53 protein-coding genes (2 of these 53 cut by a window edge) are annotated in these 57,671 nt (G+C 61.8%); 21 read left to right on the forward strand and 32 right to left on the reverse strand.

The genetic code is table 11. The annotated features are described in order from the left end of the window. The 4 genes from tatC to PV760_RS05630 all read left to right on the forward strand — a co-directional run. On the forward strand, positions 1 to 783 hold the 3' portion of the coding sequence (gene tatC / locus PV760_RS05615; protein WP_018777654.1) for a twin-arginine translocase subunit TatC. It extends 54 nt beyond the left edge of the window; 783 of the gene's 837 nt are visible here — the last part of the coding sequence; its start codon lies beyond the left edge, outside the window; it ends in the stop codon at positions 781 to 783. Positions 784 to 807: 24 nt separating this feature from the next. Beyond that, positions 808 to 3,777 carry a DEAD/DEAH box helicase gene (locus PV760_RS05620; protein WP_354627331.1) on the forward strand — a complete coding sequence of 990 codons (2,970 nt, stop codon included), beginning with the start codon at positions 808 to 810 and terminating at the stop codon, positions 3,775 to 3,777. 49 nt (positions 3,778 to 3,826) lie between these two features. Continuing rightward, positions 3,827 to 5,485 carry an amidohydrolase gene (locus PV760_RS05625; protein WP_055975837.1) on the forward strand — a complete coding sequence of 553 codons (1,659 nt, stop codon included), beginning with the start codon at positions 3,827 to 3,829 and terminating at the stop codon, positions 5,483 to 5,485. Positions 5,486 to 5,652: 167 nt separating this feature from the next. Then, entirely contained in the window at positions 5,653 to 6,396 is a 744-nt protein-coding gene (locus tag PV760_RS05630; protein WP_039241307.1) for a polyprenol monophosphomannose synthase, read from the forward strand. A 97-nt stretch (positions 6,397 to 6,493) separates the two neighbouring features. Here the strand turns inward: PV760_RS05630 and PV760_RS05635 are convergent, their stop codons facing one another. From PV760_RS05635 to PV760_RS05650, 4 genes are all read right to left on the reverse strand, one after another. Further along, the gene (locus PV760_RS05635; RefSeq protein WP_011774875.1) at positions 6,494 to 6,841 is read right to left on the reverse strand and encodes an RNA polymerase-binding protein RbpA; all 348 of its coding nucleotides are present in this window, start codon (positions 6,839 to 6,841) and stop codon (positions 6,494 to 6,496) included. Between the two features lie 260 nt (positions 6,842 to 7,101). Continuing rightward, positions 7,102 to 8,076 carry an SPFH domain-containing protein gene (locus PV760_RS05640; RefSeq protein ID WP_018777659.1) on the reverse strand — a complete coding sequence of 325 codons (975 nt, stop codon included), beginning with the start codon at positions 8,074 to 8,076 and terminating at the stop codon, positions 7,102 to 7,104. Positions 8,077 to 8,174: 98 nt separating this feature from the next. Then, a complete protein-coding gene (locus tag PV760_RS05645; RefSeq protein ID WP_018777660.1) occupies positions 8,175 to 8,636 on the reverse strand; it encodes an NfeD family protein in 462 nt (153 codons plus the stop codon). 79 nt (positions 8,637 to 8,715) lie between these two features. Beyond that, the gene (locus PV760_RS05650; RefSeq protein WP_055975840.1) at positions 8,716 to 9,558 is read right to left on the reverse strand and encodes a methyltransferase domain-containing protein; all 843 of its coding nucleotides are present in this window, start codon (positions 9,556 to 9,558) and stop codon (positions 8,716 to 8,718) included. Positions 9,559 to 9,627: 69 nt separating this feature from the next. Between PV760_RS05650 and PV760_RS05655 the strand changes: the two genes are divergently transcribed. After that, entirely contained in the window at positions 9,628 to 11,643 is a 2,016-nt protein-coding gene (locus PV760_RS05655) for a S9 family peptidase (RefSeq protein ID WP_055975843.1), read from the forward strand. A 22-nt stretch (positions 11,644 to 11,665) separates the two neighbouring features. Here PV760_RS05655 and PV760_RS05660 read toward each other — a convergent pair whose 3' ends face one another. Further along, positions 11,666 to 12,340 carry a peptide deformylase gene (locus PV760_RS05660; protein ID WP_018777663.1) on the reverse strand — a complete coding sequence of 225 codons (675 nt, stop codon included), beginning with the start codon at positions 12,338 to 12,340 and terminating at the stop codon, positions 11,666 to 11,668. A 51-nt stretch (positions 12,341 to 12,391) separates the two neighbouring features. On the opposite strand from PV760_RS05660, the gene PV760_RS05665 reads away from it, so the two are divergent. Next, on the forward strand, positions 12,392 to 12,799 hold the full coding sequence (locus tag PV760_RS05665; RefSeq protein ID WP_018777664.1) for a nuclear transport factor 2 family protein: 408 nt from the start codon (positions 12,392 to 12,394) through the stop codon (positions 12,797 to 12,799). Here the strand turns inward: PV760_RS05665 and PV760_RS05670 are convergent, their stop codons facing one another. Genes PV760_RS05670 through PV760_RS05680 form a run of 3 tightly spaced genes read right to left on the reverse strand, consistent with a single transcriptional unit; the run spans position 12,800 to position 15,781 of the window. Next, entirely contained in the window at positions 12,800 to 13,930 is a 1,131-nt protein-coding gene (locus PV760_RS05670) for an FAD-dependent oxidoreductase (protein ID WP_502921426.1), read from the reverse strand. After that, entirely contained in the window at positions 13,923 to 14,648 is a 726-nt protein-coding gene (locus PV760_RS05675; protein ID WP_055975849.1) for a class I SAM-dependent methyltransferase, read from the reverse strand. The genes PV760_RS05670 and PV760_RS05675 overlap by 8 nt, the downstream gene beginning before the upstream one ends. Next, a complete protein-coding gene (locus PV760_RS05680; RefSeq protein ID WP_018777667.1) occupies positions 14,645 to 15,781 on the reverse strand; it encodes a type III polyketide synthase in 1,137 nt (378 codons plus the stop codon). The genes PV760_RS05675 and PV760_RS05680 overlap by 4 nt, the downstream gene beginning before the upstream one ends. 131 nt (positions 15,782 to 15,912) lie before the next feature. On the opposite strand from PV760_RS05680, the gene PV760_RS05685 reads away from it, so the two are divergent. After that, on the forward strand, positions 15,913 to 18,306 hold the full coding sequence (locus PV760_RS05685; RefSeq protein WP_354627333.1) for an ATP-binding cassette domain-containing protein: 2,394 nt from the start codon (positions 15,913 to 15,915) through the stop codon (positions 18,304 to 18,306). Between the two features lie 23 nt (positions 18,307 to 18,329). Here the strand turns inward: PV760_RS05685 and PV760_RS05690 are convergent, their stop codons facing one another. The 5 genes from PV760_RS05690 to PV760_RS05710 form a co-directional block, all read right to left on the reverse strand. Next, complete coding sequence (locus PV760_RS05690; RefSeq protein ID WP_354627334.1) at positions 18,330 to 19,817, reverse strand: ArnT family glycosyltransferase; 1,488 nt, start codon at positions 19,815 to 19,817, stop codon at positions 18,330 to 18,332. 626 nt (positions 19,818 to 20,443) lie between these two features. Beyond that, entirely contained in the window at positions 20,444 to 20,953 is a 510-nt protein-coding gene (locus tag PV760_RS05695; RefSeq protein ID WP_354627336.1) for a hypothetical protein, read from the reverse strand. Positions 20,954 to 21,371: 418 nt separating this feature from the next. Beyond that, the gene (locus PV760_RS05700; RefSeq protein ID WP_189075541.1) at positions 21,372 to 21,800 is read right to left on the reverse strand and encodes a VOC family protein; all 429 of its coding nucleotides are present in this window, start codon (positions 21,798 to 21,800) and stop codon (positions 21,372 to 21,374) included. A gap of 89 nt (positions 21,801 to 21,889) precedes the next feature. Beyond that, positions 21,890 to 22,345 (reverse strand): VOC family protein, encoded by a 456-nt coding sequence (locus tag PV760_RS05705; RefSeq protein ID WP_018777672.1) that lies wholly within the window; start codon positions 22,343 to 22,345, stop codon positions 21,890 to 21,892. 153 nt (positions 22,346 to 22,498) lie between these two features. Continuing rightward, the gene (locus tag PV760_RS05710) at positions 22,499 to 22,876 is read right to left on the reverse strand and encodes a VOC family protein (protein ID WP_018777673.1); all 378 of its coding nucleotides are present in this window, start codon (positions 22,874 to 22,876) and stop codon (positions 22,499 to 22,501) included. 146 nt (positions 22,877 to 23,022) lie between these two features. On the opposite strand from PV760_RS05710, the gene PV760_RS05715 reads away from it, so the two are divergent. Together PV760_RS05715 and PV760_RS05720 are read left to right on the forward strand one after the other, a co-directional pair. Further along, on the forward strand, positions 23,023 to 23,412 hold the full coding sequence (locus tag PV760_RS05715; RefSeq protein ID WP_018777674.1) for a DUF3054 domain-containing protein: 390 nt from the start codon (positions 23,023 to 23,025) through the stop codon (positions 23,410 to 23,412). A gap of 72 nt (positions 23,413 to 23,484) precedes the next feature. Beyond that, positions 23,485 to 23,763: an Lrp/AsnC family transcriptional regulator gene (locus PV760_RS05720; protein ID WP_354627338.1), complete on the forward strand. Its 279-nt coding sequence runs from the start codon at positions 23,485 to 23,487 to the stop codon at positions 23,761 to 23,763. A gap of 36 nt (positions 23,764 to 23,799) precedes the next feature. Here PV760_RS05720 and trpD read toward each other — a convergent pair whose 3' ends face one another. Beyond that, positions 23,800 to 24,858: an anthranilate phosphoribosyltransferase gene (gene trpD, locus PV760_RS05725; protein WP_064722171.1), complete on the reverse strand. Its 1,059-nt coding sequence runs from the start codon at positions 24,856 to 24,858 to the stop codon at positions 23,800 to 23,802. Positions 24,859 to 25,006: 148 nt separating this feature from the next. Between trpD and ctaE the strand changes: the two genes are divergently transcribed. The 4 genes from ctaE to qcrB all read left to right on the forward strand — a co-directional run bounded on the left by ctaE (position 25,007) and on the right by qcrB (position 29,340). After that, the gene (gene ctaE, locus PV760_RS05730) at positions 25,007 to 25,645 is read left to right on the forward strand and encodes an aa3-type cytochrome oxidase subunit III (RefSeq protein WP_079581410.1); all 639 of its coding nucleotides are present in this window, start codon (positions 25,007 to 25,009) and stop codon (positions 25,643 to 25,645) included. A gap of 87 nt (positions 25,646 to 25,732) precedes the next feature. Next, on the forward strand, positions 25,733 to 26,521 hold the full coding sequence (gene qcrC, locus PV760_RS05735) for a cytochrome bc1 complex diheme cytochrome c subunit (protein ID WP_018777678.1): 789 nt from the start codon (positions 25,733 to 25,735) through the stop codon (positions 26,519 to 26,521). A 97-nt stretch (positions 26,522 to 26,618) separates the two neighbouring features. Next, positions 26,619 to 27,689, forward strand: coding sequence for a cytochrome bc1 complex Rieske iron-sulfur subunit (gene qcrA, locus PV760_RS05740; protein WP_018777679.1), 1,071 nt, complete (start codon positions 26,619 to 26,621; stop codon positions 27,687 to 27,689). Next, positions 27,667 to 29,340 carry a cytochrome bc1 complex cytochrome b subunit gene (qcrB, locus tag PV760_RS05745; protein ID WP_018777680.1) on the forward strand — a complete coding sequence of 558 codons (1,674 nt, stop codon included), beginning with the start codon at positions 27,667 to 27,669 and terminating at the stop codon, positions 29,338 to 29,340. The genes qcrA and qcrB overlap by 23 nt, the downstream gene beginning before the upstream one ends. 180 nt (positions 29,341 to 29,520) lie before the next feature. Here the strand turns inward: qcrB and PV760_RS05750 are convergent, their stop codons facing one another. After that, a complete protein-coding gene (locus tag PV760_RS05750; protein WP_018777681.1) occupies positions 29,521 to 30,312 on the reverse strand; it encodes a GntR family transcriptional regulator in 792 nt (263 codons plus the stop codon). Positions 30,313 to 30,468: 156 nt separating this feature from the next. Here PV760_RS05750 and PV760_RS05755 point away from each other — a divergent pair, with 156 nt between their 5' ends. Beyond that, positions 30,469 to 30,762 carry an HPr family phosphocarrier protein gene (locus PV760_RS05755; protein WP_018777682.1) on the forward strand — a complete coding sequence of 98 codons (294 nt, stop codon included), beginning with the start codon at positions 30,469 to 30,471 and terminating at the stop codon, positions 30,760 to 30,762. A gap of 125 nt (positions 30,763 to 30,887) precedes the next feature. Here PV760_RS05755 and PV760_RS05760 read toward each other — a convergent pair whose 3' ends face one another. The 5 genes from PV760_RS05760 to PV760_RS05780 form a co-directional block, all read right to left on the reverse strand. Continuing rightward, on the reverse strand, positions 30,888 to 31,289 hold the full coding sequence (locus tag PV760_RS05760; protein ID WP_018777683.1) for a cytochrome c oxidase subunit 4: 402 nt from the start codon (positions 31,287 to 31,289) through the stop codon (positions 30,888 to 30,890). Beyond that, the gene (ctaD, locus tag PV760_RS05765) at positions 31,286 to 33,007 is read right to left on the reverse strand and encodes an aa3-type cytochrome oxidase subunit I (RefSeq protein WP_018777684.1); all 1,722 of its coding nucleotides are present in this window, start codon (positions 33,005 to 33,007) and stop codon (positions 31,286 to 31,288) included. Before ctaD ends, PV760_RS05760 begins: the two co-directional genes overlap by 4 nt. A 10-nt stretch (positions 33,008 to 33,017) precedes the next feature. After that, positions 33,018 to 33,887, reverse strand: coding sequence for an aa3-type cytochrome oxidase subunit II (gene ctaC, locus PV760_RS05770; protein WP_018777685.1), 870 nt, complete (start codon positions 33,885 to 33,887; stop codon positions 33,018 to 33,020). A 183-nt stretch (positions 33,888 to 34,070) separates the two neighbouring features. Continuing rightward, entirely contained in the window at positions 34,071 to 34,460 is a 390-nt protein-coding gene (locus PV760_RS05775; protein ID WP_018777686.1) for a HesB/IscA family protein, read from the reverse strand. A 161-nt stretch (positions 34,461 to 34,621) separates the two neighbouring features. After that, on the reverse strand, positions 34,622 to 36,055 hold the full coding sequence (locus tag PV760_RS05780) for a dipeptidase (RefSeq protein ID WP_039241486.1): 1,434 nt from the start codon (positions 36,053 to 36,055) through the stop codon (positions 34,622 to 34,624). 125 nt (positions 36,056 to 36,180) lie between these two features. On the opposite strand from PV760_RS05780, the gene PV760_RS05785 reads away from it, so the two are divergent. Continuing rightward, on the forward strand, positions 36,181 to 36,774 hold the full coding sequence (locus PV760_RS05785; RefSeq protein WP_039241322.1) for a DUF3043 domain-containing protein: 594 nt from the start codon (positions 36,181 to 36,183) through the stop codon (positions 36,772 to 36,774). 61 nt (positions 36,775 to 36,835) lie between these two features. On the opposite strand, the gene PV760_RS05790 is transcribed toward PV760_RS05785, so the two are convergent. Further along, positions 36,836 to 37,915, reverse strand: coding sequence for a quinone-dependent dihydroorotate dehydrogenase (locus PV760_RS05790; RefSeq protein ID WP_039241323.1), 1,080 nt, complete (start codon positions 37,913 to 37,915; stop codon positions 36,836 to 36,838). A gap of 110 nt (positions 37,916 to 38,025) precedes the next feature. Here PV760_RS05790 and PV760_RS05795 point away from each other — a divergent pair, with 110 nt between their 5' ends. From PV760_RS05795 to PV760_RS05805, 3 genes are read left to right on the forward strand one after another with little or no spacing between them, the layout of a single operon-like run. Next, positions 38,026 to 39,666, forward strand: coding sequence for an FAD-binding dehydrogenase (locus PV760_RS05795; protein ID WP_193590576.1), 1,641 nt, complete (start codon positions 38,026 to 38,028; stop codon positions 39,664 to 39,666). Between the two features lie 9 nt (positions 39,667 to 39,675). After that, the gene (locus PV760_RS05800) at positions 39,676 to 40,791 is read left to right on the forward strand and encodes an alpha/beta hydrolase (RefSeq protein ID WP_039241325.1); all 1,116 of its coding nucleotides are present in this window, start codon (positions 39,676 to 39,678) and stop codon (positions 40,789 to 40,791) included. Then, positions 40,788 to 41,858: an alpha/beta hydrolase gene (locus tag PV760_RS05805; RefSeq protein ID WP_018777692.1), complete on the forward strand. Its 1,071-nt coding sequence runs from the start codon at positions 40,788 to 40,790 to the stop codon at positions 41,856 to 41,858. The genes PV760_RS05800 and PV760_RS05805 overlap by 4 nt, the downstream gene beginning before the upstream one ends. A 15-nt stretch (positions 41,859 to 41,873) precedes the next feature. Here the strand turns inward: PV760_RS05805 and PV760_RS05810 are convergent, their stop codons facing one another. The 3 genes from PV760_RS05810 to leuA all read right to left on the reverse strand — a co-directional run bounded on the left by PV760_RS05810 (position 41,874) and on the right by leuA (position 45,277). After that, positions 41,874 to 42,698 (reverse strand): isoprenyl transferase, encoded by an 825-nt coding sequence (locus PV760_RS05810; RefSeq protein ID WP_026267155.1) that lies wholly within the window; start codon positions 42,696 to 42,698, stop codon positions 41,874 to 41,876. A gap of 2 nt (positions 42,699 to 42,700) precedes the next feature. Then, on the reverse strand, positions 42,701 to 43,453 hold the full coding sequence (gene recO, locus PV760_RS05815) for a DNA repair protein RecO (protein WP_018777694.1): 753 nt from the start codon (positions 43,451 to 43,453) through the stop codon (positions 42,701 to 42,703). 84 nt (positions 43,454 to 43,537) lie between these two features. Further along, positions 43,538 to 45,277, reverse strand: coding sequence for a 2-isopropylmalate synthase (leuA, locus tag PV760_RS05820; protein WP_026267156.1), 1,740 nt, complete (start codon positions 45,275 to 45,277; stop codon positions 43,538 to 43,540). Between the two features lie 249 nt (positions 45,278 to 45,526). Between leuA and PV760_RS05825 the strand changes: the two genes are divergently transcribed. Next, positions 45,527 to 47,479, forward strand: a complete 1,953-nt coding sequence (locus tag PV760_RS05825; protein ID WP_189075537.1) for a M13 family metallopeptidase — start codon at positions 45,527 to 45,529, stop codon at positions 47,477 to 47,479. 89 nt (positions 47,480 to 47,568) lie between these two features. On the opposite strand, the gene PV760_RS05830 is transcribed toward PV760_RS05825, so the two are convergent. The 5 genes from PV760_RS05830 to PV760_RS05850 form a co-directional block, all read right to left on the reverse strand. Further along, complete coding sequence (locus tag PV760_RS05830) at positions 47,569 to 49,128, reverse strand: LCP family protein (RefSeq protein WP_354627339.1); 1,560 nt, start codon at positions 49,126 to 49,128, stop codon at positions 47,569 to 47,571. Positions 49,129 to 49,234: 106 nt separating this feature from the next. Then, positions 49,235 to 50,197, reverse strand: a complete 963-nt coding sequence (gene era / locus PV760_RS05835; RefSeq protein ID WP_018777698.1) for a GTPase Era — start codon at positions 50,195 to 50,197, stop codon at positions 49,235 to 49,237. Next, positions 50,181 to 51,512: a hemolysin family protein gene (locus PV760_RS05840; RefSeq protein ID WP_354627341.1), complete on the reverse strand. Its 1,332-nt coding sequence runs from the start codon at positions 51,510 to 51,512 to the stop codon at positions 50,181 to 50,183. The genes era and PV760_RS05840 overlap by 17 nt, the downstream gene beginning before the upstream one ends. Beyond that, on the reverse strand, positions 51,509 to 51,982 hold the full coding sequence (ybeY, locus tag PV760_RS05845) for an rRNA maturation RNase YbeY (protein ID WP_018777700.1): 474 nt from the start codon (positions 51,980 to 51,982) through the stop codon (positions 51,509 to 51,511). Before ybeY ends, PV760_RS05840 begins: the two co-directional genes overlap by 4 nt. Beyond that, complete coding sequence (locus PV760_RS05850) at positions 51,979 to 53,058, reverse strand: PhoH family protein (protein WP_354627343.1); 1,080 nt, start codon at positions 53,056 to 53,058, stop codon at positions 51,979 to 51,981. The genes ybeY and PV760_RS05850 overlap by 4 nt, the downstream gene beginning before the upstream one ends. A gap of 375 nt (positions 53,059 to 53,433) precedes the next feature. On the opposite strand from PV760_RS05850, the gene PV760_RS05855 reads away from it, so the two are divergent. Next, positions 53,434 to 54,309, forward strand: coding sequence for a GerMN domain-containing protein (locus PV760_RS05855; protein ID WP_035733628.1), 876 nt, complete (start codon positions 53,434 to 53,436; stop codon positions 54,307 to 54,309). A gap of 15 nt (positions 54,310 to 54,324) precedes the next feature. Here the strand turns inward: PV760_RS05855 and PV760_RS05860 are convergent, their stop codons facing one another. The 3 genes from PV760_RS05860 to hrcA are packed head-to-tail and all read right to left on the reverse strand — an operon-like array spanning position 54,325 to position 57,274. Further along, a complete protein-coding gene (locus PV760_RS05860; RefSeq protein WP_354627344.1) occupies positions 54,325 to 55,086 on the reverse strand; it encodes a 16S rRNA (uracil(1498)-N(3))-methyltransferase in 762 nt (253 codons plus the stop codon). A gap of 2 nt (positions 55,087 to 55,088) precedes the next feature. Then, positions 55,089 to 56,216, reverse strand: coding sequence for a molecular chaperone DnaJ (gene dnaJ / locus PV760_RS05865; RefSeq protein ID WP_055975889.1), 1,128 nt, complete (start codon positions 56,214 to 56,216; stop codon positions 55,089 to 55,091). A gap of 50 nt (positions 56,217 to 56,266) precedes the next feature. Next, positions 56,267 to 57,274, reverse strand: coding sequence for a heat-inducible transcriptional repressor HrcA (gene hrcA, locus PV760_RS05870; protein WP_055975892.1), 1,008 nt, complete (start codon positions 57,272 to 57,274; stop codon positions 56,267 to 56,269). A 232-nt stretch (positions 57,275 to 57,506) separates the two neighbouring features. Between hrcA and PV760_RS05875 the strand changes: the two genes are divergently transcribed. Then, on the forward strand, positions 57,507 to 57,671 hold the beginning of the coding sequence (locus PV760_RS05875; RefSeq protein ID WP_018777706.1) for a DUF3097 domain-containing protein. The gene runs 687 nt beyond the window's last position; the window shows 165 of its 852 coding nt (coding positions 1–165); its start codon is at positions 57,507 to 57,509; the stop codon falls past the right edge of the window.

Genomic DNA, 57,671 nt, shown 5'->3' on the forward strand with positions numbered 1-57,671 from the left:
GACCATCTCAAGGAGCTGAAGAACCGGCTCTTCAAGGCTGCAATCGGCGTCATCCTCGGGACAGTGGTGGGCTTCATTGTCTACCAGCCGCTCCTGGAGGCGCTGATCAAGCCGATCAAAGACCTCAATGAAAAAGAGGGTCGCGCTGCGACACTGAACTTCGATGGCGTAGCCAGTTCGTTCGACCTCATGGTCCAGGTCTCGGTATTCCTCGGCGTGCTGCTTTCGAGCCCGGTATGGATCTATCAACTCTGGGCTTTCATTGTGCCCGGCCTGCACAAGAAAGAGCGTCGACTCGCGTTGTCATTCGTGGCTGCGGCGGTCCCGTTGTTTATCGGTGGCGTTCTTCTTGCCTGGCTTGTCCTGCCCAACGCCGTGCGGGTCCTGACGGATTTCACCCCCATTGGCGGTTCAAACTTCATCAGCGCCGAAATTTACCTTGCGTTCGTCCTCCGGCTCCTGTTGGCGTTCGGCATTGCCTTCCTGGTTCCGGTGGTCCTTGTTGGTCTGAACCTGGCCGGCATCGTCAAAGGAAAGCAGCTCGTCAAGAGCTGGCGCATCACCATTTTCCTGGTGTGCTTGTTCGCCGCCATGGCCGCCCCGGGCGCGGATGCCATGAGCATGTTCTACCTGGCAGCACCCATGCTGTTGCTGTTTTTCGCAGCCATTGGGGTTTGCCTCCTCAACGACCGCCGTCGTGAACGCCGCGCCATCAAGCGGGCTGCCGAGACGGAGGCCACTGCGGATATCGCCACCCCGGCCTCCGATCTGGAGAATCTCTAGACCTTGGGCCACTAGGCTTGATGCATGTCTTCGTTTCCCGGGTCTCCTTCTCCATCAGAGCGTTACCAGGCGGCAGCCCAGAGGGCGGCCGAGGCTAAAACCTATCTCGGTGCTTTCGCCGGCTCGCTCAACTTCGAGCTGGATGATTTCCAGCGCGAAGCCTGCAAGTCCCTGCAGGAGGGCCGGGGAGTATTGGTGGCAGCCCCAACCGGTGCCGGCAAGACGATCGTCGGGGAATTCGCCATCTTCCTGGCCCTTCAGCGGGGGCTCAAGGCTTTCTATACCACTCCCATCAAGGCCCTGAGCAACCAGAAGTACTCGGAACTGGCAGAAAAGTACGGTGCGGCCAACGTCGGTCTGCTGACAGGCGACACCACCATCAACGGTGAAGCACCGGTAGTGGTGATGACCACCGAAGTCCTCCGGAACATGCTGTACGCGGATTCCGAGACGCTCAGCGACCTCGGTTTCGTCGTGATGGACGAAGTCCACTACCTGGCCGACCGCTTCCGCGGTGCAGTCTGGGAAGAGGTGATCATCCACCTGCCCAGCGAGGTCCAGGTGGCATCACTGAGTGCCACCGTATCCAACGCCGAAGAGTTCGGTGCGTGGCTGGACACTGTGCGGGGCGATACTGACGTGATCGTGTCCGAGCATCGTCCCGTGCCTCTGTGGCAGCACGTCATGGTGGGCCGGGAAATCGTGGATCTCTTCGCTGGCGATACCACTTTCGACGAAATCGCGCCGGTTGCCCCGGGAGCCCAGGAAACCGACGCGCCCGATCTCTCGGAAGCCGGCGAGGTATCCAGCGAACCGAGCAATGGCCGCCGCGTCTCTTCCAAGCAAACGTCCGCCACGAAGGTGCGCCAGGCAGTGACCGGACCCGAATTCGAGGTCAATCCTGACCTCCTGGCCATGGCACGTTCAGAGAGCCGGATGAACATGAACGGACGGTTCGGCCACGGTGGCCGCAGCCGCCGTCGTCAGGACCGGAACCGTGACGAGCGCCAGCAGTCCGAACAACGCAGTCCTGTACGCAAGGCGAGCCGCCCGCAGGTCATCGAAAGCCTCCGGCGGCAGGACCTCCTGCCTGCCATCACCTTCATCTTCTCCCGCGCAGGCTGTGATGGTGCCGTGGCCCAGTGCGCAGCGTCCGGCCTGTGGCTCACCACTGAGCGGGAGCAACAGATCATCGCCCAGCGCGTGGACGAAGCGAGCCACGAGATCCCTGCCGACGACCTCGATGTCCTCGGCTTCTGGGGCTGGCGTGACGGGTTGGTCAGGGGCTTCGCCGCCCACCATGCCGGTATGCTCCCCACTTTCAAGGAAGTGGTGGAAAAGCTCTTCGCCGACGGCCTGGTCAAAGCGGTCTTCGCCACGGAAACGCTCGCTTTGGGGGTCAACATGCCCGCCCGGTGCGTGGTCCTGGAAAAGCTCGAGAAGTTCAACGGCGAAGCACACGTCAACATCACAGCGGGTGAGTACACCCAGCTGACGGGTCGCGCCGGAAGGCGGGGGATCGACGTCGAAGGCCATGCCGTTGTGTTGTGGCAACCCGGGACGGATCCCGCGGCAGTAGCCGGCCTGGCATCCAGGCGCACCTACCCCCTGAACTCCAGCTTCAGGCCCACCTACAACATGAGCATCAACCTCATTGCCCAGTTCGGACGCGTGAGGGCACGGGAGATCCTGGAGTCCTCCTTCGCGCAGTTCCAGGCCGACCGATCCGTAGTGGGCCTTGCTCGACAGGTCCGTGGGCGGGAAGAGTCACTGGCGGGATACGCCAAGTCCATGAGCTGCCATCTGGGCGATTTCACCGAGTACGCCAAGCTCCGGCGTGAACTCAGCGACGCGGAAAACCATGCCGCCCGCGACCACCAACGTGCGCGCAAATCACGCGTCGCTGATTCGCTGGCACGGCTGATCCCGGGTGACGTCATCAGCGTCTACAGCGGCCGGCTCGCGGGGCACGCGGTGGTCCTTGATGTTGACCCCAACGCCCGCGAACCACGGCCCTCGGTACTGACCCAGGACAACCAGCTCCGCCGGATCGGCGTCCACGACCTCGACGGTCCAGTGTCACCGGTAACCCGGATCCGCATTCCCAAGTCGTTCAATGCCAAGGTGCCAAAGTCCCGCCGCGACCTCGCCTCGTCCATGCGCCATGCCATCAGTGAGGACGCACCCCAACGCCTCCGGAACAGCCGGCATGAGGACTTCGGCCTGGGGGCCCGCCTGCCGGACCAGGAGAAGAAGATTGCGGATCTCCGGCGCGCACTCCGGGCCCACCCCTGCCATGGTTGCAGCGAGCGGGAGGACCATGCGCGGTGGTCCGAGCGCTGGTGGAAGCTCCGCAAGGAGACCGACGGGCTGGTGCGCCAGATTCAAGGCCGTACCAACACCATCGCGAAAACCTTCGACCGTGTGTGTGAGGTCCTCTCCGTTTACGGGTACCTGGAAACAAACGACGCCGGCGACGTCACCATCAGTGCCGACGGGCAGCGCCTTCGCCGGATCTACGGGGAGAAAGACCTGCTCATTTCCCAGTCCATCCGGCAGGGTGCCATCAACGACCTCGATGCGGCAGAACTGGCTTCCTTCGCCAGTACGCTGGTCTACCAGGCCAAGCGTGAAGACCGCGGGCTTCGCCCGAAGATGCCTACCGTCTCGCTGGAAACGGCCGTGGACGTGGTTGTCCGTGAGTGGTCTCGACTGGAGGACACCGAGGAGCAACACCGGCTCCCGCTGACCGGCGAGCCGGAACTCGGTTTGATGTGGCCCATGTACAAGTGGGCCAAGGGCCGCCATCTCCAGGAGGTGCTCAGCGGAACAGACCTGGCGGCCGGAGATTTCGTCCGCTGGGCCAAGCAGGTAGTGGACCTCCTGGACCAGCTCGCCAAAATCCCACAGCTCGACCCCCGCTTGGCCAGGATTTGCCGTGAGGCGATCGATTTGGTCCGCCGCGGCGTGGTGGCATACTCCACGGTGGCTTAGCCGGCCGTCCCATGATTGATTTGTTGACAACGCTCAAGGAGCCCACAGCATGAACCAGCCAGGCGCGTCTGCCGGCCAGCACCCCAACGGATCCGGCCGCAAGGTCACCATGTACCGCAATGGTTCTATCTATACGGCGGCGGATCCCTTTGCAACGGCCATGGTGGTGGACGGAGACACCGTGGCTTGGGTGGGCTCCGAACAAGCTGCGACCTCCATTGCCGATTCGTCCATGGAGATCATCGATCTTCGGGGCGCCCTGCTGGCCCCCGGGTTTGTGGACTCCCACGTCCATTTGACGGAAACCGGAGTGGCCCTCGCAGGCCTCCAGCTCGGCACCGTCCGTTCCGCTGCGGAACTGCTCGACGCCGTTGCCACCGCGGGTGGTACGGGCACCATCCTTGGCCATGGTTGGGATGAGACGAAGTGGGACAACCCCACACTGCCCAGCCTTGAACAAATTTCCCGGGCGGCAGGTGACCGGCACGTATATTTGTCGCGCGTCGACGTTCACTCTGCACTGGTTTCACCCTCACTTGCCGCGGCCGCCGGACTCGAAGGACTCGACGGCTTCACAGGCACTGCTCGTGTGGTGCGGGCAGCGCATACAGCGGCCCGCCTGACTGCGCGGAACTTCCCGGAGCAAGAACGGCGCCGGTACCAGGAACAAGCGCTGCGGGAAGCCGCTGCGCACGGCTATGTAGCCATGGCCGAGATGTCCGCGCCACATATTTGCGGTCCCGAGGACCTCAGGACCGCCGTGTCCTGGAACGACGGCGGGGACCAACCGGAGGTGCTCCCTTACTGGGGTGAGCTGGCGTCCTCGCAGGAGCACGCCACATCCATTCTGGACGGCTTGGGCACCAACGTCCTTGGCCTCGCCGGGGACCTCAACATTGACGGCTCCATCGGTTCGCGCACAGCCGCCCTGTTGGACGACTACTCCGATGCCGCCGGGCAACGCGGCAGCCTCTACCTTTCGGTCGAGGAGGCAAGCAAACATCTCGCCGCCACGTCGGCACTGGGCGTGCAGGCAGGATTCCATGTGATCGGCGACGCCGGCCTGGCGGCGGTACTGGATGCCCTGGACGCCGCGGCGGCAGAAGTGGGGGAGCAGCGCATCCGGGCAGCGGGGCACAGGCTTGAACACGTGGAGCTGGCTGACCAGTCCGCCATAGACAGGCTGGCGAAGTACTCCGTGACAGTCAGCGTCCAACCCGGCTTTGACGCCGCCTGGGGCGCAGCTGGTGGCTTGTACGAGCAACGCCTTGGCAGCCGGAGCGCCGGCATGAACCCGTTCGCGTCCTTCTACTCCAGTGGCGTACCGATTGCTTTTGGCAGCGACAGCCCTGTCACTGCACTCCGGCCCTGGTCCAGTGTGCGCGCTTGCCTCGAGCACAGCAACCCGGAACAACGCATCTCGGCGCGTGCGGCGTTTCTGGGGCACACGCGCGCAGGATGGCGGGCGGCAAAGCACAGGAACCCCCTAATGGGGCAACTCGTACCTGGCGCACCGGCCAGTTTCGCCGTGTGGGAAGTGGAAGAGCTGATGGTCCAGGTTGCTGACAGCCGGGTACAGTCATGGAGCACGGATCCCCGCGCACGGACACCGCTCCTGCCCGCCCTCGACACAGGGTCGGACCCCCGCTGCCTCCAAACTGTCCGTGAGGGACGTGAACTGTTCGCCCACGAATCCCTTCGTGTCTAGTCGTTCCGTCTGCAAGCCAAGAACAGGGACTGCCACTGTGCCCTGTGGCCGGCACCACAGACGCAAAAGTCATGGCCGCCGTCGTCCTATAATGGAGAGTTGCGCCAGAACGCCAGCTGCCAGGCTGGTCCGGCACACTGACCGCTCCATCAAGGAAAGGCCTCTTCTTGCGTGTCCTGACGATCATTCCCACCTACAACGAGCTGGAATCGCTCCCCGTGACGCTGGGACGGCTGCGCGCAGCGGTACCCGACTCCGACGTCCTGGTGGTCGACGACAACAGCCCTGACGGCACGGGAAAGCTTGCCGACGACTTCGCCGCTGAGGACAGCCAGGTTCATGTCCTGCACCGCAAGGGCAAGGAAGGCTTGGGGGCCGCCTACATCGCAGGCTTCAAGTGGGGTCTGGCCGCCGGTTACGACGTCCTCGTCGAAATGGACGCGGATGGTTCGCACAAGCCCGAGCAGCTTCCCCTCCTCCTCGACGCCGTGCGGGACGGTGCGGATCTCGCCATGGGTTCCCGCTGGGTTCCTGGCGGAAGTGTCGTGAACTGGCCCCTCTACCGCCAGGCCATCTCCCGCGTCGGCAGCACCTACGCCCGCATCATGCTTGGCGTCAAGATCAAGGACGTCACCGGTGGATACCGGGCGTTCCGCCGCAGCACCCTCGAGGCACTGAACCTGGACGAGGTCGAGTCAGTAGGCTACGGCTTTCAGGTTGACCTGGCCTGGCGAGTGGCCAAGCTTGGCCTTCGCATCGAGGAGCGCCCCATTACGTTCGTGGAACGGGAGCTCGGAGCCTCGAAGATGAGTGGCAACATCGTGGTGGAAGCCATGATCAACGTCACCAAGTGGGGCCTGGCTGCACGCTGGGCGAAAATCACCCGCAAGTCACCCGAAGCCGCGAAGTAGCAGGCACAAGAAAGGCCGGGTCCGGTTCCATCAGGAACCAGACCCGGCCTTTGCTGTTGTCTTGGAGACTATGCCCAAAAGGCTTGCCGTTTAGCGGCTATGCCGAGCGGCGTTCTCCACGGCGCTCACGAAGGATATTGAGGCGGTCCTCGAGGATCTGCTCCAGCTCAGGAAGGCTGCGGCGTTCCAGCAGCATGTCCCAGTGGGTACGGACGGCTTTCTCGTTGGCGTCCACGGGACGCTCGCCATCGACCAGGAGCGCTTCCTTCCCCGTTTTGGAAACCCAAACGGGAGGGATCTCTGCTTCGGAGGAGAAGGTTACGAAGACCTGCTCGCCATCCTCGCAACGGTACTCGACCCGCTGACGCGGTGCCGGTTCAACGCCGGATTCAGTTTCCATGCTTTGGGCGCCAAGACGCATACCCCGCAGGCTGCGATCGCTCATGATTACTCCCTCTGTCTGTTCGCGGAGCAGGAACTCCGCGCTAGCCGTAAGCCGTTTTCACGATCCCTACGGACTACTTCTGCACACCTTGCATCACTAATTGCAACGCCTGGCCAAGCTTTAATGTTCCGTCCACGCTGAACCAGCCGGACAAATATCCCATTATACGCTGATCTTCGCTGAGTACTCAAAAGCCCGGAGACGCCGCGAGCGGCCAGCCGGAATGGCTGGCCGCTCGCGTTGTCCCTAAGGGACAGGAACTACTCGGCGGGACGTGGTGGTTCCACTGTCCCTACCGGCTCCGGGGTCTTCGAGCCTCCGTCGAAGAGGCCCGCGACAGGGGAGTCGGGGCTGTTCCCACCAAGCGCACCGCCGATGCCCTTGAGGGCCTCGCCAACTTCGCTCGGGATGATCCAGAGTTTGTTCGAACTGCCCTCTGCGATCTTCGGAAGCGTCTGAAGGTACTGGTAGGCGAGCAGCTTTTGGTCCGGGTTGCCCTTGTGGATGGCATCGAAGACCTTCTGGATGGCCTGTGCTTCACCGTCTGCCCGGAGGATGGCGGCTTTGGCGTCACCCTCAGCTGCGAGGATGGCAGCCTGGCGCTGGCCTTCCGCGGTGAGGATCTGCGACTGCTTGGTACCCTCGGCGGTCAGGATGGCTGCGCGGCGGTCACGCTCTGCACGCATCTGCTTTTCCATCGAGTCCTGGATGGAGTGGGGCGGGTCGATCGCCTTCAGTTCCACCCGGGACACCCGGATTCCCCAGCGGCCTGTTGCTTCGTCCAGTACGCCACGCAGCTGACCATTGATCTGGTCGCGGGATGTGAGTGCTTCCTCAAGGTTCAGTCCACCCACCACGTTACGAAGCGTGGTGGTTGTCAGCTGTTCGACGGCCTGGATGTAGTTGGCGATCTCATATGTCGCGGCCCTGGGATCAGTGACCTGGAAGTAGACCACGGTGTCAATCGAGACCACCAGGTTGTCCTCGGTAATGACCGGCTGCGGTGGGAAGGAGACTACCTGTTCGCGCAGGTCGAGCAGCGGCAGGAGCCGGTCGACAAACGGAATCAGGATTGTCAGTCCCGGGTTGAGCGTGCGCTGGTACTTTCCGAGCCGTTCAACGACGCCGGCACGTGCCTGCGGGATGATCCTTACCGAACGGACCAACACGATGATGACAAAAATAACGAGAACAATCAGCACAATTGCCGCTGCTGTTCCTCCTAAGCCGTCCATACATCTCCTTCGTTCCCCAATTGCGTGGTTTGATGAGGCTGTGCGCGGGCAGGTTGCCCCGGTCCGGCAACGGCCTGAAATCCGAGTGCGACTAAACGTCAGCGGGAGCTGTTGTCGGCAGCCGAAGCGACCACCGCCGTCGCTCCGTCAATCTTGGTGACCTGGACCGTGGCCCCGGCGTCAATGACGCCGGCGGCGCTGCGCGCGCTCCACACGTCGCCGCCGATTTTTACCAGCCCGCTGGTGCTGCTCACGGCTTCAATGACGAGGGCAGGCTGGCCGATGAGCCGGTCTATGTTGGAAAGCTGTTCTGTGGGTCCCTTGCGCAGGTGGTTCAAAGCCACTGGCCGCACGAAAACGATCATCAAAAGGGAAACCACGCAGAAAATGACGATCTGCAGCCAGAAGTCGGCGCCGGCGAAGTCCGCTATCAGGCCTGCCAGCGCACCGCCGCCCAGCATGATGAAGAAGAGGTCGAGAGTCAGCATCTCCACCACTGCGAACGCGAGGAAGACCGTGAGCCAGAGAGCCCACCAATTCTCGCCGAGCCATTCAAACATCGTTCCCCCTTGGTCCCGGATCCCGCGAGCGGGATCACAGTCGCTGTTCCTCCATCCTAGCCCGACGTGTCGTCGGGCGTCAGGACGCAGTGAACACGCTGATCCGGAACTTCGCGGTGGCGGGCACCGGCTCCTCGGAAGCTGCCAGCCCTGACAACTGTTCCTGCTGCAAATGGTGGCCGGCAGGGCCCATGAAGGCGAGGTCGGCTACCTCGTTTCCGTCCAGCACCAAGGGCAAGTCAAGGCAGTGGCTCGCGGAAGAATCGAAATACCCGCTCATCGACTCCGCCAGCCGTTCCTCCTTGCCTTCTTCGATGCTGAGCATTCCCGTCCTGGCTGCGATCTCCTGCAGGTGGCCGGGCCGTGGAGTCACCACCAGGAGGCTTCCTCCGGGCCGAAGCACCCGCGCGAACTCCGAAGGGTTCCGCGGGGCGAACACAACCGTCACCACGTCCACCGAGTTGTCCGCCATGGGCAATGGACGCCAGATGTCCCATACAACATTGGCCGCTTGCGGGTTGAGGCGGGCTGCACGACGAAGCGCGAATTTGGAAATATCCATGCCGACGGCGGTTGAGCCTGTCGCTTCAATAACGCTGCGCAAGTAGTGGCCGGTGCCCGTCCCGGCGTCGAGAACCAGTGTCTCCGGCCCCTGAAGCGCCTCAGCCGCCATGCCGGCCAACGCCGTGGCCAGACCCGCATAGTGCCCGCCTTCCAGGAACCGGAACCTGGCAGCGACCATCTCCGCCGTATCAGCTTCGAAGACGGTGCCTTTCCCGGTCAGGAAATTGAAGTAGCCCTGCTTGGCGGCATCGAACAGGTGTCCGTTCCGGCAGGCAAGCGTGGCCGGCCGGCCTTCCCTTAACTCGAAAAGTCCTTGGCACACGGGACAGCGCAAGGCGGGGACGGCGTCGGACAACATGGCTTCAATCCTACGGTGGGACGGAGTGTCTGGAGCCGCGGGACGAGGCGCCGGGCTAGGCTCACCAACGTGAAACCCGAGCAGCTGCCCCTGTTGAACTCCGTGTCCGCCCCTGCCATCCACCCCGACGGGACCAAGGCGGTGGTGTCCGTCACGAGGCCGGATTTTGACGCTGACACTTATGTAGGCCAGCTTTGGTCAGTGCCTTTGGACAACGCCAAGTACCCGCGCCGCATCACCCGGGGGTTCCGCGACACTGCACCGTCATTCTCACCGGATGGGCTGGTCCTGGCCTTCCTGCGCAGCGATCCGGGCGGTAAACCCCAGCTGTTCGTGGTGGAATCGGCCGGCGGGGAACCACAGCGGATCACGAACCAAGCTGCGGGGGTTGACAGCTTCGTTTGGGCGCCGGATTCGCACCGAATCGCCTTCCTGGCGCGGGTCCCCGAACGGGGACGCTACGGAACGGTTGACGACGTGGCCCCTGGTGCCGAAGATGCCCGTCTCATCACCGCAAACCAATACATGATGAACGGTGTTGGATACACCGCCGACCAGCGCCAACAGCTGTTTGTCGTCGAGGTCCCCGAATTGGGCGGCGAACCTGCAGTCCTTCCGCGCGGCAGGGCGGCCCACGAGCAGCCAACTCTGGAGCTGCCCGGCCTGCCCGCCGCCCTGCAGCTCACTTTTGGGGACGCCGACCACACATCGCCGGCGTTTTCTGCGGACAGTGGCCGGCTCTACTTCGTAGCGGCACTGCATGAAGGACACGACGACGATCTGGTCACCTCTGTTTACAGGGTTGATGCTGCCGGCGGCGAGCCGGTCGTCGTCGAACCCGCCAACCGGACACCGCAGACCGTCACCGATGTGCGCCCCTCCGCGGACGGCAAGTGGTTGTTCTACATCGCCCAGGAACTGGGTGATACCGGCCGGGACTTTGTGGCGCGGAACTCCGTGCTCTATGTGATGCCGTCGGCCGGGGGAGAGGCTGTAGCCCTGACTGATGTGGAGCACCTGGATGTTTCCGGGCCCCTGGAACCAAGCGGACCGGACCGTGTCCTGGTCCTCAACACGGCTTTGGGCAGCGTTGAACTCCTTGAAGTCATCGCGAACGGCGACATCACCCCGCTGGTGCACGGCGCCCGGGTTGTCATCGGGGCTTCAGTTGCCGCAAACGGAGAAATCGCGGTAAGCCTCTCCGACGCGTCCACTGCTGGAGATGTCGCAACGCTGGAGCGTGGTGAGCTTCGCCTCCTGACGGATTTCTCAGGAGCCCTTCGGAACAACTCCACGGTCATTGAGCCCCTGGATTTCGAGGCTGAATCCAGCGACGGACATGCTGTCCACGGTTGGCTCGTCATACCGGAGGGCCCGGGACCGCATCCGGTCCTTCTGAACATCCACGGCGGACCGTTCGCCCAGTACACGGGAGCGCTCTTCGACGAGGCCCAGGTTTATGCCGCGGCCGGATACGCGGTGGTGATGTGCAATCCCCGCGGGTCGTCCGGCTATGGCCAGGAGCACGGGCGAGCCATCAAGGGGCGCATGGGCACCCTGGACATGCAGGATGTGATGGCCTTCCTCGACGCTGCCATGGCATCGCGGAAATCCCTGGACCCCGGGAATGTGGGCATCATGGGCGGCTCCTACGGCGGTTACCTGACTGCGTGGATCATCGCGCATCATCATCGCTTCAAGGCTGCGATCGTGGAGCGGGGTTTCCTGGACCCGGTCAGCTTTGCGGGTTCTTCGGACATTGGTTGGTTCTTTGGCAGGGAATACACCGGAGGGTCAATGGAGCAGATGCTGGCCCAAAGTCCCATGGCCTTCATCGCGGATGTGCAAACACCGACGCTGGTGGTGCACAGCGAAAATGACCTTCGCTGCCCTATCGAACAAGGCCAGCGCTACTATGCACAGTTGAAGGCGCAAGGGGTTGAGACCGCCCTGCTGGTCTTTCCGGGTGAGGACCACGAGTTGTCCCGTTCGGGTACACCGCACCACCGCCGACAGCGCTTTGAGCACATCCTCAGCTGGTGGGCCAAGTACCTCCCGACCGCCGGAAACAAAGCTGCGGAGTAGGGAACCGGAGCGGCGCCCGGCTTCAGGGAAGGAAGCCGAGCGACCGGCGTGCCTCATCAATGTCGGGCGAGGCCCAACGCGCGGTGTGTTCGGCGTTGCTGGCCAGGGAGCGGATCTCGGCACGGTCCAGGTAGAGGACGCCATGAAGGTGGTCGGTCTCGTGCTGCACAATGCGGGCCTGCCATCCGGAGAACCATTCCTCCACAGGCTCGCCGGCGGGGGTCACAAAGGACAACTCAACATTGCTGTGCCGGTCCACGACTGCCTGGTAGCCCTGGACTGAGAGGCATCCCTCGTAAAATGCCGAGGTTTCCGTGCCCAACGGACGGTACTTCGGGTTGACAATGGCGAAGAACTCCAACGGTTCCCTGTGCCGCACGGAGGCGGACACCGGATCAATCTCGTATTTGTCCTCCAGGACCGCCAACTGCAACGGGATGCCCACCTGGGGTGCGGCGAGGCCGACCCCTGGGGCTGCATGCATGGCATCGCGCATCCGGTCAATGAACGCCAGCAGTTCGACGTCGTCGAGCTGGCCGTCGTACGGCGCGGCATGCTGACGCAACACCGGGTGCCCCGCCTGGACGATGGCCGGGAGTTCCTCACTATCGAGCAACCGTCGGACGGCATCCCGGATCTGGAGGGGATTGAAATCTGCAGCGGGGCTTGAAGCTCCGGGATGGGGTTGATGCGTCATGGAACGAGCCTATATCCGTGGGTGTCTTTGTCAGTGGGCTAGGCTCGAAGAATGACCAATCCCACGCCTTTGGAACACGTGCTCGGGTTCGTCCGAACAGTTGAAGCCGGCGGTGGCTCAGCTGCGTTGCGGCCTTTCCTGGCTGAGGACTTCAAGCTCACCGAATGGCCCCACGCGCTGTCCAAGACAGGTTCCACACGGAACCTTGCGGAAACTCTCTCCGGCGCTGACCACAGCCAGGACATCGTGGCGGACCAGCGCTTCGAGATTGTCCGCACCACCACTGAGGAAGACCGTGTCGTCCTTGAGATGAATTGGTCGGCAACGCTGCTCCTGGATCTCCCGCACTGGGACCGCGGCGACACCATCCGCGCCAGGAGCACGGCCATCTTCCAGCTACGGGATGGCCTGATCATCAGCCAAGACACCTACGACTGCTACTACACGGCACCGGAATAGTTACCGCATGGTGAAGCGCCGCTCCACCACCGCGGCCACGCCGGGCATCTCCAAAAGACCCGCAAACACCCTGTTCCTCGCCGCCATGGCAGCTGGTGGCAGTGGCCGGCCCAAGGCCATGTTGAGCCCGGCCTGCCGCGACGCCCGGACCGCGGCTTTCCTCCGGACCCCTTCGAAGACCTGCAGCGCCTTCCCGACACCGTTTCCGGCCAATGCGGCATCGACGATGGGAGCCAAGGCTGCAGCATCCAGCCACCCAAGGTTCATGCCCTGGCCGCCGATGGGGCTGATTTCGTGGGCGGCGTCGCCAAGAAGGACCACCCGCCCGTGCACCATCTGACGGACCAAGCGCGACTGGACGTCAAAAGCGCTGAGCATCGTATTTCCGGCTACCTCCAGCACCTCACCCGTCCTGGCTTCGACCAAACGAGCCAGCCCGACCGCCGTCGCATCCGTTGCCGGCGCACCGAGCCTCACCACCCATCTGCGGACACCTGCCGGCAGGGGGAATGATTCAACGATCCCTTCCGGCTCGAGATACAGCACCGCATCAGCACCATGCCCAGTGGCGTCAGGGAAGTCTCCCATAAGGTACGAGTCCGGATAAGTCCGTGGTGCGATGTCCGGGACAAGACGCCGTCGGAGTGATGAATGCGCGCCGTCAGCAGCAATCACCAGCCGGGCCCGGTACTCCCGGCTCCCCGGCGTCGGGTGGGCCAGGACGCGAACAGCAATTCCGTCGTCGCGGGTTTCCCGGACGTCGATGCCTCGGACGATCGCTGCCGGGTCGGCTGCCAGCACCGCATCCTCCAGCACCTTCTCCGTGGTCGCCTGCGGAACGGCCAGAATGAAAGGAAACGCGGAGTCCCCGGTGAAGGGAAGTTCGGCAACTTTACGACCCCGGCTGTAGGCAACGCCCCGTTTGATCCTGACCCCGGCCTGCACCAGCTGCCCGGAGACTCCCGCGCGCTCCAACGCTGCCAGGGCCGGAGGATGGATTCCGATGGCGCGGGAACGTGCGCTTCCGGCACTCCTGCGTTCCAGGATACGGATCCTGTGGCCGCTCCGGAGCAGCCGCAGGCCCATAAACAAGCCCACCGGACCCGCTCCGACAATCACCACATCAAGCACGGTTGCGGTTCCCCGATCCTTGGTGCTGGTGGACCAGCATATTGTGCCATGGTCCGTTGCTTTCGACTGTCCATGCGGGCGGGATGGCGGATTGCAATTCAGCCATCGTGTAGCTCCGCCTGATGGACAGCAAGCCGTCCCTGACGATGTACGAGCCCCAGCCCAGAGGCCAAAAGCCGGCCAGGAACAAAACGTAGGCGACGTTGCTTCGTTGCAGATCGTTGTGCAGCGCCAGTCGCGTGCACAGCAGTTCCGAATCGTGCAGGACCGCGGCGAACTGCCGGGCATCCAGGTGGTGAAGGATGTGGTTGGAGATCACGACATCGAAGGTCAACCCCTCCGCCACCAGCTGGGAACTGTGGGCCATACGGTATGTCACCCCTCCGGCCCCCGATACACGGGTGGCGAAATCATGGGCCCGTTGATCCGGATCGACCGCCGTCACGTCCAGCGCGAATCCATCCTGGCGCGCCCATCGCGCCAGACTGCGGGCCACGTCACCGCTGCCGCTTCCTATGTCCAGCAAGGATGCATGACCCGTCTCCGCCAGCAGCGGACGGATGCGGCGCTTGTACGTCCGGCGCCATCCTGAAAGCAGCCTGTTGACGACGGGAAACCTGGCATAGGTTCGGCTGAGCAGCAGCGGATCGCAGTCCGGCCTGTCCATGTCCTCAATGCTGTCCAGATCCCTTTCCCTGAGGGACCCCCAGGGACTCACAGAGCGGGGGAGACCAGCGTGAAGAGGCCCGTCTCCACCGTGAGGCCGGGACCGAACGCCATGGAGCAGATCCGCTCCTCGCGTTGGCTGGCCGCCTGTCCCATCATGTACTTCAGGACGAACAACACTGTGGCACTGCTCATGTTGCCGTATTCCCTGAGAGTCTCCCGTGCAGGTACCAACTGTTCTTGCGTCAATTCCAGTTTGGACTCGACCTTGTCAAGGATGCTGCGCCCGCCGGGATGGATGGCCCAGTGGGTGATGTCCCTGTAGGGCGAACCGGCCAGTTCCGGTTCCTTGGCCAGCAAGGGCTCCAGCGCGCCGGTGATGTGTTCTTCGATGATGTGGGGCACATAGGAGCCCAGGACCATCTCAAAACCTTCGTCTCCGATGTTCCATGCCATGGCTTCCTCGCCGACCGGCGTCAGAACCGTTTCGAAGTGGTCCAGCCGGATCACTGGCTCTTCGCCCTCCGGCTCCCTGGCGGAAATGACCGCCGCTGCCGCGCCATCGCCGAAGATGGCCGAACCCATGATGGTGTCAGGATCGTTCGATGTCCTGACATGGAGCGAGCAGAGTTCAACACAGATCACCAGGACAACCGCCTCCGGGTCAGCAAGGCAGAACTGCTTTGCCGCCTTCATGGCGGGGAATGCGGCATAACAGCCCATAAAGCCCAGGTGATAGCGCTGAACTGCCGGATTCAGGCCCAGCGCCCTGACCACCTTGTAGTCGGGTCCAGGGTTGAAGAAGCCGGTACAGGACACGGTGATCACGTGCGTGATGTCATCCAGATCGATGCCTTGGGCCTGCGCGACCGCTGTCTTGCCGGCCTCGACGAACAGCTTGGTTGCTTCGGTGGCGAAGATTTCGTTGCGGACCTTGGTGCTGGGGCTCAGGACCCTGTTGGTTTCAGGATCGAAGAACTTCGGATTTTCGGGGTTGGCATCGAGGCTCAACTCCTCAACGGCGGTGAAACGGGTGTCGATAGCGGCCGAATCAAAGCATGTGGTGACAAGCCGGGTACCCAGCCGCGTCAGGCCCGGCTGGGCGGCAAACACCTCACGCGCCTGCTCCTGGACCAGAATCGTAGGGGGAACTGCGGTTTCGAGGGACCTCATGTATACCGGCATGCTTCATTCTTAGTGAGTAAAGCCGGGAAGACAATGGCAGAATCAATCGTATTGACCGAGGTCGGTCAAGGAGAGCCAGGCGACGCCGACGGGGGACTGTTGGACAGTGTCGCCCAACGGACGGAGAAACCATGACTATTGCTGCCGGTTCGGACACGCAATCTCCCGCGATGAACATTGCCGATACCCACGACCTCATCAGGGTCCAGGGCGCCCGCGAAAACAACCTGAAAGATGTCAGCGTCGAAATTCCGAAGCGACGGCTGACGGTGTTTACCGGCGTCTCGGGATCCGGCAAGAGCTCCCTGGTTTTCGCCACCATTGCTGCCGAATCGCAGCGCATGATCAATGAAACCTACAGCGCGTTTGTCCAGGGCTTCATGCCGTCTTTGGCACGACCTGATGTGGACGTGCTTGAAGGACTGACGACGGCGATCATCGTGGACCAGGAGCGGATGGGCTCCAACCCCCGTTCCACGGTGGGCACGGCCACAGATGCCAACGCCATGCTCCGCATTCTCTTCAGCCGCCTCGGACAGCCCCACATTGGATCTCCCAACGCGTACTCCTTCAATGTCCCCACGGTGAAGGCGAGCGGGGCGATCACTGTGGATCGCGGCGAGGGCAAGACCAAAACGGAGAAAGCCTCCTTCAACCGCCTCGGTGGAATGTGCTCACGCTGCGAAGGCATGGGCTCGGTCAACGACTTCGACCTCACTGCTCTTTACGATGAGAGCAAATCGCTCAGCGAAGGCGCGCTCACGATTCCCGGCTACAGCATGGACGGCTGGTACGGACGCATCTTCAGCGGTACAGGCTACTTCAACATGGACAAGCCGATCGCCAAATTCACCAAAAAGGAACTCCACGACCTTCTCTACCGGGAGCCCACCAAGGTCAAGGTGGAAGGAATCAACCTCACCTACGAGGGCGTGATCCCGAAGATCCAAAAGTCGATGCTTTCCAAGGACGTTGACGCTCTGCAGCCCCACGTCCGCGCCTTTGTGGAGAGGGCCATCACGTTCACCACCTGTCCTGAGTGCGAGGGCACCCGGCTGAGTCCGGAGGCCAGGTCTTCCAAGATCAAAGGCAAGAGCATCGCTGACGTGTGCACAATGCAGATCAGCGATCTCGCTGAGTGGATCCGCCAGCTCGATGAGCCCTCAGTCGCGCCCCTGCTCAAGGGACTGCAGCATCTCCTGGACTCCTTCGCGGACATCGGCCTGGGTTACCTTTCGCTGGACCGCCCGGCGGGCACCCTGTCCGGGGGTGAGGCCCAGCGCACCAAGATGATCCGGCATCTGGGTTCGTCCCTGACCGACATCACTTATGTGTTCGACGAGCCAACCATCGGACTACACCCCCACGACATTGAGCGGATGAACCAGTTGCTGCTCCAACTGCGGGACAAGGGCAACACCGTACTGGTGGTCGAACACAAGCCGGAAAGCATCGCCATCGCGGACCACATCATCGACCTTGGTCCGGGGGCTGGTACCGGCGGCGGCACGGTGTGCTACGAGGGCGACCTGGACGGGCTGCGGGGGAGTGACACCATTACCGGGAGGCATCTTGACGACCGCGCCTCCATAAAGGCCACATTCCGTAAGGCCAAAGGACAATTGGAAGTCCGCGGCGCTTCAACCAACAACCTTCAGAGTGTGGACGTGGATATTCCCCTTGGTGTCTTGTGCGTCCTGACCGGGGTTGCGGGGTCCGGAAAGAGTTCACTGATCCACGGATCGGTGGCCAAACGCGATGGCGTACTGGTCATCGATCAAGGTGCCATCCGAGGATCCCGAAGGAGCAATCCTGCGACCTACACCGGCCTGCTCGAACCCATCCGCAAGGCCTTTGCCAAGTCCAACGGCGTGAAGCCGGCCCTCTTCAGTTCGAACTCCGAGGGCGCCTGCCCAACGTGCAATGGCGCCGGCGTCATCTATACGGATCTCGGCGTCATGGCGACAGTCGAATCGACCTGTGAGGAATGTGAAGGAAAGCGCTTTCAGGCCTCCGTCCTGGAGTACAAGCTGGGGGAGCGCAATATTGCAGAAGTGCTTGCAATGTCGGTCAACGAGGCTGAAGGCTTCTTCAGCGAGGGGGAAGCGCGAACGCCTGCGGCCCACAAGATCCTGGACCGGCTCGCCGATGTCGGGCTTGGCTACCTGACGTTGGGCCAGCCATTGACCACGTTGTCAGGTGGTGAGCGGCAACGGCTCAAACTGGCCACGCAGATGTCCGAGAAGGGCGACATTTACATCCTCGATGAGCCCACCACGGGTTTGCACCTGGCGGATGTCCAAAACCTGCTGGGCATGTTGGACCGCTTGGTCGAGTCCGGGAAATCCGTCATTGTTATCGAACACCATCAGGCGGTCATGGCTCACGCCGACTGGATCATCGACCTTGGCCCTGGCGCGGGTCACGACGGCGGCAGGATAGTTTTCGCAGGAACGCCGGCTGAGCTTGTGGCAGGAAGAGCAACACTGACCGGCAAACACTTGGCCGCTTACGTAGGCGCATGACCTCTGTCGTTTGACCTGGCGTTCTACGGATAGCCGCCGGTCACAGGCGGGATCGTGTGCCCGGCTTCGACTGCTGCGTCCAGCTTCGATCGGTCAAGGCGCCAGACAACAGTCTCGCCCGAGGTGGGTCCGGTAAAGGAGTAGACCGGTTCAGCGTTTGCCTTCAGCCACTCCACGAGCTCAGGAGCTGCGTAGCCGTACCCCTCGCGCAATTGCCTGCCCTGGGTCAGGACATATTCAGCGCCCCGGTCGCTTAGCGACTTCAAGGAAGGCAGGACCTCCCAGTTAGTGTGTGGCAGCAGCGCGAATTCTTCAGTCACGGTGGTCAGGCCCACCTGTGAGTCGGAAGGCAGCCGGGTGGTCAGAAAGTCGCGTGCGCGCGCCAGCCCGTCATCAACAGTCAGCCTTGCCTGCAATCCGAGGGCAAGGCTGATGACACTCATCAGCGCCGCGGCAGTAACAAGAAAAGTTCGGGCTGCGGGTCGCCGTTCGAGCACCATGGTCGCGGCGACAGGAGTGGAAATCAGGGAGGCAAGCACCACACAATAGCCGAACTGCTCCTCGGCAGCCCCGAAGAAGACGGAATATGCGCCAACGATGCCGCTGATGAACGAGTACACGCCGATGATGCGGCGAATTTGGACCCGGGACAAGGCCGCCAGTGCGCCGGACACCAGCGAAAGCCCAAGGAGTATGTAACTGGTGCCGAACCGGCCGGCGAGTTCCACGAGACGTCCGGTAAGGTCCGTGCCCGTCACTGAATTGAAGCCGGTCATTTGCATAACACCGGTAATCCTGAGGACACCTACTGTCTTCTGGTCCACGAACGCAGGAAGCAAACCTGCAGAGGCAATCACGCAGAGATACACCAGATAGGGGACCAGTGCACAGGCGAATATCCTCATGGCGGTCATTGCTCGGAGCGTTTGACGCCACAGCACGGCAGACAGGAGAGGAACCACCGTGAACATGACAGTCATGTCCTTGGTCACCAAAGCCAGTCCAAAAGCGAATCCGCCGGCAACTTCCAGCAGCACACGCCGGCGACCTGGCGCTTGACCCAGAGCCATCAGGACAAGCAGCCAACCTGCAAGTACGGCCAGTCCCGCTGGGGTCTCCATCATCAAGCGGCCGTCCGTCCGCAGCACAAACGGGTCACTTGCCAGGATCGCACCGGCGAAAACTGCAGGTACCAGGCCGACGAGCCGGCGCACCAGCATAACGCAGACGACTACCGTCATGACGCCCACAATTGCGTTGACCCACCGCAACTGCAGGGCCAGGTCCATGGGGCCGCCACCTAGCCCCAACACTCCAATGACCATTCCGTCGAGCGCAAACAGCCCCGGGGGATGAAGGAAGAAAGGAGACCCCAGAATAGACGGAAGTTGGCCCTCTGCCATCTGCCTGGACATCTCCGCATACGTTACTTCGTCAATGAACAGGTCATTGGCTTGCTGGACGCCGTAGACGCGAAGCAGCACCGCCAGCAATGCCAGGAGGATTGTCATGGAAGAAGGCCGCCACAACAGCCAAAGCAATGCACCCACCGATTCACTGAGCCGAACGCGTAGTTCGCTTCGTGGACCTGATTCCAGAACTCGAGTCATCAGGGAACCAACACCCCGATGCGCAGAGCGTCTCTGACCAGCCGTCTTTCCAGCATACTTATCTCCTCAACGTGACCACAGCGATACCGCCGAAGAGTTAGTGCAGCAGTGACGGGGTTTGTGTTGCAGGCAGGCACTAGAAATCATCCAGAGTCGGGAGTTCTCGAAGCTACTTCTACTCCATAGTCTCGAACGCCGATAATCTACATTATGTAAAGTAAAGTCTCAGAGAGCCCCGGCTAGACGGATGATTCTCCGCTCCCCGCCTACACCGATATTCGCGCCCGTTCCGCGCCTCCGCGGTTATCGGCACGATGCGCCACATCGAGTCGCCACTTGGAAACCAGATGGTCGCCCGGCACTACAGTCATCCGGTTATATTGACGAAATCAGTAATAACAAAGAATGCGCAGCGATGGTCTTCGCACGAACGCAAAAGAAATCAAAACGGGAATTCACTCCAATGTTGAAAGTGATCAGGGTGGGTGATCCCTCAAGGAACACCCACCCCGCGTTATGAAAGTCTTCTAATCTGTCGTACTGGTACCCGCACGACGACGCACGACCACCACGGACGCCGCCAGCACACCGGCACCAACCAGCCCCCATATGACCATGCCGGAGTCGGCACTCGAGTCCGCCACACCAACTGCCGCTCCAGCATCAGTAACACTGGAGACAGCAACGAAATCAGAGCCGCCCTTGCCATTGCCATTATTTCCGCGTCCGTGGTTGCCGTTATTCACTGCCACGCGCGCCGAACGAATATTGCCGGATGTGGCACCGACGGCGGAAATCATGTAATTGCCGGCGTTGTCGAAGGTTATGTTTGTGGAGATGGTGCCATTGCCGTCGGCGATGACGCCGAAGTTGGCTGGGGCGCTCCCCCGCGGGCCACCTCTCTTCTCGAAACTAACGTTGACAGTCTCGCCTGGGATGTATCCGCCGCCGGAAAAGGTGATCGTTTCACCACGATCGATCGTGCCGTCCGAAACGGTTCCCTGCTCATTGCCGGGCGCCGGGTAGGTACTGGCCATGGAGGACGTGGCTCCAGCGAACATGACAGTTCCTGCGAGCACAATTGTCGCAATAGTTCTTCTCATTTGCTTCCCCTGGGTTAATGAAGAATTTCAAGTGATGATTGGGCCGCTAAAAGTCTTAGCCAAACGCTTGCCGAATCCCCCATATGTCCAGCCAGCGAAACGCTATCACCGCGGGACTATCCAAACAAGCTTCAAGTGCCTCAGTTACAATGAGTTAGCCCGTTATTTACTTGACAGTGTTGTCTCGTTTATGACAACCCTGCGACTTTCGTGACTTTATCAACTGACTATGTGACAAGCGAGTCAGTCGCATCCGGAGCAGCAATCAAAAAGGATGCCCGTCCGGTTATCCGGACGGGCATCCCTGTCGCGGCCCGCTACGGCATGGCCGTAGCGGGCATGGAGAGTGGCGCTATTGGGCCTGTTGTTCCCCGGCGATGTTGACCAACCATGCGATGCCAAACCTGTCCACGCACATGCCGAAGGTGTCGCCCCACGGAGCGCTCTCGAGCGGCACGGTGACCGTGCCGCCGTCGACAAGTTTCTCCCAGTAGCCGCGCAGCTCCGCATCGTCCGCAGCTTCACCACTCAAGGAGACAGACATGTTGTTACCCGGGTTGTACTCCATGCCGTTGGGCGTATCTGCCGCCATCAGCGTCAGGCCGTTCGGCGTCGTCAATTGGGCGTGCATGACCTTATCGGCTTCCGCAGGGTCTTGGCTGGCCTGGAAGTCCCCGAAGGTGCTAAGAGTCAATTCGCCGCCGAAGACGGACTCATAGAAATTGATTGCGTCCCTGGCGTTGTCGAGGAACGAGATGTATGGATTGAGGCGGGTGGTCATCAGTCAGTTCTCCTCATGGTTATGAAGGGTGCGCACGTCACCGTGCGGCAATGCTAACAGCGCCCAGAGGCGCCTGTCCCCCAAACTTTCTAGTCTCCGTCGTAGGCCTTTTTCAGCACCGCCAGGTCAAGTTTTCCCATCGTCATCATGGCCTCCATGGCACGGCGGGATCCGGCCTCATCCGGACCGTTCAAAAACTCGGGCATTGCGGTCGGGATGATTTGCCAGGAGACACCGAACTTGTCTTTGAGCCACCCGCACCGGCCCTCCTCTCCCCCATCAACCAGCGCGTCCCAGTATCTATCCACCTCATCTTGGTTTTCGCAGTTCACAACCAAGGAGATGGCCTCGGTGAAGCCAAGTCCCGGCCTTCCGTTCAATGCCATGAACTCCCGGCCCCCGATTTCGAATCCGACCATGATGACCGTGCCATCGGGACCCGGCATTGGCTGCCCCATGGACGCATTTGCGAACGTCGACGTGTAGAACTCCGCCGCCTCCCCCGCTTGGCCGTCGAACCACAAACAAGTGGAAATCTTCTGCATCCTGCCAACCTTCCAAAGGTCTTGGGAACCGATCGTCCCCACACGAGGCTAATAGCCCCGTTTCGTCCAAACAATGCCCGACGGCGGGTGGAGACTGGCACGCCGGTCCCACCGCACAGTGTCGCAACAGGGGGGCGCACCATCCAATCCAGGTCAGTCGCCCGCCGGCCTGACCCGACTGACCAGCCCTACCGTATTGCCTTCGCTGTCCTCGATGAACGCCATCCACTCCTCCGACTCCGCAGGACCCAAAAGGTCGTCTTCGTGGGCGAAAATCATGTGGGGTTCAGATATGACCCGGACGCCGCGCTCCTTAAGACCTGACACCAAGCCGTGGAGGTCACCTACCTCCAGATACAAGAGGGATGAGGGCGCGGCCTCCTCCAGAAGCAGCCGCACGCCGCCAACATCGAAAAACAGAAGTCCGGGAGGGTCGAACAGCGCCTTCGGTTCCGAGCCCAACAGTGCCGAGTAGAAGGCAGCTGCCCGCTGCAGATCGCCGGCGTGCTGGGCCACCTGGAGCAGTTTCATTCGACCTCCCGGAGCGCGGCCTGCTGTCGGCCCCTCCCGGTCATCGTCGCCTCAGCAGTGCACTACACGCAAGTGTCCACCGCACACCGACTTTCGGGGAACGCTCAACTTCGCGGTGGCCCTCCTCCCCCGATATTGTCAGGATCATGCTTTCAACCTCGAAATCCTGGCTTACAGCCGCGGCCGCCGATCTTGTGCTGATTCTCGTGTTCGCTGCGATCGGCCGTGACGCCCATGCCCGCGGAGACATCATCTCCGGCGCCTTCATCACAGCATGGCCCTTTCTGGTGGGCGCGTTGCTCGGCTGGCTTGTCCTGCGGGTGTGGCGTGCGCCATTCGCCGTCTGGCCATCCGGGGTGGCCGTGTGGCTCGCGGCCGTGATCGTCGGCATGATGTTGAGGGCCGTGACGGGACAAACCGTCGTCCTGCCGTTTGTCATAGTTGCGCTGATCAGTCTGGGTGTTTTCCTGCTTGGCTTCCGTGCGGTGATTGCGTTGGTCCGTCGGGTGTCGGCAAGCCGGCAACGCCGGGCCTGATCCGATCCTCCAACCACCGCATGCACTAGGCTGGGAAGCGTCCGCAACGATGCTTTTCCGGAAAGGCCCCACGTGATCACCGCTTTTGTCCTGATCAACACCGATGCCTCACGCATCCCGGAAACCGCCGAACAAATCTCGGCCATTCAAGGCATCAGCGAGGTCTATTCAGTCACCGGCGAATGGGACCTCATCGCTGTTGCCCGGGTGTCCAAGCACGAGGATCTTGCGGACGTCATTGCAGATCGCTTGTCCAAGGTGCCTTCAGTGGTCCATACCACCACGCACATTGCGTTCCGCGCCTACTCACAGCATGACCTGGACGCCGCATTTGCCCTCGGTTTTGAATAAGGACTGAGCCTGGGCACGGGAAGAACGTGAGCCAAATCAGCTTTGGCTGAGGGCCGTCCATTTGGCCAGCACTCCGGCAGCCAACCCGGCATCAATGGACTCAGTTGCCCTGCCGAAGGCAGCCCGCATCCGGTCCAGCAGGCTTCCGTCAGCGTGGAGATCGAATGCCACCAACCCTGCAGCTGCGTTGAGGAGCACCGCGTCCCTGACGGGACCGGGCTTGCCGTCAAGCACTTCGCGTACGACGCCTGCATTCACCGTGGCATCCCCACCACGGAGGTCCGCTACGGTGGACGGTTTGATACCGAGCTCGGCAGGTGTGAACACCTCTTCTGTCACGGAACCGTCCCTGATCTCCCACACCGTGGATGGCCCCGTTGGCGTAAGTTCATCAAGCCCGTCATCTCCACGGAACACAAGGCCGCGGCTACCGCGGCGGGCCAGCACGCCGGCAACAAGGGGCGCCATCCGCGCATTCGCCACGCCCACGGCAGATGCCTGGACGTGTGCGGGGTTGGTCATGGGACCCAGGAAGTTGAACGCCGTAGGAACGGCCAATTCCCGCCGAGGGACTGCCGTGTGCCTGAACGAGGGGTGGAAGACTTGAGCAAAGCAGAACGTGATTCCGGCCTCTTCCGCGTTGCGCGCCACCTGGTCGATGGACAGATCGAGGCGCACACCGAGTGCCTCCAGGACATCCGCCGAGCCCGAGGTCGATGAAGCAGCCCGGTTGCCGTGCTTTACAACCTTGGCTCCGGCGCCCGCAGCCACCAGTGCCGCCATTGTGGAGATATTCACAGTGTTGAGGCGGTCCCCGCCGGTTCCAACGATGTCCAGCTTTTCACCGGAGATCGAAATGGGATTGGCATGCTGGACCATGGCCTCCACCAGACCAGCAAGCTCCTCAACGGTCTCGCCCTTGGCCCGCAAGGCCACCAGGAAGCCTGCAATCTGCGATGGAGTAGCTTCTCCGGACATGATCGTGTTCATGGCCCACGCTGTGTTGTCCACTGCAAGGTCGTCGCCGTTGATCAGTGCTGAGATGAGCCCTGGCCAGGTATTGCTGGCTGCAGGTGCCGATGCCGGAGAAGTCACTCCCTGATGCTATCGAGCCAGCCACGCCGATGACCAATGTGAACCACGCCGGGAACTTTTCCGCGCGATTTCGCGTCTTTGTAGAAAAAGTCTCCCGAATCGGTGGTTTGCATTGGGAACTCTGGACTTTTACAGACATAATGTCCTTGTGACATCTGCGACCCATGCCCCCAGTACCCCGGCGCACCCGACGCTGAACCGCCCTAACCTGGTTTCTGTTGGAACCGTAGTTTGGCTGTCCAGTGAGTTGATGTTCTTCGCCGGCCTCTTTGCCATGTACTTCACCCTGCGCTCCACATCAGGACTGATGTGGGCCGAGGAGACGGCCAAGCTCAACTTCCCGTTTGCGCTCGTCAACACCATCGTCCTTGTGGCAAGTTCCTTTACTTGCCAGATGGGCGTCTTTGCCGCCGAGCGGCTCGAACCCCGCCGCACCGGCGGGCTCTTGCAGTTCACCCGCTGGGGCATGACCGAATGGTTTACCCTCACCTTCATCATGGGTGCCTTCTTCGTTGCCGGGCAGACGACGGAATACGCCATGCTCGTATCCGAGCACGTATCCCTGTCCTCCAATGCCTACGGCTCCGCCTTCTACATGACCACGGGCTTCCACGGCCTCCACGTCATCGGCGGCCTGATCGCTTTCCTGTTCATCATCGGCCGTGCGTTTGCGGCCAAGAAGTTCGGACACTTTGAAGCGACGTCGGCAATCGTCACCTCGTACTACTGGCACTTCGTTGACGTTGTTTGGATTGGCCTCTTCCTGGTCATCTACGTCCTCAAGTAAGCCCGGCTTGACTCTTTTTCTACAAGAGGCAGAATTTCAAGAAGCGGCTCACGGAGCCGACGCAGGATCGAATAAAGGAACCACCACGTGAAGGCACTCTCGCAGAAGCGACGTCACCCACTGGCAGCCATAGCGCTGCTATTGATGGGCCTCCTCCTCACTGGTGGGCTGTACGCCGTTGCCACATCTGTCAACCAGGCCAAGGCCGACACCACAAGCTACAGCGCCAGTGACGTAGAAGAAGGCGGCAAGCTTTTCGCCGCCAACTGCGCCACCTGCCACGGCATGGGTGCCAGCGGAACCCAGGACGGCCCCTCGCTGGTCGGCGTGGGTGCTGCTGCGGTTGACTTCCAGGTTGGTACCGGTCGTATGCCCATGCAGATGAACGGCCCGCAGGCCCAGCAGAAGCCCGCCCAGTTCAATGAAGAGCAGACCAAGCAGCTCTCTGCCTACGTTGCATCCCTCGGCGCAGGTCCGGCCATTCCCGAGGAACACCTCCTCGATGGCAAGGGAGACGCTGCCAAGGGTGGCGAACTCTTCCGCGTCAACTGCGCCATGTGCCACAACGCAGCTGCTGCTGGTGGAGCCCTGACACGAGGCAAGTTCGCTCCGGCTCTTGCAGGCGTCAGCTCACAGCACATTTATGAGGCAATGGCCACGGGCCCGCAGAACATGCCCGTGTTCAACGACTCGAACGTCACCCCTGAAGACAAGCGCGACATCATCACCTTCCTGAAGACCATTGAAGCCAATGGTTCGCCGGGTGGCGCTGACCTTGGATCCCTCGGCCCGGTCTCCGAAGGCCTGTTCGTGTGGGTTGCCGGCTTGGGTGTCATCATCGCATTCACGATCTGGCTGACGTCCCGCACGTCCTGATCGCGAAGCAACGAAAACTTCTGCTGCACGATCAGCAGTTTGAAACTGAAAATAACTCGGCCCCGGCCGAGACAACGAGAGAAGGATGAGGCGAATTATGGGCAACCATAGTGACGGCAGTCCGAACCACTCGGGCACCGTAGCTACGGCTGGTCAGAATGAGGTGGAGAAGTTCCAGGATCCTGGACTCCCTCCGCATCGTTTGCGCCTGGCTGACACGGACCCGGTAGCCGCAAAGCGCGCCGAGCGTCAGGTAGCCATTCTGTTTGGCACCTCCGTCATCGGAACGCTGGTCTTCCTGGTGGCGTACTTCGCCATTGACCTTGGCGACGACACCACCATTGCAACCATCCGCACCCAGAACCTTCTTCTGGGCCTCGGCACGGCCTTCGCGATGCTCGGTATCGGCACCGGCATCGTGCACTGGGCCAAGGCCCTGATGCCCGATCACGAAGTCTCTGAAGAGCGCCACGCTATCCGTACCGAAGAGGACCGCCAGGCAGCTGTGCGCATCGTCGACGACATCGTCGAGGAGACCGGCATCAAGCGCCGCCCGCTGATCCGCAACACCCTTCTTGGTGCTGTCGCTTTGGCTCCCCTGCCCGCTCTCGCCATCTTTGGCGACTTGGGTCCGCGTCCTGACAAGGCTCTGGCGCACACCATGTGGGCTCCGGAGGGCGGCAAGCTCAAGCGCCTGACCCGCGACCCCGATGGCACACCCATCAAGGCCTCGGATGTCACCATCGGCTCGGCCTTCCACGTTATCCCCGAGGGCCTCAACGAGCTCCACGAGGGCAAGTTGAACGAGAAGGCCAAGGCCGTTGTCCTCTTGATGCGCCTGGACCCGAACTCGCTGAATCCTTCCGAGGGACGCGAGAGCTGGAGCTACAACGGAATCGTTGCTTACTCCAAGATCTGCACGCACGTCGGATGCCCTGTCGCTCTTTACGAGCAGCAGACGCACCACCTTCTGTGCCCGTGCCACCAGTCCACCTTTGACCTCACGCAGGAATGCAAGGTCATCTTCGGGCCGGCCAGCCGTCCGCTTCCCCAGCTGCCTATCGCGGTTGATGCAGAGGGCTACCTCGTCGCTACCAGCGACTTCAGAGAACCTGTAGGACCGAGTTACTGGGAGCGTGACGAGCATGAGCGCCTCATCAACAGCTGAAGCCCCCTTCGTTCCGAAGACCAAGGTTGGTAGTTTCACCAACTTTGTAGACGAGCGTGTTGGCGGCTCCGGCATCCTGCGCGAGTTCGGCCGGAAGGTCTTCCCTGACCACTGGTCGTTCATGTTCGGTGAGGTGGCGCTGTATTCCTTTGTCATCCTGCTGATGTCGGGTACCTTCCTGACCTTCTTCTTCGATCCGTCCATGGCAGAAACCCATTACCAGGGTTCCTACACGCCGTTGTACAACGTCGAAATGTCTGTTGCCTACAACTCGTCGCTGAACATCTCGTTCGATGTCCGTGGCGGTCTCTTCATGCGCCAAGTACACCACTGGGCAGCACTGCTGTTCGTGGCATCCCTCGGCGTTCACATGCTGCGTGTCTTCTTCACGGGCGCTTTCCGCAAGCCCCGCGAAATGAACTGGGTTGTGGGCGGCGTCCTGCTGATCCTCGCCATGGCTGCCGGCTTCACCGGTTACTCCCTCCCCGATGACCTGCTGTCCGGTAACGGCCTGCGCATCATCGACGGCGTGATCAAGTCGATTCCGGTCATCGGAACGTACATCTCCTTCTTCCTCTTCGGTGGGGAGTTCCCGGGTACGGCCATCATCGGCCGCCTGTATGTGCTCCACATCCTCCTGGTGCCCGCCCTCATCCTGCTGATGATCGTGATCCACCTCTTCATGGTGGTTGTCCACAAGCACACGCAGTACCCTGGCCCGGGCCGCAACGACGGCAACGTCGTCGGTTACCCCCTCGGCCCGGTTTACGCAGCCAAGGCCGGTGGCTTCTTCTTCATCGTGTTCGGTGTTCTGGCGCTCATGGCGGCAGCGTTCACCATCAACCCGATCTGGAACTACGGGCCTTACGACCCCTCCCCTGTCTCGGCCGGCACCCAGCCTGACTGGTACATCGGATTCGTCGACGGCGCCCTTCGCCTTATGCCGGGTGTCATCAACAACTTCCACTTCGAGTGGATCGTCTTTGGACACACGCTCACGCTGAACGTGCTTCTTCCGGCCCTGGTTCCTGCGGGAATCATCTTCACCGTTCTGTTCATGTACCCATGGATCGAACGCTGGGTCACCAAGGACAACCGTGAACACCACGTTCTGGACCGCCCCCGCAATGCACCCACCCGCACTGCGATCGGCGTGGCCGGTTTCACTTGGTACTGCGTTATGTGGGCCGCGGCCGGCTCGGACCTCATTGCCACTCACTTCCACGTGTCACTGAATGACGTGACGTACTGGTTGCGGACGCTGTTCTTCATCGGCCCGATCATCGCCTTCATCGTCACCAAGCGAATTGCCCTGGCTCTCCAGCGCAAGGACCGCGAAATTGCACTCCACGGTCGCGAAACCGGACGTATCGTTCGGCTCCCGCACGGCGAGTTCATCGAAGTCCACGCACCCCTGGACGAGTACAAGCGCTACAAGCTCGTAGGCTTCGAATCACCGGCTCCCCTGCCGGCGCAGCCGAACGAGCATGGCGTAGTAACCCGCAAGGAAAAGCGCCGTGCAGCGCTTTCCCGCTGGTTCTTCGAAGACCGCGTTGCTCCGGCAACGCCTGCGGAACTTGAAGCCGCGCACGCACATGGCCACCACGAGGCCATCGAAGCGGCCGACGAGCAAAAGAGCCTGAGCCACTAACGGCCCGGACCTCGACAACAGAAGGGGCACAGTCCATGCGGACTGTGCCCCTTCTGTTGTTGGATCTCAAAGAACGCTGGAAGGGGTCGGATGTCCAGTCCCACACCGATGGTGCGGAGGCCCACCCGACAGCCACCCGAGGGCTACCCAACAGCCACCCGACGGCGCGCCGGGCAAGCTCTACTGGGTGGTCCGGTATCCCGATGCATAGTTGCGCGTAGGACGCACTCCGGGCCGCTGCAAGGGAACCCACAGCTTGTACCTGTCCGCACGGTAGTAGGAGACGGAATAGTCCACCATTGCGCGCGCAACGAAGGCATGGCGCTGGATCTTCAGCAGCGGCGATCCGACGTCCACGTTCAGCAACCTTGCAGTGGACGGTGACGCAGCCGTTGCCTCGATCATGTCCTCCCCCCACTCCATGACCAGGCCATACCGTTCGCTCAGAACGTTGTACAGCGACGTTGGCGGGGCCTCATCGAGAAGTCCTGGAACGCGGTGTGCCGGAATGAAGTTCTCGTCCACGCTCATGGGCTCGTTATCGGCCAGGAGAAGCCGCCGGAACCGAACCAGGGGCGTTCCCTCGTCAAGCTGCAGTTCCCGCGCCAGAAACGCACTGGCTGCAATCTGTTCAAAACTCAGAACCTTGGCTGCCGGGACCATGCCGCGCCGCTGCATTTCCTCGCTGTAGGAGGTCAGCTTCACCTGAAGGTCCAGCTTGGGCTTCCTCACGAAAGTTCCCAAGCCTACGACGCGCTCTATGACTTCTTCGCCGACCAGCGCGTCGATTGCCTGTCGAACAGTCATGCGTGCCAGGCCAAAACGCTCCGAGAGATCCCGTTCGGAAGGAAGGGCCGAGCCCGGCGGACACGACTGCCCAATGAAGGTACGAAGGATTTCACGCAGTTGAATGTAGATGGGCGTGCTGCTGGAACGGTCAATCTCGCCAGCAATGCCGGCTGCGTCAGCCACAGCAGAAATCCAGCAATTGAGTCATGTTTCAAGGATAAGACAGACAGCCACAGGTCTAGACCAGCGGACATTGAACTGGTGGGCTTCACGGGATGGCGGCTACTCTTGTATGGATCATTTCCTGGCGGAGTAAACCGCCGTAGCAAAGGAGCTGGCTTGCCGCAGCAGAAAGCCTTAGTCGCCGCTGAGATCGGCCTTCATGCCCGCGCGGCAGCAGTTTTTGTCCGTGCCGTCACGGAGACAGGACTGCCCGTGACAATCCGGAAGACAGACGGCAAGCCGGTCGACGCCCGATCTCTGCTCGAGGTCATGACGGAGGACTTCGGCCACGGATGTGAAGTTCTTCTTGAGGTCGCCCCCGATGCGCTCACGGACTCTCAAACTCTCTGGACGGCACGGAATGCCCTTGCTGCTCTTTCCTCCGTCCTGGAGGCTCCTGAGGCCCGCTGAGGCTACGTTGCGCGCGGATCACCCATCACACGGGGATGCCGGACGCGAAAAAGAACCCTGAATACACAAATAAGGATGGGCCCCACCTTTTGGTAGGGCCCATCCTTATTGCCGTTCTGGAACTGCTAGTGGGCGTGGTCGCCGCGGCTGTATTCGAAGACCCAGCCGATCAAGGCAACGATGGCCAGGCCACCGGCCACGTAGGTTACCCAGAAACCTACGGCCAAGCCGAGGAATCCACCTGCACACGAGAGGCCAAGAACCAGGGGCCACCAGCTCCAGGGGCTGAAGTGACCCTGCTCCCCCGCACCCTCGTGGATCTCTGCGTCAGGACGGTCCTCCGGGCGCATTCCGATGCGCTTGCCTGTGAAGCCAAGGTAAGCACCGATCATGCCTGCGAGGCCACCTACGAGCAGGATGCCGAGCACGCCAACCCACTCGGACCATTCGGTCAGGAAGCCGTACGCAATCGCTACGGGTACGAAGAAGAAGACTCCGGCTCCGAAGAGCCACGATTCAATTTTCATTTGCTGACGTCCCTCTGGTCGGCGTTACCCAGAACTGCTGCTGCGGGTGACGGAGCCTCGGCGGTGTGCACCTGGGCCAACTCCGGGTGGTGGAGATCCAGGGCCGGGCGTTCGGAGCGAATACGGGGCAAGGAAGTGAAGTTGTGGCGCGGCGGCGGGCACGAGGTTGCCCATTCCAGCGAAGCACCAAAGCCCCACGGGTCATCTACTTCAACCTTCTTGTTGCTGCGCCACGTGATGTAGACGTTCCAGAAGAACGGCAGCAGCGAAGCGCCCAGGACGAAGGAGGAAATAGTGGAGAACTGGTTCATCCACGTGAAGTTGTCCTGCGGCATGTAGTCGGCGTAGCGACGCGGCATACCTTCAACACCCAGCCAGTGCTGGATCAGGAACGTGCCGTGGAAGCCGAGGAACAGCAGCCAGAAGTGGATCTTCCCGAGACGTTCGTTCAGCATCTTGCCGGTCCACTTGGGCCACCAGAAATAGAAGCCGGCGAACATGGCGAACACGACGGTACCGAAGACCACGTAGTGGAAGTGGGCGACCACGAAGTAGGAGTCGGAAACGTGGAAGTCCAGCGGCGGCGATGCCAGGATGATGCCCGTCAGGCCACCGAAGAGGAACGTCACCAGGAAGCCGATGCTCCAGAGCATAGGCGTCTCGAACGTGATGGATCCTTGCCACAAGGTGCCGATCCAGTTGAAGAACTTCACGCCCGTCGGTACTGCGATCAGCATCGTCATGAAAGCGAAGAACGGAAGCAGGACGGAACCGGTCACGTACATGTGGTGGGCCCACACGGTCACGGACAGAGCTGCAATGGCGATGGTTGCGTAGACAAGGCCCTTGTAACCGAAAATCGGCTTCCGGCTGAAGACCGGGAAGATCTCGGAAACGATACCGAAGAACGGCAGGGCGATGATGTACACCTCGGGGTGGCCGAAGAACCAGAACAGGTGCTGCCAGAGGACGGCACCGCCGTTTTCGGGATCGAAGATGTGGGCACCAAAGCGGCGGTCAGCGCCAAGGGCGAAGAGTGCAGCTGCAAGCGGCGGGAAGGCCATGAGGACGAGGATTGCCGTCACCAGGGTGTTCCAGGTGAAGATCGGCATACGCCACATGGTCATGCCCGGAGCGCGCATGCAGATGATGGTGGTGATGAAGTTGACGGCACCAAGGATGGTTCCGAAACCGGAGAGCGCGAGCCCGAAGACCCACAGGTCACCACCGACACCCGGACTGAATGTCGTATTCGACAACGGTGCGTAAGCGAACCAACCGAAGCTGGCAGCACCCTGCGGGGTGATGAAGCCGGATACGGCGATGGTGGAGCCGAAGAGGAAGAACCAGAACGCCAGGGCGTTCAGACGCGGGAACGCAACGTCCGGGGCACCAATCTGCAACGGCATGATGACGTTGGCGAAGCCGGCGAACAGCGGGGTTGCGAACATCAGCAGCATCACGGTGCCGTGCATCGTGAACATCTGGTTGTACTGCTCTTTGGTCTGCAGGATCTGCATGCCCGGCTCGAACAGTTCTGCACGGATCAGGAGCGCCATGACGCCACCGAGGCAGAAGAACACGAACGACGCAATGAGGTACATGTACCCGATGGTCTTGTGGTCCGTGGAGGTGATCCAGTTGACGACAATGCGTCCCTTGGATTTAGGAACTACGGGAGCCTCAAGGGTCCCGGCGGATTGAGTGTAAGTAGCCACGTCGCTCCCCTTACTTTTCGTTCAGGTTCGGATTGCGGTCGTATTCCGCACCGAGCAGGCCCGTGTTGCCATCCTGGCGGAGCTTGTCCATGTGGGCCTTGAACTCAGACTCGGAGACAACCTTGACGCGGAAGAGCATTTCGGAGTGATATTCACCGCAGAGTTCGGCGCACTTTCCATCGAAGGTGCCCTCCTTGGTGGGAGTGAACCGGATGTAGTTCGTCTTGCCGGGGATCATGTCGCGCTTCTGAAGGAAGGCGGGAACCCAGAAGGAGTGAATGACATCGCGGGAGTTCAGCTCCAGGTCCACGGACTTGCCAACCGGCAAGTACAGGGTGGGGAGCAGTTCCTTGTCCACTTCGGCGCCCGTCAGGTGAGCCTGAACGCCGGCTTCGTGGAGGTCCTCGGAGATGACCTGGCCCTGCTTGTAGTTGAAGTCCCAGGCCCACTGCTTTCCGCGGACATCAACAACGACATCTGCAGGCTGTGAACGATCGTCGATCGCGCGCTGGTCCTGGTCGGTGAAGTAGAAGAACACCAGCACCATGAACAGCGGGATGGTCAAGTAGAAGACCTCGAGCGGCAGGTTATAGCTGAGCTGCTTGGGGAATCCCGTGGTGCCCTTACGGCGACGGTAAGCAATGATGCACCAGACCAGGAGGCCCCACGTGATGATACCGACTGCCAAGGCGGCGATCCATGAGTTGACCCAGAGGTCCATGATCCGGTCAGTGTGGTTGGTCGTGCCGCGCTCTGTAGGCAGCCAACCCTTCTCTACCTCTGGTGAACATCCGGTCAAAACCAACGCGCCGGCGAGTGCCAAGCCAGTGATCGAGGTGATCTTTATGCGTCGGCTGCCGGTTCGGTTCTGCGAACTCACAGACGGCCCTTCCTCTTGTTGCTGTCTCCCGGCAGGCCGAAGGCTCACCGGGCACACTAAAAGTTTTACTACCCGATGTAGAGCTTACCGCTATCAGGCGGTTTTCGCGCACATGTCAGCGCCGTGGCTCCGAACGCTTTTGAAGCGGCCCGGAGGGGCGCCGACATGCGGCGATGGCTCACATCAGTGGAACGAATCACCGCAGGCGCAAGACCCGCCGGCGTTCGGGTTGTCAATGGTGAAGCCCTGCTTCGAAATGGTGTCTTCAAAGTCGATGCTTGCACCGCTGAGGTAAGGGACACTCATCTTGTCCACGATGACCTCGACACCGTCGTAGTCACGCACAGCGTCTCCGTCGAGCATGCGCTCGTCAAAGTAGAGCTGGTAGATCAAGCCGGAGCATCCGCCAGGCTGGACTGCAACGCGCAGCCGAAGATCGGTGCGCCCTTCCTGTTCGAGGAGGCTGCGGACCTTGCCTGCTGCGACGTCGGTCAGATTGACCTCGTGCGTGGGCAGTTCGTCACTGGTGACGACCTGTGTTCCGGTGCTGTTTTCGTTGGTTGCAGTGCTCATTGGCCTACCTTCTTATGAAGCTTCTGGAGGCGGCGCCGGGACGCTGCCTGCCCTTACCCAATTACATACGGGTTATAGCTAATGCTACGTCGCGCAGACGCTTTGCTATAACTCCAGACGTAACCACTGACAGCATTTCCTTGTTCCCTGCTAAACAGGGACTAAGCCCCCAGCCCCTCGGCATTCAGACGTGCAAGCATCAACGCTTCAGCCAACACTGCGTGGCGGAAGTCGCCGATGTGGAGGGATTCGTTGGCGCTATGCGCGCGGGAATCGGGATCTTCCACCCCTGTCACCAGGATCTGGACGTCCGGATACATTTCCAGGAGGTCGGCAATGAAGGGAATGGACCCGCCGATTCCCATTTCCACCGGCTGCACGCCCCAGGACTGTTCCAAGGCCCACAAAGCGACACGGGCGGCAGATGAGGTCGTGTCGGTGCTGAAGGCGTTCCCGCGCTCCCCCGGCGTAAATGTCACCTTGGCTCCGAATGGCGCCCTCGACTCAACGTGGTTCTTCAAAGCGTCCATGGCAGCTTCGGGGTCCTGGCCAGGGGCCAGGCGCATGCTGAATTTGGCACGTGCTGCGGGAATCAAGGTGTTGGAGGCCACGTCGACGGCCGGTACATCCATGCCGATGATGGACAACGCCGGCTTGGTCCAGAGGCGCGAACCGATGGTCCCGCTCCCGGCGAGCCGCACGCCGTCGAGCACTGACGCGTCGGCGCGGTAGTCCTCTTCGGTGAGGTCGACCACCACGTCATCACGCCCCACCAGCCCGGCGACTGCCACGTTGCCGTCGTCGTCGTGGAGTGTGGCGATCAGGCGTGACAGAAGCGTAGGAGCGTCCAGAACCGGCCCACCGAACATCCCTGAGTGGACGGCGTGGTCCAGGACGCGGACTTCGAACGTGCCGTCCACCAAGCCACGGAGGCTGGTAGTCAGGGCCGGAACACCCACTTTCCAGTTGCTCGAATCGGCCACCACGATGACGTCCGAACGGAGCAGCTCCTGGTGTTCCTCAAGGAAGGTGCGGAAAGTGGGCGAGCCCGCCTCTTCCTCGCCCTCGAAGAAGAAGGTCACGCCGAGGCCGAACTTTTCGCCAAGAACTTCGCTGACGGCGCTGTAAGCAGCCAGGTGGGCCATGATGCCTGCTTTGTCATCGGCCGCACCGCGCCCGTACAGACGGCCGTCCCGTTCTTCCGCCATAAAGGGCTCAGAGGTCCACAGATCCCGGTTACCCGGCGGCTGTACGTCGTGGTGGGCGTACAGAAGGATGGTGGGCTTGCCGTCCGCGGCGGGTCGACGGGCGACGACGGCAGGGCCGCCGGGGGTACCGTCGGCTTTGTTGCACCTCAGGATACGGACGTCCGGCATGCCGGCGGCCTGTACCAGGGAAGATACGGCCTCGGCACTTCGATCGAGTTCATTGGGGTCGAAGCTGGGCCATGCAATGCCGGGAATGGACACCAGGTTCTTCAGGGAATCCATGGTGGAGTTGAAGGCCTCGTTGACCGCCTTCTCCAGTTCCTCGACCGGGATGTCGCCGGAGTGCTGTTGCTTGTTCTGCGGGTTCTCCGCATGCGCTGAAGTCATGGCCCACACTTTACCTCCGGGTAACAAGCCCCCGCGGGATGCAAGGCCGGGCTGACCGGACCCATAACCCCGGCCAACCTCCCACGAGGTAACGTGCGCCACCTCGCCGAGGGTATTCTGTATGGGTGTTCGGACGTAAAAAGGAAGAGCCCAGCGCTCAGTCAGTAGTAGACCAGGCCTACGCCACCGCCCCGGGACCGGGTGCCGGTAAGGGCACCCCTACGCCCAAGCGGAAGGCCCAGGAAGCAGCCCGGAAACGCCCCCTGGTGCCCACCGACCGCAAGGCCTCGAAGGCTGCGGAAAGGGTGGCAATTCAGGACCAGCGCCAGAAAATGCGCCAGGCCCTGGACACCGGTGACGAGAAGTTCCTCCCCCTACGGGACAAGGGACCCCAGAAGCGGTACGTGCGCGACTACGTCGATGCCCGTTTCAGCCTGGGCGAATACCTCATGTTCGGAGCTTTGCTGTTCGTCGTGATCTCGCTGATCATTCCGCCCACCAGCGCCGGCATCAGCTACGTCCTTGTCGGCTTCTGGATCATGTTCCTCGCAGTCTTCGTTGACGTGTTCATCCTGTCGCGCAAGCTCCGCAAACAGCTGACAGCAAAATTCGGCGAGGTTGAGCGCGGATCCGTTTGGTACGGCTGCATGCGTGCGCTCCAGTTCCGCAAGCTTCGCCTGCCCAAGCCACAGGTGAAGCGCGGGCAGTACCCGGCCTAGTAGCCACACCATTCAAAAGGAGACCCCGGACCATTGGTCCGGGGTCTCCTGCTTTTGCGCTTTAGCGGGATGACCGCTTGCGGAGCTTTACCAGGCCCTTGTTGATGCGGGAAACCCAGAACGGACCTTCATAGAGGAAGGCCGTGTATCCCTGCACCAAGGTTGCTCCGGCATCCAGCCGGTCCTGCACATCGCGGGGTGTCTCTACGCCACCAACAGCGATGAGAACGAGCTGATCGCCGACCGCTTCCTTGAGGCGGCGCAGAACCTCCAGGGAGCGCTGCTTGAGGGGCGCCCCGGACAATCCACCGGCACCGAGGGCATCAACCTTTGCGGGATCAGACATGAGGCCGCCCCTGGAAATCGTGGTGTTGGTGGCAATGATGCCATCAAGCTTAAGGTCCAACGCCAGGCGGGCGACATCGTCAATGTCTTCATCGGACAGGTCCGGAGCAATCTTGACGAGCAGCGGCACATGCCGCCCCGCGGACTCATCGGCGGCGTCGCCGACGGCCCTCAGGAGCGGGCGGAGGGTTTCGACGTTCTGCAACAGACGGAGGCCAGGCGTGTTCGGTGAGCTGACGTTGACCACCAGATAATCCGCCGCCGGAGCCAGGGTCCTTGCACTCACCAGGTAGTCCTCAGTGGCGTCCTCCAGCTCCACTACCTTGGTCTTGCCGATGTTGACCCCGATGATTGGCCGTGTGTCACGGTACTGCCTTTGCAAAGCAGCCCGTGCCGACTTAAGCCGCGGCGCAACTGCCGCGGCGCCGTCGTTGTTGAATCCCATGCGGTTGATAACAGCGCGGTCCTCGATCAGGCGGAACAGCCGGGGCTTCTCGTTGCCCGGCTGAGCTTGACCGGTGATGGTGCCAACTTCCACATGGCCGAAACCGAGCTCGGACAGGGCCTCAATGCCGTGGCCTTCCTTGTCGAAGCCGGCGGCCAAACCGAACGGCGACGGAAAAGTGAGGCCCAACGCCTCCGTCCTCAAGGAGGCATCAGGCGCAGTCAGCTTTGCCAGGATCCGACCGGCGCCCGAACGGTGGGCAAGCCGGATTCCCTGGAAACCGATCTTGTGGGCCTTCTCGGCATCCATCCAGGAAAAGGCCAACTTGAAGAATGTGGGGTAAACACGCATGATCCTAGTTTTGCCGTTCCGGGACAACTCGCCAAACCCGTGACCATGGAAGCCGCTAGCATGTACGCATGCCGCCGGTAGATAGTGACGCACATCATGAACATCAGCCAATGACTGCCGACATCGCAGTAGTCGGCGCCGGCCTGTCGGGGCTCGTGGCCGCTGCCACAGCGTATGCCGCCGGAAAGAGCGTCATCGTGCTGGACCAAGAGCCGGAAGCCTCGCTCGGCGGTCAGGCCCACTGGTCCTTCGGCGGCCTCTTCATGGTCGACACCCCGGAACAGCGCAGGCTCGGCGTCAAGGACAGTACCGAGCTCGCGTTGTCTGACTGGTTCGCCTCCGCCGCTTTCGACCGGCCCGCCGATACGCAGGCGCGGGCCTGGGCCGAGGCCTATGTCAACTTCGCAGCCGGCGAGAAGAGGAGTTGGCTCAGGAGCCTGGGCGTCGGCATCTTTCCATTGGTCCAGTGGGCGGAGCGGGGAGGCTACGGACCACAGGGTCATGGCAATACGGTGCCCCGCTTCCACGTCACGTGGGGAACAGGTCCGGCGCTCGTCCAACCCTTCCTGGCCAAAGTGCAGGAGGGTGTGGCCGCGGGAAAGGTGCGGATGTGCTTCAGGCACCGCGCCGCAGCCCTGACGACGACGGCGGGAAAGGTCACCGGCGTGGCCGGCCAGGTCCTGGAACAGTCGACGGCGGTGCGGGGTCAGGCATCGTCCCGGGTCACCGTCGGAGACTTCGAAGTGAATGCGGGGGCGGTGGTGGTGACCACCGGAGGGATCGGCGGCAACCATGAGGTTGTCAGGCGGCAATGGCCGGGGGGAAAGGCGCCTGCGGAGATGCTCAGCGGTGTGCCCGCGTCAGTGGACGGCGGGTTCCTTCCGGCGGTAGCGACAGCGGGTGGCTCGTTGATCAACGGTGACAGGATGTGGCACTACCCGGAGGGAATCCGCAATTATGATCCCGTCTGGCCACAGCACGGCATCCGCATCCTTCCGGGCCCGTCGTCCCTGTGGCTGGACGCCACCGGAGCCCAGCTGCCCGCCCCGCTGTTTCCCGGCTTCGATTCGCTGGGCGCTTTGCGCCACATTGTCGCGACCAACCACGGGTATTCCTGGTTTGTCCTTAATCGGACCATCGCGCTCAAGGAGCTTGCCCTGTCCGGATCGGAACAGAACCCGGATCTGACAGGCAAGGATGTCCGTCTGTTGGCTTCACGCCTGAAACCCGGCGCCGACTCCCCCATCCAGCGTTTCCTGGACAAGGGCGAAGACTTCATCCAGGCCGCCTCGGTGCGGGAACTCGCTGCAGGGATGAACAAACTAACCGGCAACCAGCTGATCAATGCCGGGTCCCTTGAGGCCCTGGTCCAAGCACGTGACCGCCAAGTGTCCAGCGGCTTGGGAAAGGACCCCCAACTCGCGGCAATCAGGGCTGCACGGCGATTTGCCACGGATAAATTGATGCGCGTCGCGCCCCCGCACCGTCTGACGGACCCGACTCACGGCCCCTTGATAGCCATCCGCCTGTCCGTCCTCACCAGAAAGAGCCTTGGCGGCCTCCAGACGGATCTGAAGTCCAGGGTGCTCAACGATGACGGTCATGCCATAGCGGGCCTCTACGCTGCCGGCGAGGCGGCGGGGTTCGGCGGAGGCGGCATCCACGGGTACCGTGCCCTGGAAGGAACCTTCCTCGGCGGCTGTCTCTTCAGCGGGAGGGCCGCGGGGCGGGAAGCCGCCGCCAGTGTCTAAGCTAGGGCCATGGAGTGGACCCCTGACATCCTGGGAAAGGACTTTCAATCCTGCAGTTTTGAGGCGGCAGGGCCTGACGGCGTCGTCCGCCGCGCCACTCTGATCCGTCACAGGGCGGAACTGCCTGCCCGGCCGCACGAAGGTCCGGGGGCTGGAAACGCCCCCTATGGTGCCGTCCTGTTCCTGCACGGTTGGAGCGACTACTTCTTCAATACGGAGTTGGCCCGGTTCTGGGCGGGCCAGGGTTACGACTTCTATGCCCTTGACATGCACAACCACGGACGAAGTCTTCGATCGGACAGCCCGGGTGGCTACGTGGCTGACTTGGCCTACTACGACGCCGAAATCGACGGAGCCCTGGAACTCATCCGTGCTGACCGTGCCGGCGTCCCTCCGGGCAGTCTGACCTTGATGGGACACTCAACCGGCGGATTGATTGCAGCGCTGTGGGCAAGCCGGCACCAGGACGAACTTCAGTTCCTGGTCCTCGACAGTCCATGGCTGGAAATGCACGGTCATTCGTTGGTTCGTCGTGCCGTCCACACTGTGCTGGCTCCCTTGGCCAAACTTCGTCCTGAAACCATACTGAGGCTGCCGGAGAGAGGCTTCTACTTCCGGAGCATCAGCAGCAGCGCCGAGGGTGAATGGGCGCTGGACGAGAAGTACCGGCCCCCGCTTGCCTTCCCTGTCCGGGCAGGCTGGCTCAGCGCCGTCTTCGCGGGCCATGCGCTGGTATCGCAAGGGTTGAACCTGCAGATGCCGGTCTTGGTCCTTACATCTGCGGCCAGCGCCAATGGCATGGTGTGGCAGGAATCGATGCGTCGCTCCGATGCCGTCTTGGATGTCGGCATTATCGCCCTCCGGGCCATGGCACTGGGCCGGACAGTCACCCTGGAACGCATTGATGGCGGGCTCCACGATGTCTTCCTTTCGGCACCTGCAGTGCGGCAGGACGCTTATGCGAGGCTGGGCCGCTGGATCAGTGGATACATGCGCTATGGCGGCCCGCAAGGCAGCGTGCCGGAAACCACCGTGCCGGAAACCACCGTGCCGGAAACCACCGTGCCGGAGCACCCGGCCCAGGAACACCACAGCATGGAACACCAACAGAAGGGGGATGCATGACGGCTACAGGTAACGCCGGAATACAGTGGGGGCCGGATGTACTGGGCCACAACTACGAGAGCCTGGATTTGCCCTTGGGGACTGACGAAGAGGGCCCGGTCAAAGCCACCTTGGTGCGGCACTCGCCACCCACCGGGGACACCGCCCCGCACGGAATCCTCGACTTCCTGACGACCTTCGCAAAAAGAAAGCGCCGTACTCCGCCCGAGTCCGGCGGGGCGCCGCGAGCGGTGCTCTACCTCCACGGGTGGGCAGACTACTTCCTCCAAACCGAGCTGGCCGAGTACCTTACCGCGTCTGGTTTTATGTTCTATGCCCTGGACCTCCGCAAATTCGGCAGAAGCCTGCTCCCGGGACAAACCCCCGGCTACACCTCGGATCTCGGTGTCTACGACGAAGACCTGTCCGCGGCCCTCCGGGCGATTGAAGCAGATGTGGCAGAACGGACCAACAACCCTGTTCCGCCTACGATCCACGTGATTGCCCACTCCCTTGGCGGGCTGATCGCGGCACTCTGGGCCGACCGCAACCCGGGCAAGGTCGGCACCCTCGTACTTAACTCCCCCTGGCTGGAACTCCAGGGCAGCAGCCTCGTCCGCAGCATCGCCATGCACCTGGTGGAACCTTTTGCCCGCACGGACCCGAAACGACCCTTCCGCTTCCCGGAAATGCCGGCGTACTGGGAGAGCGTCAGCAATGAGGCACACGGCGAATGGATGTTGGACCCGGTCTGGCGTCCGCGCACGTCCTTCCCCATTCGCGCCGGTTGGACCAAGGCAGTACTGGCGGGGCACGCGGCAGTGGAGCGCAAGCTGAACATTGACGCACCTGTCCTGGTTCTCCTGTCTGGTCGCACCAGGATTCAGGCGGAATGGACCTCGGACCTTATGCGCGCAGACGCCGTCATCGACGTCGAACAGACCTCCCGGCGTGCTCTCGGCCTTGCCCGGCGGACAGCAGTGTTCCGGTATCCGGGTGCGCTCCACGACGTCTTCCTGTCCCGTCGCACTGTCCGGCAGCAGGCGTACCGGGACGTCGCCGTCTGGCTGGCTGCCTACCCGTATTGATGTAGCCCACGTGTGCTATTCCGCTGCCGGGGCAGCATCGACGGCCCCGCCGTAGCGTCTGTCCCGTTTGGCGTAGATTTCGACGGCGTCCCACAAGGTGCGCCGGTCCACATCAGGCCACAGGGTGTCCATGAAGACGAACTCCGCGTAGGCGGACTGCCAGAGCAGGAAGTTGGACAGTCGCTGCTCCCCCGAACTCCGGAGGAAGAGATCCACGTCCGGGAGATCGGGCTCGTCCAGATACCTCTGTATGGTCTTCTCCGAGACAGAGCCAGGCTTCAAGCGGCCGGCTGCGACGTCCTGCGCAATGGCCGATACGGCATCGGCAATCTCGGCCCGCCCGCCGTAATTAACACACATGGTCAAGGTACAGGTGTCATTGCCCTTGGTGTATTCCTCGGCCTCTTCGAGTTCCTTGATGACCGAACCCCAAAGCCGCGGTCGCCGGCCGGCCCACCGGATCCGGACGCCCCAGTCGTCCAGCTGGTTCCGCTGCCGCCTTAACACATCCTTGTTAAATCCCATGAGGAAGCGGACTTCCTCGGGCGAACGGCGCCAGTTCTCTGTAGAAAAAGCGTAGACGCTGACGTACTTGATCCCCAGTTCGATGGCTCCGGCCATCACATCAAGGAGGGCAGGTTCGCCGGCCTTGTGTCCCTCGATCCGTGGCAATCCACGCTGGTTCGCCCATCGGCCATTGCCATCCATGACGATGGCCACGTGCTGCGGGATAAGCTCACTTGGAATTGCTGGCGGCACCGCTCCGGATGGATGCCCGTAAGGAGCGACGACCGGCGCAGTCCTTGCCGCTGTTGTCTTGCTTTTCTTTCCAAGTGCCACTGTCAGCTTCGCTCCACGTGTTTGAGTGATTTCAAGGCCCGTTCCAAATGCCATTGCAGGTAACTCGCCACCAGCCCGGCGGCTTCCCTGCGGTGCCGCGGGTCGGAAACGTCCGCGACCTCCCAGTTGCCTGTCAACAAAGCGCCCAGGAGTACCACGGTCTCAGCCGCCGGCGCCGGTGATCCGGGTGGCCTGCAGTCGCCGCAGACCATTCCGCCCACCGGAGCAGCAAATGCTGTGTGGGGTCCCGGTTTACCGCACCGTGCACAGGCCGTGAAGCTGGGGGCCCAGCCTCCCGTGGCCAACGCGCGCAGAAGATAGGAATCCAGGATCAACTCCGGAGGGTGGTCCGAACGGCTCAGGGCCGCCAGCGCACCTACCAGAAGGTTGTATTGGGCCGTGCCCGATTCCGTGTCTGCGTCGGTCAGCTTTTCTGCTGTCTCCGTCATGGCGGCAGCCACCGTAAATCTGCCGTAGTCGGCAGCAATGCTGCTTCCGTAGGCACCTTTCGCCACTGCTTGGGTGACGATGTCCAACGTGCGGCCGGATACCAGCTGAAGGTCGGCCACCATGAAGGGCTCAAGCCTCGCGCCGAAACGGCTGCTGGTCCTGCGGACCCCTTTTGCCACGGCACGGACCTGCCCATGGTGCTTGGTCAGCAAGGTAATAATGCGATCCGCCTCGCCCAGCTTGTGGGTACGGAGAACCACGGCATCGTCCCGGTAGGACCGGGCTGCAAACGATGGATTGGCCACATCTAATCTTCGCACTATGCCTGGACCCGGGACGGTTGCCGGACCGTGTGGTGACAGAGTTTCCTGTCACCACACGGCCGGGGCCTAGGCCTGGGCGTCCCGAACGGCCCTGTTCACAGCCGAGATCAGTGCCTTGAGGGACGACGTTGTGGTGCTCGGGTCAATTCCCACTCCCCACAGGACACGCTCTCCGACGGCGCATTCAACATACGCGGCGGCACTGGCGCTGCCGCCTTCCGACAACGCGTGCTCGCTGTAGTCGAGAACCCGGACATCGACGCCGTCCTGGTGCAGTATGTCCAACAGGGCCGCAATGGGACCGTTGCCATGCCCGGTGCGCCGAACCTCAGTACCCTCGATCCGCAGGTTCGCATTCATGGTCATTGCGCCGGACTCGTCGGTCTCGGTGCTCACGCTGCCCAAGGTATAACGGCCCCACTGGGCCTGCTCTTCGTCCGAGGGCAGGTACTCATCCTGGAAGATCTGCCACAACTGGGACCCGCTGACTTCGCCACCCACGGCGTCCGTGCGTCGCTGGATAACTCCCGAGAACTCGATCTGGGCACGCCGCGGCAGGTCCAAATTGTGCTCGTTCTTCAGCAAGTAGGCAACGCCACCCTTGCCGGACTGGGAGTTGACGCGGATGACAGCCTCGTAGCTGCGACCCAGGTCCTTGGGATCGATCGGCAGGTAGGGCACCTGCCAGGTGAAATCATCCACGGGCTTGCCGGCAGCGGCGGCGTCCTTCTCCAGAGCCTCGAAGCCTTTCTTGATGGCGTCCTGGTGCGAACCCGAGAACGCTGTGAAGACGAGATCGCCACCGTAGGGAGAGCGCTCCGGCACAGGCAACTGGTTGCAGTACTCCACTGTCCGGCGGATTTCATCAATGTCGGAGAAATCGATCATGGGGTCAACGCCTTGCACGAACATGTTCAACCCCAGCGTGACCAGGTCAACGTTGCCAGTGCGTTCGCCGTTGCCGAAGAGGCACCCCTCAATACGGTCCGCACCGGCCAGGTAACCGAGTTCGGCTGCAGCAACTCCCGTGCCGCGGTCATTGTGCGGGTGGAGCGAAATGATGATGCCTTCGCGCGGGTGCAGATTACGGTGCATCCACTCGATCGAGTCGGCATAGACGTTCGGCGTAGCCATTTCCACCGTGGCAGGCAGGTTGATGATGACCTGCTTATCGGCTGAGGCCTCAAAGACGTCGGCGATGGCGTTGCAAACGCGTGCAGCATACTCGAGCTCGGTTCCCGTGAAGGACTCCGGCGAGTACTCGTAGGTGATGTGCGTGTCGGTCAGCGTCTCTTCGTACTTCTTGCACAAACGCGCACCCTGCAGCGCGATATCCAGGATGCCGTCTTCGTCCTGGTTGAAGACCACTCGGCGCTGCAATACGGAGGTGGAGTTGTACAGGTGGACGATCGCCTGCTTGGCACCTACCAATGACTCGTAGGTCCGTTCAATCAGGTGCTCACGCGCCTGGGTCAATACCTGGATCGTGACGTCGTCCGGAATGTGGCCGCCCTCGATGAGCTGGCGGACGAAATCGAAGTCCGTCTGCGATGCCGACGGGAAGCCGACCTCGATTTCCTTGTAGCCCATCTTGACCAGCAGCTGGAACATCTTCAGCTTGCGTGCCGGGCTCATCGGGTCGATCAGCGCCTGGTTGCCGTCCCGCAGGTCAACGGCGCACCAGCGCGGAGCTTTGGTGATGACCTTGTCCGGCCAAGTGCGGTCCGGGACCTCGACCGTGATCTGGTCCTGGAACGGCAGGTAACGGTGGGTGGGCATACCGGAGGGCTTTTGTGCATTACGCATGACGTGTGGCCTTTTCTCTAAGAACTGAATGAAAGCTTAGCCGGACACAACGAAACTCCGCGGCGAGGATGGCCCAGCGTCAGATAGCTTTCAGGCCTCGCCGCGGCAGCTAAGAAGAAGCATTTCCGCACGCACAAAATTACAGTAACACGGTGCGTATGATGACAGTGCAACACCTCATGCAACGTCCACTATGCAGACGCCGCGGCGGTGGCGACACCAGCTGCAGCGTCCACACAAGGAGCCACAGTGCCACAGTCGGGGATCACTCTTTCGAATATCGACCACAGCGTCCGGCCCCAGGACGACCTATACCAGCACGTCAACGGCGCGTGGCTCAACAGCACTACGATTCCGGATGACCGGCCGTTGGAAGGAACTTTCACCGCCCTGCGTGACGGGGCCGAGCTCGCAGTCAAGGCAATCATCGAAGAGGCCGCCGGCAAAGGCGAATCGGCCACCGGTATTGAACAAAAGGTTGGCGGCCTCTACGCCAGCTTCATGGACGAGGCTGCGGCAGAGGCAAAGGGACTCGCACCCGTGCGGGGCCGCCTTGACGAGGTCAGCGCAGTGAGCTCTCCCAAGGACCTGGCAGCTTTGATCGGCCGTCTTTTCCGTTCGGATGTGTCCGGCCTCTTCTCCATCTATCCCGCGCCGGATGCCGGGAACCCGGAACGAATCCTGCTGTACATCGGGCAGGGCGGCTTGGGTTTGCCCGACGAGTCCTACTACCGCGACGACAAGTTCGCCGGCATTGTGTCGGCGTACAGCAGCTACATCGAAAAACTCTTCACGCTCGCTTCCATTCCCGATGCCGCCGAGGCTGCACAGCGCGTCGTCGCGCTTGAGACGGCACTGGCTTCGCATCACTGGGACAACGTCACGCTCCGGGATCCCCAGAAGACGTACAACCTCAGATCTGCGGAAGAGGCCACAGAGTTGTTCCCCTGGCTCGACACGTGGTTCGACGCAGCTCGGGTCGACGCGGCGAAACGGCGGGAGATCGTTGTCAGCACCCCGGACTTCTTCACTGGCGCCGCCGCGCTGCTGGAGTCCGAACCATTGCAGGCCTGGAAGGAATGGCTGACACTCCGCGTCCTCAGTTCGGCCGCCCCCTATTTGTCGTCTGCGTTCGTGGACACAAACTTCGACTTCTACGGCACCACCCTGAGCGGTACCCCGCAAAACAAAGAACGCTGGAAGCGCGGAGTCGCCGTCGTGGAAGCTGCGCTGGGTGAGGCAGTCGGTCAGATCTACGTCGAACGGCACTTCCCTCCCGGTCACAAAGCCCGGATGGAATCCTTGGTGGCCAACCTGATTGCGGCCTACCGCGAGAGCATCTCTTCCTTGGCTTGGATGGGTGAGGAGACGAAGAAGGAAGCCCTCAAGAAGTTGGATGCGTTCCGTCCCAAGATTGGCTTCCCGGAAAAGTGGATCGACTATTCCGCAGTGGAGATTGACCCCAATGACCTTCTCGGAAATGTTGAACGCGCGCATGACGCCGACGTTGACCGCCATCTGGACGAAATCGGCAAGCCCGTCGACCTGACGAAGTGGCTGATGACGCCCCAGACGGTCAACGCCTACTACCACCCGATGTTGAATGAGATTGTGTTCCCGGCGGCAATCCTCCAGCCGCCGTTCTTTACCGCCGAGGCGGACGACGCCGTGAACTACGGTGGAATCGGGGCAGTGATCGGACACGAAATCGGCCATGGCTTCGACGACCAGGGATCGCAGTTCGATGGCAGCGGTGCGTTGCGAAATTGGTGGACCGAGGAGGATCGCACAGCATTCGAAGCACTCACCGCCAAGCTGGTAGCGCAATTCGATGCTCTCTCACCGTATGCCGCCCCAGAGCACAAGGTGAACGGCAAACTCACCCTGGGTGAGAACATTGGCGATCTGGGCGGCCTCACCATCGCCTACAAGGCATACCTTCTCAGCCTTGATGGCAAGGAACCGGAAGTTATAGATGGCTTCACCGGTCCGCAACGGTTCTTCATGTCCTGGGCGGCCGGGTGGCGTCAGGTAATCCGGACCGAGGAAGCAATCCGCAGGCTTGCCACGGACCCCCACTCCCCCAACGAGTTCCGGACCAACGCAATCGCCAAGAACCTCGATGCATTCCATGAAGCATTCGAAGTGGCTGAGTCGGACGGCATGTGGGCGGAACCCGGGGAACGCGTCAGCATCTGGTAGGAAGCAGGACGACGACGGCCGGGCCAGTTACGCAACTGGCCCGGCCTTCGCTTTGAACCGGCAATGGCTCTTGAGGTACTGATCCTCGCTTACTGATCGATGTAGAGCGGGTTCACCTGCTGGCACACGGCGTCGCTGGCCGTCTGGTTGACCACGTTGGACGGGACCGAAGCTGCTCCGTAGGCGGTACCGGTAGTGAAGTCGGTACCCACATAGAGCTGCACGCCAGCCACTCCGGGGGCCTCCTGCACCTGGGCAGCCGGGATGCCGTAGAGCTTGGCCGCATCTGCAGCCACATCGGCAAATCCCTGCCCGTAGTAGAGCACGGTTTGGTCCACCGGGTTGGCCAGGTAGCTCACTGCCTGGGTAAATCCAGCGCCCGTGAGAACAGTCATCAATTCCTGCGCCCTGGTTCCCACGCCACTGCCGTTGGCCACAGAGACAGGCTGGATGGCTTTGTCGTAGGCGGGCGCCGGAGGCGTGGTGGCCGTGGGCTGGGGTGCCGGGGTTTCCGAAGGCGTGGGTGTTGATGTAGCCCCGGGCGTGGTCAGGTCCAGGTCCGCGCGCAGTGCTGCGAAGAGTTGGGACGCTTGAGGTTCAACGAGTTCCAGCCGGTTTGGATCCACTGCTGCAGCTTGCGTGGGAACGGCCACAAAAGCCACCTTGGACACATCAATGTCTTTGAGGCGGCCACCAATCGTCAGCAGCGACGGTACAGAAGCGAGGCCCTCGTCGACCGTCAGATTCTGCGTGACTACGTCTGCGATCTGGAGGAGTCGCTGCGGGTTGCCCAGAGTGCCTTCACTCTTCAGCTTTCGCGTCAGGGAAGAAAGGAATGCCTGCTGGCCCTTGATGCGGCCCAGGTCTCCACCATCGCCGAACGCATGCCTGGTCCGTAGGAAGGCCAAGGCCTGTTCGCCTTCGACCAGGGAGTCGCCCTTGGGCAGGCGGAGCCGGGAATCCGGATCAAAGACGGGGTCGCTGACGCATACGTTGACGCCACCCACAGCGTGGGAAAGCTCCTTGACGGCGTTGAAGTCGGCCATCATGAAGTGGTCGATTTCCAGGCCCGTCAGTTTATTGATGGTATCCACGGCGCAGCCGATGCCGGCCTCTGCCATGGCCTCGTTGATCATCACGCCGCTGCGGGCCGGAAAGGTCTGGTTGTTGGTACGGTCAGTGCACTGGGGAACGTCCACCAACAAGTCCCTGGGGAAGCTGAGGACGTTGACGCGCTTGTTGTCGGCAGAGATGTCCAGCAGCATCATGACGTCCGAGTGGCCATAGCCTGTGGAGTCTTCGGTACTTCCGTACTCGGCGTTCTTCCCGTCACGGGTATCGGAGCCAAGGATCAGGATCTGCAGGCGGTCTGTCTTGTCGTTGGCCAAGGCATCGCCGGCATTACGTGACTCCGCGGCGCTAAGCGGCGCCTTGGTGATGTTGGTCTGCAGCCGGATGAACCAGAAAGCAGCGAAGGCGACGCCGGCAACCAGGGCAACCGAGACCACACCGGTGACAATCTTCAACCAGAGCGGCAGTCCCTTGCGTTCATTCATATGGCGCGGAGTGCCGTCAGCATCCGCTCCATGGCGTGCCGCAACGGGGCCTGCGGTGCCGGTGCCCTCTGGGCGGGCGTCACGACGTCGCACTATTCGGTTTACCTTTCCTTAAACAGCTCGATCCCCGCAATCATAGTTGCCGTTTCTGGGAAGTTCCTTATCGGGCCGGGAGCCACGCCGGAACCAGCATTGCTGGCTAGAATCCTAGTTTGACCAATTGCTTGGGGTCCCGCTGCCAGTCCTTGGCGACTTTCACGTGCAGATCGAGGTAGATCCGCGTGCCCAGCAAGGTTTCAATACCCTTGCGGGCATTGGTTCCCACTTCGCGCAGACGGCTTCCGCCCTTGCCAATAATGATGGCCTTCTGCGAGGGACGCTCGACATAGAGGTTCACCCGGACATCCAGGAGCGGGTTGTCCTCGGACCGGCCTTCACGCGGAACGATTTCCTCCACCACAACTGCCAAGGAGTGCGGAAGCTCGTCCCGGACACCCTCCAAGGCGGCTTCACGGATGAGCTCAGCGATCATGACCGCTTCCGGCTCATCTGTCAGCTCACCATCCGGATAAAGCGGCGGGGAGGAAGGCATGTGGCTGATCAGGACGTCGGCGACGGTGGAAACCTGGAAACCATCAGCAGCTGACACCGGAACGATGTCGGCCCAGCCTTGTTCACCCAGAACCTCACGGCCGAGCGCTGCGACAGCGAGCAGCTGCTCCGTGAGAGCCTGCCTGTCGACAAGATCTGTCTTGGTCACCAAAGCAACGATCGGCTTGCGCCCGACGGCGGCCAGCTGGGCTGCGATGAATTTGTCGCCGGGGCCGATCTTTTCGTTGGCGGGCAAGCAGAAACCGATGGCATCAACTTCGGCCAGGGTATCGGCGACAAGCTCGTTGAGGCGCTTTCCCAAAAGGGTCCGGGGACGGTGAAGTCCCGGGGTGTCCACGAGGATCAATTGTGCGTCCTCGCGGTGGACGATACCGCGGATGGTGTGACGCGTGGTCTGCGGTTTGGCCGAGGTAATGGCCACCTTCTGGCCCACCAAGGCATTGGTCAGGGTCGACTTGCCCGCATTCGGCCGGCCCACCAGCACCGAGAACCCCGCGTGAAAGCCGCCGAAGTCGCTATCGGCGTCGAATTTCTTATTTTGCTTGCTCACGTGGAACTCCCTGTTGCGTTGAGTCGGCGTCGTCGAGAAGGTCTTCAAGGTCAGTGTCTTCCTTTGGCATGGCGGCCGCAATGATATGGCTGACCCTGTTTCGGCGACCCTCCAGCCTATCTGCCTTAAGGAACACGCCGTTCACTTCAACCGAGCTTCCAACAATCGGAACCTGGCCAAGCGCCTTTGCGAGGAGGCCGCCAACGGTGTCCACCTCGTCATCGTCGAGGTCAATATCGAACAGTTCCCCAAGGTCATCGATGCTCATTCGCGCACTCACCCGGTACTGCCCGTCGCCCAGGTCGACGGCTTCCTCCGCTGCGGCATCGTATTCGTCAACGATTTCACCCACGATTTCCTCAATGAGGTCTTCCAAAGTCACCAGGCCGGCGGTTCCGCCGTATTCATCAATGACAATGGCCACGTGGGTGGACTCCTGCTGGAGTTCCCTCAGCAAATCACTCACCGGCTTGGACTCGGGGACGTATCGGACATCGCGGGCCAGCGAATCGACGTCGTGCGCCTGCAAGCCCGGTTCGCCGCGGTACATCGCTGCGGCAACATCCTTGAGGTACAGAATGCCTCGGATCTGATCCGTGTTCTCACCTATGACAGGGATTCGCGAGTACCCCGACCTCAGGAACAAGCCCATGGCAGTTTCAAGGTCCGCGCCGGTAGCGATGCTGACGATGTCCGTGCGGGGAACCATGACGGAACGCACCAAAGTGTCGCCAAAGTCAAAGACCGAATGGATGAGCTCCGCTTCGTTGTCTTCGATCATGTCCGACTCTGCCGCACGGTCGACAAACTCGCGGAACTCTTCCTCACTGACAAAAGCGTCGTCACCGCTGGGAGCGCCTGGGGCTACTGCTTGGCCAAGCGACACCAGCCATCCTGGGATCGGGCCCAGGATCCAGCACAGGAACCTGATCAGCGGTGCCGTGAAACGCACCACGGGTCCGGAGTGCGCGCGTCCCAATTGCCGGGGCGAAACGCCGACGAGCACAAAGCCGATCACGGCCATGATGCCTGTTGCCGCAAGCCCGGCGAGCCAGACGTTGTCCAGCAGGCTGTGGAGGACAACCGCGACGGCCACTGCCGCTGCCATTTCAAACCACACACGCCAAAAGCGCAGGGCCCGCATGTGGGCGATCGGGTTTTCAAGGATGCCCGCCAGGGCCTTGCCCTTGCTCCGGCCAATGGATTGTTCTGCCTCATGCCGCGGCAGGAAGTTGAACGCAGCCTCGGCCGCAGTCAGCAGGGCAACAAAGCTGAGGAATACCAGCGCCATGCCGACCAGAATGATCGACGTCACTGCATGGTCTCCATGGGGGCATCCTTGCCCAGGAATTCAGACAGCAGTTCCCGCTGCAAGCCAAACATTTCTTCTTTTTCATCGGGCTCGGCGTGGTCAAAGCCCAGCAGGTGGAGGATTCCGTGCGTGGTCAGCAACAGCATTTCATCCTGCGTAGGGTGGCCCGCGTTGCGGGCCTGCACTTCAGCCACCTGCGGGCAGATCGCGATGTCTCCAAGCATGCCCTGCGGAGTTGGCTTGTCCGGGGTGCCGGGCGTCAGTTCGTCCATGGGCACGGACAGCACATCGGTGGCTCCCGGCTCGTCCATCAGCTCAATGTGCAGTTTCTCCATGGCGGGTTCGTCCACCAGCAGGATGGACAGCTCTGCCTGGGGGTGGATATACAGGCGCTCAAAGATGAAGCGGGACAACGTCACCAGCTGCGCTTCATCCACTGCCACGCCGGACTCGTTGTTGACTTCAATGCTCATTTACGTTCTCCACGTTTAGGTGTGTGTGCTGCCTCTGCGCGGTGGGCATCATCCCACGCGCTGTAGGCGGAGACGATATCGCCCACCAGGCGGTGCCGTACTACGTCTGCGGCCTCGAGGATGGAGAAATTCACGTCGTCGATCCCGGTCAGGATTTCCCGGACAATACGCAGCCCGGACGTTGCTCCGAAGGGCAGGTCGATCTGCGTGACGTCACCGGTGACCACCATTTTGGAGCCAAAGCCAAGCCGGGTCAGGAACATCTTCATCTGTTCCGGAGTGGTGTTCTGGGCTTCATCAAGGATGATGAAGGCGTCGTTGAGGGTCCGACCACGCATGTAGGCCAACGGAGCCACTTCGATGGTGCCCGCCGCCATCAATCGCGGGATGGATTCCGGATCCATCATGTCGTGCAGGGCATCGTAAAGGGGGCGCAGATAGGGGTCGATCTTGTCGCTCAGAGTGCCTGGAAGGAATCCCAGCCTCTCCCCCGCTTCAACGGCGGGCCGCGTCAGGATGATCCGGCTGACTTCCTTCATTTGGAGCGCCTGGACGGCCTTGGCCATGGCCAGGTAGGTCTTGCCCGTACCTGCAGGGCCAATTCCGAAAATCACCGTGTTGTCGTCAATGGCGTCAACATAGTTTTTCTGGTTCAGCGTCTTGGGCCTGATGGTCTTGCCACGGCTGGAAAGAATGTTGTGGGTCAGGACGTCCGCGGGGTTCTGCACAGACTGGGTCCGCAGGAGGGACACCAACTGCTGGAGCACATCAGGCGTTATCAATGTCCCCTTCGCCACAAGACCGCGCACTTCCTCAAGGAGGCGCATGATGCGGGGAATGACGGTTGCGGGACCGGTCATGGAAAGCTCGTTGCCCCGGACGTGGAAGTTGACGTCCTGGAACTGTTCCTCGATGTACCGCAGGGCTTCATCGTGGCTGCCCAGCGAGTGAACCATCTGGTCGGAGTTGTCGAAGGTGACAACTTCCGTGCGCGTGCCCGGTAAGGTGTGCGGGAACTCGGTGGTCGGCTGGTTCCCGTTTCCGGTCCTGAGCCGCCCGTTCAAAGATTCACTCATAGTGCTGGCCGTACGGCCTGTTCTCCTCCGGTTGATCGTATGACGCAATCCTACGCCAGCGCGGCCCGGGATGAACCTCGCCAATGGTCCGGATCACTGCCGCCGCTGCACTGCTGACATTTTGTCTCAACTCGGCATCAAGCCGGTATCAATCATGTTTCAGTTGGCCGGCGTCCGCAGAAACCCGGCCGGACGCCGTCGACGATGTGCCAAGCTGGCATAGCGGGTGGTCGAGCCCCCGCAGTTCCGACCCCAGCGGCCCGCCCCATAGGCGGCCGCGTTTTGCATCGTCAGACAGGAAACGCCATCACCGAGCCAGCGAGCAACGGAAGCGGCGCACGCAAGCGGACCAAGTCCGCCGTCGTTGCGCCGGCGATGCTTGCTGTCATGCTGCTCACTGGTTGCATCGCCAACGGCGGAGGGGGCAGTCAGGCGACACAGAGCTCGCCTCCGATGACGGTCCAGGACGCCCCTGCGAGCAACGCACCACTGGAAACGACGCAGGCGTCCACCAAGATTCCCGTCTACTGGATCGGGCGGAGCAAGGAGGAGGTCTACCTCTACCGTGAGTTCCGGGACATTTCCGGTGACGGCAATCCTGTGACGACGGCCCTGCGGATCATGATGGCGGAAAAGCCCCTGGATCACGACTTCTTCACGCCCTGGCAGGAACCAGGAAGCCTGGCGACCTCCATCTCGGGGAAAAACGTGATCACCGTTGATGTGTCCCGCGACGCCTTCAACTCAAACCTCGATGCCGGGATGGCGCAACGGGCCATCCAGCAGCTGGTTTACACCGCGTCGGCCGCGGCATCGTCCTCCGGACTCATCAACTCCGGACAGCAGATCCAAGTGGTCATTCTCGTTGACGGACACAAGGACTACATGGCGTTCGGGCAAGTGAAACTTGGCGAACCCATGACGCGTGATGCTTCCTTGGTGGCGCCGCTGTGGATCATCGATCCGCAGGAGGACGTGTCCCTGCCCCCTGGTTTGATCAAGTTCAACGGGCGCACCACGGACAATTCACGGCCCATCAGCTGGCAGATCCTTCAGGACAACGGCAAGGGTGAGAAGTCGAGCCTGCTCACGGGCCAGACCAAAGCAACCGGCGAACCCGGGCAGTATGGTCTGTTCAGCTTCGGCGCGACACTGAAACCCGGAAAATATGAATTGCGGGTAACCGAGGTCGACGATGCCGGCAAGGCCATCGAATCGAGCACGGACACCCGGTTGTTCACCGTGGCCTGATTCGACGTTCGCCGGCTACCAGCGACCGAGGACGTCGCTGGCCAGGACGACGGCGGCGGGTCCCGCCGTCGACGACCGCAGGACATGGTGACCCAAGAGGGCCGTCACGGCCCCTGCATCGCTAAGCCGCGTCACTTCACGCGGCGAGATCCCGCCCTCAGGCCCCACGATCAACAGAACCTCACTGGGTGAAGCGCCGTTGACATCCAGCCTCTCCAGGACCTCCCGCAGAGGGTTTTTGGCGTCCTCGTGAAGAATGACGGCCAAGTCGGCCTCGGCAACGGCTTTCACCAAACCGCTGGAGTCGACGATCGGGCGGACTGGAGGTACCCAGGCCCTGCGCGCCTGCTTTGCAGCCGCGGTGACCACTGACTCCCATTTCGCATGCGCCTTGGCTGCCCGCTCCGCCTTCCAGCGCACGATGGATCGCTCCGACTGCCAGGGAATCACGGCATCAATGCCGAGTTCCGTTGCCGTCTCGATTGCGAGCTCGTCGCGATCACCCTTGGCCAACGCCTGAACCAGTACCAATCGAACGTCCGGCTGGGCTTCGAAGACGATGTCGGTGGCGGTGACCGTCAGGGCACCGGGCGTCGCTTCGGCGACCACACCAGTGAGACGGGCACCTGCGCCGTCGGCGATGTCAACGGACTCACCGACGGCCAAGCGCTTCACCGTCACTGCGTGGCGGGCCTCCGGACCCTCCAGGACAAAATCAGTACCGGGCGCTACGTGGCTGAGGCTGCCGGCCGGCGTAAAGAAAACGGGGTTGCTCACCGCTACAGGTTACCGAGCTTGTCCCGGAGCTTTGCGAACATGCCACCACTGGCCACCAGTTTTCCTTCGGTGAACTGCTCGCCGCGGAGCTTGGCAAGCTGCTGGAGGAGTTCTTCCTGTGCATGGTCCAGTTTTGTAGGTGTTTCCACATGCAGGTGAACCTTGAGATCGCCGCGGCCGTAGCCCCGCAGGTGCGTTACGCCGAGGCCACGAAGGGTGATGACCTCTCCGGACTGCGTGCCTGCCTTCACTTCGATGTCCTGTGCGCCGTCGAACGTCTCAAGCTGCACGTCGGTCCCCAAGGCAGCAGCCGTCATGGGCACGCTGAGGGTGGCGTGGAGGTCGTCGCCTTCGCGTACGAACGTGGAATCGTTGTTGACGCGGATCTCCACGTAGAGATCACCGGCCGGACCACCTGCGGGTCCTGCTTCGCCCTGGCCGGACAGCTGGATTCGCGTACCGGTAGCGACGCCGGCGGGAACCTTGATGGTGAGCGAACGGCGGCTCCTGATGCGTCCCTGGCCGTTGCATTCGTTGCAGGGATCCTTGATGACGGTGCCGAAGCCTTCACAGGAACCACAGGGGGCGGTGGTCATGACCTGCCCCAGGATGGAGCGGACGGCGCGCTGAACCTGGCCGCTGCCACCACAGATGTCGCAGCGTTCAGGGTGGGTTCCCGGGCGGCAGCAGCTGCCGTCGCAGGTGGGGCAGACCACGGCTGTGTCCACTTCAAGCTTCTTGTTGACGCCGAACACGGCATCCTTGAGGTCGATCCGAACGCTGATAAGGGCGTCCTGGCCACGTCGTACGCGGGAGGCGGGCCCTCCGTGTCCACCGCCGCCGCCAAAGAACGTGTCGAAGATGTCCTGGAAGGCGAAGCCCTGGCCGGCGTAGCCGCCGCCGAAGCCGTTATCAGTGCCGTTCTCGTTGCCCGTGGCATCGTAGACGCGGCGCTTCTGGGGATCTGACAACACTTCGTAAGCGTGCGTCACGGCCTTGAACTGCTCCGCGACATCTTCACCCGGGTTTACGTCCGGGTGAAGTTTCCGCGCCAACTTGCGGTACGCCTTTTTGATCTCTTCCCCGGTGGCTTCCGGCGAGACTCCCAAAACGTCATAGTGGCTGCTCAAAGTCGGTATCTCTTCCTGGTTGTACTGCGGATGTTTTCCCGGGCCGGTGTTCAGCCGCCGAGAATGCGGGAAAGGTAACGGGCCACGGCACGAACTGCTGCCATGGTGGTGGGATAGTCCATGCGGGTCGGTCCAAGGATTCCCACCTTGGCGCCGGAACCGTAGCCGGTGGCCACTACAGAGGCCTCGGCCAGGCCGTCGTACGGATTCTCCCGGCCAATGCTGACTGTCACGCCCCGGGGATCGTCTCCCATGTCCGACAACAACCGGAGCATGACAACTTGTTCCTCAAGGGCCTCAAGCACGGGACCGATGCTTAGCGGGAAGTCAACGTTGGAACGTGCGAGGTTGGCCGTACCGGCCATCAGAATGCGTTCCTCACGGCTGGTGTCGCTCAGGGACTCCAAGCCATTGGCCAGCCTTTGGGCGAGGGCACGAAGATCCGGCGGGCAAAGGGCCACCACCGACGGTAACACCTGCGGCAGGAGTGCCAGCTGGGTGCCGGCGATGCTGCCGAGGAATCGTGACCTCAACAACATCAAAGCCTCGTTCCCCACGTCCGAACCGGCGTCGATGACTTTTTGCACGACGCTCCCGGTGTCCGCAATGAGGACCACCAGCACCTGTTTGGGGGCCAGCAGAACGAACTCCGCGTGGCGGACCAATGCGCGGTGCGAGTGGGGATACTGCACGACGGCGACCTGGTTGGTCAGCTGGGAAAGGAGCCGTACTGTGCGCTCAAGAATGTCATCGACGTCGTCGGGTCCTTCAAGCAGCGAATGAATTGCCCGACGCTCGGCGGCGGACAACGGCTTGACCTGGGAGATGCGGTCAACGAACAGGCGATAGCCCTTGTCAGTGGGGATTCGGCCGGCACTGGTATGCGGGGCGGCAATGAGACCTTCTTCTTCCAGGACAGCCATGTCATTGCGGATGGTGGCACTGGAAACACCCAGGTGATGACGCTCAACGAGGGCTTTCGATCCCACCGGCTCCCGGGAATGCACGTAATCCTCAACGATGGCACGCAGCACTTCCAATTTGCGTGGCTCACTCATTGCTACACCTCCTGACGACTGCCATGGTCCATGGGACCGGTCCCCGCGGGACCTCCAATGGATCACCGCACACTTAGCACTCAACATGCCCAAGTGCTAACAAGTCTAGTATGAGCCACCACGTTGTTAGCATTGAAACCGTCCGAGGACTGCATCCAGGGCGGCGTCCCGATACCGGCTGACGGCAACCCGCCCCTGTCCCCTTTCACATCACCACAGAGGTAGGAATTCCTTGGCTTTCGACAATTGGGGCCCGCAGGACCTGACCGCTCCAGCCAAACGCCAGCTCCCTGAGGTGCCGGTGCAACGCGGCATGGTCCTCGAAGACGTCCAGTCAGGATGGGTGGGCGAAGTCACCCGGGTGGAAAAGACCGGTGGCATGCACATCGTGTCGCTC

Origin of the sequence: Paenarthrobacter sp. CC6 (assembly GCF_040560085.1) — a bacterium.
GTDB lineage: Bacteria > Actinomycetota > Actinomycetes > Actinomycetales > Micrococcaceae > Arthrobacter > Arthrobacter nicotinovorans.

Excerpts from the sequence above, each read along its gene's own strand:
- PV760_RS05620 (WP_354627331.1), top strand. The coding sequence starts at position 808 with ATGTCTTCGTTTCCCGGGTCTCCTTCTCCATCAGAGCGTTACCAGGCG.
- PV760_RS05625 (WP_055975837.1), top strand. The coding sequence starts at position 3,827 with ATGAACCAGCCAGGCGCGTCTGCCGGCCAGCACCCCAACGGATCCGGC.
- PV760_RS05635 (WP_011774875.1), bottom strand. The coding sequence starts at position 6,841 with ATGAGCGATCGCAGCCTGCGGGGTATGCGTCTTGGCGCCCAAAGCATG.
- PV760_RS05640 (WP_018777659.1), bottom strand. The coding sequence starts at position 8,076 with ATGGACGGCTTAGGAGGAACAGCAGCGGCAATTGTGCTGATTGTTCTC.
- PV760_RS05645 (WP_018777660.1), bottom strand. The coding sequence starts at position 8,636 with ATGTTTGAATGGCTCGGCGAGAATTGGTGGGCTCTCTGGCTCACGGTC.
- PV760_RS05650 (WP_055975840.1), bottom strand. The coding sequence starts at position 9,558 with ATGTTGTCCGACGCCGTCCCCGCCTTGCGCTGTCCCGTGTGCCAAGGA.
- PV760_RS05660 (WP_018777663.1), bottom strand. The coding sequence starts at position 12,340 with ATGACGCATCAACCCCATCCCGGAGCTTCAAGCCCCGCTGCAGATTTC.
- PV760_RS05665 (WP_018777664.1), top strand. The coding sequence starts at position 12,392 with ATGACCAATCCCACGCCTTTGGAACACGTGCTCGGGTTCGTCCGAACA.
- PV760_RS05680 (WP_018777667.1), bottom strand. The coding sequence starts at position 15,781 with ATGCCGGTATACATGAGGTCCCTCGAAACCGCAGTTCCCCCTACGATT.
- PV760_RS05685 (WP_354627333.1), top strand. The coding sequence starts at position 15,913 with ATGACTATTGCTGCCGGTTCGGACACGCAATCTCCCGCGATGAACATT.
- PV760_RS05690 (WP_354627334.1), bottom strand. The coding sequence starts at position 19,817 with ATGACAATCCTCCTGGCATTGCTGGCGGTGCTGCTTCGCGTCTACGGC.
- PV760_RS05695 (WP_354627336.1), bottom strand. The coding sequence starts at position 20,953 with ATGGCCAGTACCTACCCGGCGCCCGGCAATGAGCAGGGAACCGTTTCG.
- PV760_RS05700 (WP_189075541.1), bottom strand. The coding sequence starts at position 21,800 with ATGACCACCCGCCTCAATCCATACATCTCGTTCCTCGACAACGCCAGG.
- PV760_RS05705 (WP_018777672.1), bottom strand. The coding sequence starts at position 22,345 with ATGCAGAAGATTTCCACTTGTTTGTGGTTCGACGGCCAAGCGGGGGAG.
- PV760_RS05710 (WP_018777673.1), bottom strand. The coding sequence starts at position 22,876 with ATGAAACTGCTCCAGGTGGCCCAGCACGCCGGCGATCTGCAGCGGGCA.
- PV760_RS05715 (WP_018777674.1), top strand. The coding sequence starts at position 23,023 with ATGCTTTCAACCTCGAAATCCTGGCTTACAGCCGCGGCCGCCGATCTT.
- qcrA (WP_018777679.1), top strand. The coding sequence starts at position 26,619 with ATGGGCAACCATAGTGACGGCAGTCCGAACCACTCGGGCACCGTAGCT.
- qcrB (WP_018777680.1), top strand. The coding sequence starts at position 27,667 with ATGAGCGCCTCATCAACAGCTGAAGCCCCCTTCGTTCCGAAGACCAAG.
- PV760_RS05760 (WP_018777683.1), bottom strand. The coding sequence starts at position 31,289 with ATGAAAATTGAATCGTGGCTCTTCGGAGCCGGAGTCTTCTTCTTCGTA.
- PV760_RS05775 (WP_018777686.1), bottom strand. The coding sequence starts at position 34,460 with ATGAGCACTGCAACCAACGAAAACAGCACCGGAACACAGGTCGTCACC.
- PV760_RS05780 (WP_039241486.1), bottom strand. The coding sequence starts at position 36,055 with ATGACTTCAGCGCATGCGGAGAACCCGCAGAACAAGCAACAGCACTCC.
- PV760_RS05790 (WP_039241323.1), bottom strand. The coding sequence starts at position 37,915 with ATGCGTGTTTACCCCACATTCTTCAAGTTGGCCTTTTCCTGGATGGAT.
- PV760_RS05795 (WP_193590576.1), top strand. The coding sequence starts at position 38,026 with ATGACTGCCGACATCGCAGTAGTCGGCGCCGGCCTGTCGGGGCTCGTG.
- PV760_RS05800 (WP_039241325.1), top strand. The coding sequence starts at position 39,676 with ATGGAGTGGACCCCTGACATCCTGGGAAAGGACTTTCAATCCTGCAGT.
- PV760_RS05805 (WP_018777692.1), top strand. The coding sequence starts at position 40,788 with ATGACGGCTACAGGTAACGCCGGAATACAGTGGGGGCCGGATGTACTG.
- leuA (WP_026267156.1), bottom strand. The coding sequence starts at position 45,277 with ATGCGTAATGCACAAAAGCCCTCCGGTATGCCCACCCACCGTTACCTG.
- ybeY (WP_018777700.1), bottom strand. The coding sequence starts at position 51,982 with ATGAGCATTGAAGTCAACAACGAGTCCGGCGTGGCAGTGGATGAAGCG.
- PV760_RS05850 (WP_354627343.1), bottom strand. The coding sequence starts at position 53,058 with ATGAGTGAATCTTTGAACGGGCGGCTCAGGACCGGAAACGGGAACCAG.
- PV760_RS05855 (WP_035733628.1), top strand. The coding sequence starts at position 53,434 with ATGCTTGCTGTCATGCTGCTCACTGGTTGCATCGCCAACGGCGGAGGG.
- hrcA (WP_055975892.1), bottom strand. The coding sequence starts at position 57,274 with ATGAGTGAGCCACGCAAATTGGAAGTGCTGCGTGCCATCGTTGAGGAT.